At 70.2% G+C, this 54,295-nt stretch carries 55 protein-coding genes, 1 tRNA gene and 1 pseudogene (1 of these 57 cut by a window edge); 28 read left to right on the top strand and 29 right to left on the bottom strand.

All coding sequences use genetic code 11. The features are described 5' to 3' along the window. Positions 1 to 82: aggregation-promoting factor C-terminal-like domain-containing protein (locus ABT123_RS11385; protein ID WP_502970935.1), on the top strand; the 82-nt coding region annotated here is incomplete at its 5' end. Between the two features lie 189 nt (positions 83 to 271). Here ABT123_RS11385 and ABT123_RS11380 read toward each other — a convergent pair. Then, positions 272 to 1,441 (bottom strand): steroid 3-ketoacyl-CoA thiolase, encoded by a 1,170-nt coding sequence (locus tag ABT123_RS11380; protein ID WP_351312096.1) that lies wholly within the window; start codon positions 1,439 to 1,441, stop codon positions 272 to 274. A gap of 280 nt (positions 1,442 to 1,721) precedes the next feature. Here ABT123_RS11380 and ABT123_RS11375 point away from each other — a divergent pair, with 280 nt between their 5' ends. Further along, a complete protein-coding gene (locus ABT123_RS11375; protein ID WP_351312094.1) occupies positions 1,722 to 2,975 on the top strand; it encodes a cytochrome P450 in 1,254 nt (417 codons plus the stop codon). Between the two features lie 224 nt (positions 2,976 to 3,199). Here the strand turns inward: ABT123_RS11375 and ABT123_RS11370 are convergent, their stop codons facing one another. Continuing rightward, positions 3,200 to 5,209: a bifunctional glycosyltransferase 87/phosphatase PAP2 family protein gene (locus tag ABT123_RS11370; protein ID WP_502970931.1), complete on the bottom strand. Its 2,010-nt coding sequence runs from the start codon at positions 5,207 to 5,209 to the stop codon at positions 3,200 to 3,202. 137 nt (positions 5,210 to 5,346) lie between these two features. Between ABT123_RS11370 and ABT123_RS11365 the strand changes: the two genes are divergently transcribed. Then, entirely contained in the window at positions 5,347 to 5,679 is a 333-nt protein-coding gene (locus ABT123_RS11365; RefSeq protein ID WP_351312093.1) for an antibiotic biosynthesis monooxygenase family protein, read from the top strand. 58 nt (positions 5,680 to 5,737) lie between these two features. On the opposite strand, the gene ABT123_RS11360 is transcribed toward ABT123_RS11365, so the two are convergent. Further along, complete coding sequence (locus tag ABT123_RS11360; RefSeq protein ID WP_351312091.1) at positions 5,738 to 6,133, bottom strand: nuclear transport factor 2 family protein; 396 nt, start codon at positions 6,131 to 6,133, stop codon at positions 5,738 to 5,740. A gap of 106 nt (positions 6,134 to 6,239) precedes the next feature. Between ABT123_RS11360 and ABT123_RS11355 the strand changes: the two genes are divergently transcribed. After that, complete coding sequence (locus tag ABT123_RS11355; RefSeq protein ID WP_351312089.1) at positions 6,240 to 6,743, top strand: GNAT family N-acetyltransferase; 504 nt, start codon at positions 6,240 to 6,242, stop codon at positions 6,741 to 6,743. Positions 6,744 to 6,761: 18 nt separating this feature from the next. Here the strand turns inward: ABT123_RS11355 and ABT123_RS11350 are convergent, their stop codons facing one another. Next, on the bottom strand, positions 6,762 to 8,828 hold the full coding sequence (locus ABT123_RS11350) for a DHA2 family efflux MFS transporter permease subunit (RefSeq protein ID WP_351312087.1): 2,067 nt from the start codon (positions 8,826 to 8,828) through the stop codon (positions 6,762 to 6,764). A 183-nt stretch (positions 8,829 to 9,011) separates the two neighbouring features. Here ABT123_RS11350 and ABT123_RS11345 point away from each other — a divergent pair, with 183 nt between their 5' ends. Next, positions 9,012 to 9,698: an HAD-IA family hydrolase gene (locus tag ABT123_RS11345; RefSeq protein WP_351312085.1), complete on the top strand. Its 687-nt coding sequence runs from the start codon at positions 9,012 to 9,014 to the stop codon at positions 9,696 to 9,698. A gap of 80 nt (positions 9,699 to 9,778) precedes the next feature. On the opposite strand, the gene ABT123_RS11340 is transcribed toward ABT123_RS11345, so the two are convergent. Beyond that, complete coding sequence (locus tag ABT123_RS11340; RefSeq protein ID WP_351312083.1) at positions 9,779 to 10,360, bottom strand: TMEM165/GDT1 family protein; 582 nt, start codon at positions 10,358 to 10,360, stop codon at positions 9,779 to 9,781. A gap of 487 nt (positions 10,361 to 10,847) precedes the next feature. On the opposite strand from ABT123_RS11340, the gene ABT123_RS11335 reads away from it, so the two are divergent. From ABT123_RS11335 to ABT123_RS11320, 4 genes are all read left to right on the top strand, one after another. Further along, positions 10,848 to 11,489, top strand: a complete 642-nt coding sequence (locus ABT123_RS11335; protein ID WP_351312127.1) for an HNH endonuclease family protein — start codon at positions 10,848 to 10,850, stop codon at positions 11,487 to 11,489. Positions 11,490 to 11,601: 112 nt separating this feature from the next. After that, positions 11,602 to 13,260: an alkaline phosphatase D family protein gene (locus ABT123_RS11330; RefSeq protein ID WP_351312081.1), complete on the top strand. Its 1,659-nt coding sequence runs from the start codon at positions 11,602 to 11,604 to the stop codon at positions 13,258 to 13,260. 171 nt (positions 13,261 to 13,431) lie between these two features. After that, positions 13,432 to 14,061, top strand: a complete 630-nt coding sequence (locus tag ABT123_RS11325) for a DedA family protein (protein WP_351312080.1) — start codon at positions 13,432 to 13,434, stop codon at positions 14,059 to 14,061. 149 nt (positions 14,062 to 14,210) lie between these two features. Continuing rightward, on the top strand, positions 14,211 to 14,699 hold the full coding sequence (locus ABT123_RS11320; protein ID WP_351312078.1) for a hypothetical protein: 489 nt from the start codon (positions 14,211 to 14,213) through the stop codon (positions 14,697 to 14,699). On the opposite strand, the gene ABT123_RS11315 is transcribed toward ABT123_RS11320, so the two are convergent. The 4 genes from ABT123_RS11315 to ABT123_RS11300 all read right to left on the bottom strand — a co-directional run bounded on the left by ABT123_RS11315 (position 14,696) and on the right by ABT123_RS11300 (position 16,449). Continuing rightward, entirely contained in the window at positions 14,696 to 14,923 is a 228-nt protein-coding gene (locus tag ABT123_RS11315; RefSeq protein WP_351312076.1) for a DUF2277 domain-containing protein, read from the bottom strand. The genes ABT123_RS11320 and ABT123_RS11315 overlap by 4 nt on opposite strands. Positions 14,924 to 14,930: 7 nt before the next feature. Then, the gene (locus ABT123_RS11310) at positions 14,931 to 15,320 is read right to left on the bottom strand and encodes a TRADD-N-associated membrane domain-containing protein (protein WP_351312075.1); all 390 of its coding nucleotides are present in this window, start codon (positions 15,318 to 15,320) and stop codon (positions 14,931 to 14,933) included. A gap of 155 nt (positions 15,321 to 15,475) precedes the next feature. Continuing rightward, positions 15,476 to 15,979: a DUF4231 domain-containing protein gene (locus ABT123_RS11305; RefSeq protein ID WP_351312074.1), complete on the bottom strand. Its 504-nt coding sequence runs from the start codon at positions 15,977 to 15,979 to the stop codon at positions 15,476 to 15,478. Between the two features lie 179 nt (positions 15,980 to 16,158). Further along, positions 16,159 to 16,449 (bottom strand): Imm32 family immunity protein, encoded by a 291-nt coding sequence (locus ABT123_RS11300; RefSeq protein WP_351312072.1) that lies wholly within the window; start codon positions 16,447 to 16,449, stop codon positions 16,159 to 16,161. A 185-nt stretch (positions 16,450 to 16,634) separates the two neighbouring features. Between ABT123_RS11300 and ABT123_RS11295 the strand changes: the two genes are divergently transcribed. Then, positions 16,635 to 17,702: a beta family protein gene (locus ABT123_RS11295; protein WP_351312070.1), complete on the top strand. Its 1,068-nt coding sequence runs from the start codon at positions 16,635 to 16,637 to the stop codon at positions 17,700 to 17,702. A gap of 152 nt (positions 17,703 to 17,854) precedes the next feature. Here ABT123_RS11295 and ABT123_RS11290 read toward each other — a convergent pair whose 3' ends face one another. Continuing rightward, a complete protein-coding gene (locus tag ABT123_RS11290; protein WP_351312068.1) occupies positions 17,855 to 18,526 on the bottom strand; it encodes a DUF4352 domain-containing protein in 672 nt (223 codons plus the stop codon). A 781-nt stretch (positions 18,527 to 19,307) separates the two neighbouring features. On the opposite strand from ABT123_RS11290, the gene ABT123_RS11285 reads away from it, so the two are divergent. After that, a complete protein-coding gene (locus ABT123_RS11285) occupies positions 19,308 to 19,973 on the top strand; it encodes an HAD family hydrolase (protein ID WP_351312066.1) in 666 nt (221 codons plus the stop codon). On the opposite strand, the gene ABT123_RS11280 is transcribed toward ABT123_RS11285, so the two are convergent. Next, a complete protein-coding gene (locus ABT123_RS11280) occupies positions 19,954 to 21,183 on the bottom strand; it encodes an NsdA family TPR-like regulatory protein (protein ID WP_351312064.1) in 1,230 nt (409 codons plus the stop codon). The genes ABT123_RS11285 and ABT123_RS11280 overlap by 20 nt on opposite strands. A 693-nt stretch (positions 21,184 to 21,876) precedes the next feature. Between ABT123_RS11280 and ABT123_RS11275 the strand changes: the two genes are divergently transcribed. Next, positions 21,877 to 22,269, top strand: a complete 393-nt coding sequence (locus ABT123_RS11275) for a hypothetical protein (RefSeq protein WP_351312063.1) — start codon at positions 21,877 to 21,879, stop codon at positions 22,267 to 22,269. 139 nt (positions 22,270 to 22,408) lie between these two features. On the opposite strand, the gene ABT123_RS11270 is transcribed toward ABT123_RS11275, so the two are convergent. Further along, positions 22,409 to 22,633, bottom strand: coding sequence for a hypothetical protein (locus ABT123_RS11270; protein WP_351312061.1), 225 nt, complete (start codon positions 22,631 to 22,633; stop codon positions 22,409 to 22,411). Between the two features lie 591 nt (positions 22,634 to 23,224). Here ABT123_RS11270 and ABT123_RS11265 point away from each other — a divergent pair. Further along, positions 23,225 to 24,040 carry a hypothetical protein gene (locus ABT123_RS11265; RefSeq protein WP_351312059.1) on the top strand — a complete coding sequence of 272 codons (816 nt, stop codon included), beginning with the start codon at positions 23,225 to 23,227 and terminating at the stop codon, positions 24,038 to 24,040. A 681-nt stretch (positions 24,041 to 24,721) separates the two neighbouring features. On the opposite strand, the gene ABT123_RS11260 is transcribed toward ABT123_RS11265, so the two are convergent. The 3 genes and pseudogenes from ABT123_RS11260 to ABT123_RS11250 all read right to left on the bottom strand — a co-directional run bounded on the left by ABT123_RS11260 (position 24,722) and on the right by ABT123_RS11250 (position 25,437). Next, positions 24,722 to 24,928, bottom strand: coding sequence for a bacteriocin immunity protein (locus ABT123_RS11260; RefSeq protein ID WP_502970934.1), 207 nt, complete (start codon positions 24,926 to 24,928; stop codon positions 24,722 to 24,724). Positions 24,929 to 24,959: 31 nt separating this feature from the next. Beyond that, positions 24,960 to 25,220: pseudogene (locus tag ABT123_RS11255) on the bottom strand (NUDIX domain-containing protein); the annotation flags it as partial. 142 nt (positions 25,221 to 25,362) lie between these two features. After that, positions 25,363 to 25,437, bottom strand: a tRNA-Val gene (locus ABT123_RS11250). Between the two features lie 115 nt (positions 25,438 to 25,552). Here ABT123_RS11250 and ABT123_RS11245 point away from each other — a divergent pair. From ABT123_RS11245 to ABT123_RS11235, 3 genes are all read left to right on the top strand, one after another. Continuing rightward, complete coding sequence (locus ABT123_RS11245; RefSeq protein WP_351312055.1) at positions 25,553 to 26,797, top strand: hypothetical protein; 1,245 nt, start codon at positions 25,553 to 25,555, stop codon at positions 26,795 to 26,797. 99 nt (positions 26,798 to 26,896) lie between these two features. After that, positions 26,897 to 27,577, top strand: coding sequence for a DUF4383 domain-containing protein (locus tag ABT123_RS11240; RefSeq protein ID WP_351312053.1), 681 nt, complete (start codon positions 26,897 to 26,899; stop codon positions 27,575 to 27,577). A 35-nt stretch (positions 27,578 to 27,612) separates the two neighbouring features. Then, on the top strand, positions 27,613 to 27,828 hold the full coding sequence (locus ABT123_RS11235) for an FmdB family zinc ribbon protein (protein WP_351312051.1): 216 nt from the start codon (positions 27,613 to 27,615) through the stop codon (positions 27,826 to 27,828). On the opposite strand, the gene ABT123_RS11230 is transcribed toward ABT123_RS11235, so the two are convergent. From ABT123_RS11230 to ABT123_RS11215, 4 genes are read right to left on the bottom strand one after another with little or no spacing between them, the layout of a single operon-like run. Further along, positions 27,825 to 28,484: an O-methyltransferase gene (locus tag ABT123_RS11230; RefSeq protein ID WP_351312049.1), complete on the bottom strand. Its 660-nt coding sequence runs from the start codon at positions 28,482 to 28,484 to the stop codon at positions 27,825 to 27,827. The genes ABT123_RS11235 and ABT123_RS11230 overlap by 4 nt on opposite strands. Then, complete coding sequence (locus ABT123_RS11225) at positions 28,481 to 29,302, bottom strand: HAD family hydrolase (protein ID WP_351312047.1); 822 nt, start codon at positions 29,300 to 29,302, stop codon at positions 28,481 to 28,483. Before ABT123_RS11225 ends, ABT123_RS11230 begins: the two co-directional genes overlap by 4 nt. Next, positions 29,299 to 31,830, bottom strand: a complete 2,532-nt coding sequence (locus ABT123_RS11220) for a phosphoribosyltransferase (RefSeq protein ID WP_502970930.1) — start codon at positions 31,828 to 31,830, stop codon at positions 29,299 to 29,301. Before ABT123_RS11220 ends, ABT123_RS11225 begins: the two co-directional genes overlap by 4 nt. Before the next feature lie 20 nt (positions 31,831 to 31,850). Further along, positions 31,851 to 33,038, bottom strand: coding sequence for an HpcH/HpaI aldolase/citrate lyase family protein (locus ABT123_RS11215; RefSeq protein WP_351312043.1), 1,188 nt, complete (start codon positions 33,036 to 33,038; stop codon positions 31,851 to 31,853). Between the two features lie 225 nt (positions 33,039 to 33,263). Here ABT123_RS11215 and ABT123_RS11210 point away from each other — a divergent pair, with 225 nt between their 5' ends. Next, entirely contained in the window at positions 33,264 to 34,097 is an 834-nt protein-coding gene (locus ABT123_RS11210) for a TerD family protein (protein ID WP_351312041.1), read from the top strand. A gap of 34 nt (positions 34,098 to 34,131) precedes the next feature. On the opposite strand, the gene ABT123_RS11205 is transcribed toward ABT123_RS11210, so the two are convergent. The 6 genes from ABT123_RS11205 to ABT123_RS11180 all read right to left on the bottom strand — a co-directional run bounded on the left by ABT123_RS11205 (position 34,132) and on the right by ABT123_RS11180 (position 38,512). Further along, positions 34,132 to 34,875 (bottom strand): TerD family protein, encoded by a 744-nt coding sequence (locus tag ABT123_RS11205; protein ID WP_351312039.1) that lies wholly within the window; start codon positions 34,873 to 34,875, stop codon positions 34,132 to 34,134. A 79-nt stretch (positions 34,876 to 34,954) separates the two neighbouring features. After that, entirely contained in the window at positions 34,955 to 36,076 is a 1,122-nt protein-coding gene (locus ABT123_RS11200; protein WP_351312125.1) for a DUF475 domain-containing protein, read from the bottom strand. A gap of 25 nt (positions 36,077 to 36,101) precedes the next feature. Then, on the bottom strand, positions 36,102 to 36,677 hold the full coding sequence (locus ABT123_RS11195) for a TerD family protein (protein ID WP_351312037.1): 576 nt from the start codon (positions 36,675 to 36,677) through the stop codon (positions 36,102 to 36,104). Between the two features lie 97 nt (positions 36,678 to 36,774). Next, positions 36,775 to 37,350 (bottom strand): TerD family protein, encoded by a 576-nt coding sequence (locus ABT123_RS11190; RefSeq protein ID WP_150210018.1) that lies wholly within the window; start codon positions 37,348 to 37,350, stop codon positions 36,775 to 36,777. 132 nt (positions 37,351 to 37,482) lie between these two features. Next, positions 37,483 to 37,941 (bottom strand): peroxiredoxin, encoded by a 459-nt coding sequence (locus ABT123_RS11185; protein WP_351312035.1) that lies wholly within the window; start codon positions 37,939 to 37,941, stop codon positions 37,483 to 37,485. A 139-nt stretch (positions 37,942 to 38,080) separates the two neighbouring features. Then, positions 38,081 to 38,512 carry a DUF3052 domain-containing protein gene (locus ABT123_RS11180; protein WP_351312033.1) on the bottom strand — a complete coding sequence of 144 codons (432 nt, stop codon included), beginning with the start codon at positions 38,510 to 38,512 and terminating at the stop codon, positions 38,081 to 38,083. A 426-nt stretch (positions 38,513 to 38,938) separates the two neighbouring features. Between ABT123_RS11180 and aceE the strand changes: the two genes are divergently transcribed. Both aceE and ABT123_RS11170 read left to right on the top strand, forming a co-directional pair. Then, complete coding sequence (gene aceE, locus ABT123_RS11175; RefSeq protein WP_351312031.1) at positions 38,939 to 41,671, top strand: pyruvate dehydrogenase (acetyl-transferring), homodimeric type; 2,733 nt, start codon at positions 38,939 to 38,941, stop codon at positions 41,669 to 41,671. Between the two features lie 150 nt (positions 41,672 to 41,821). Then, positions 41,822 to 42,628 (top strand): potassium channel family protein, encoded by an 807-nt coding sequence (locus ABT123_RS11170; protein ID WP_351312029.1) that lies wholly within the window; start codon positions 41,822 to 41,824, stop codon positions 42,626 to 42,628. Here the strand turns inward: ABT123_RS11170 and ABT123_RS11165 are convergent. After that, positions 42,625 to 43,041 (bottom strand): peptidase inhibitor family I36 protein, encoded by a 417-nt coding sequence (locus ABT123_RS11165; protein WP_351312027.1) that lies wholly within the window; start codon positions 43,039 to 43,041, stop codon positions 42,625 to 42,627. The genes ABT123_RS11170 and ABT123_RS11165 overlap by 4 nt on opposite strands. A gap of 371 nt (positions 43,042 to 43,412) precedes the next feature. Here ABT123_RS11165 and ABT123_RS11160 point away from each other — a divergent pair, with 371 nt between their 5' ends. From ABT123_RS11160 to ABT123_RS11150, 3 genes are all read left to right on the top strand, one after another. Next, positions 43,413 to 44,081, top strand: coding sequence for a TetR family transcriptional regulator (locus ABT123_RS11160; protein WP_351312124.1), 669 nt, complete (start codon positions 43,413 to 43,415; stop codon positions 44,079 to 44,081). Between the two features lie 164 nt (positions 44,082 to 44,245). Continuing rightward, on the top strand, positions 44,246 to 45,385 hold the full coding sequence (locus tag ABT123_RS11155) for an alpha/beta hydrolase (RefSeq protein WP_351312122.1): 1,140 nt from the start codon (positions 44,246 to 44,248) through the stop codon (positions 45,383 to 45,385). 86 nt (positions 45,386 to 45,471) lie between these two features. After that, positions 45,472 to 46,320, top strand: a complete 849-nt coding sequence (locus tag ABT123_RS11150; RefSeq protein WP_351312025.1) for a DUF4429 domain-containing protein — start codon at positions 45,472 to 45,474, stop codon at positions 46,318 to 46,320. A gap of 514 nt (positions 46,321 to 46,834) precedes the next feature. On the opposite strand, the gene ABT123_RS11145 is transcribed toward ABT123_RS11150, so the two are convergent. Next, positions 46,835 to 47,860, bottom strand: a complete 1,026-nt coding sequence (locus ABT123_RS11145) for an aldo/keto reductase (protein WP_351312023.1) — start codon at positions 47,858 to 47,860, stop codon at positions 46,835 to 46,837. Continuing rightward, complete coding sequence (locus tag ABT123_RS11140; protein ID WP_351312021.1) at positions 47,850 to 48,233, bottom strand: MerR family transcriptional regulator; 384 nt, start codon at positions 48,231 to 48,233, stop codon at positions 47,850 to 47,852. Before ABT123_RS11140 ends, ABT123_RS11145 begins: the two co-directional genes overlap by 11 nt. Before the next feature lie 79 nt (positions 48,234 to 48,312). Between ABT123_RS11140 and ABT123_RS11135 the strand changes: the two genes are divergently transcribed. Then, entirely contained in the window at positions 48,313 to 49,134 is an 822-nt protein-coding gene (locus ABT123_RS11135) for a serine hydrolase domain-containing protein (RefSeq protein WP_351312120.1), read from the top strand. A gap of 67 nt (positions 49,135 to 49,201) precedes the next feature. On the opposite strand, the gene ABT123_RS11130 is transcribed toward ABT123_RS11135, so the two are convergent. Then, positions 49,202 to 49,876 carry a pirin family protein gene (locus ABT123_RS11130; RefSeq protein WP_351312019.1) on the bottom strand — a complete coding sequence of 225 codons (675 nt, stop codon included), beginning with the start codon at positions 49,874 to 49,876 and terminating at the stop codon, positions 49,202 to 49,204. A 62-nt stretch (positions 49,877 to 49,938) separates the two neighbouring features. Here ABT123_RS11130 and ABT123_RS11125 point away from each other — a divergent pair, with 62 nt between their 5' ends. The 5 genes from ABT123_RS11125 to fabF form a co-directional block, all read left to right on the top strand. Further along, complete coding sequence (locus tag ABT123_RS11125; RefSeq protein WP_502970929.1) at positions 49,939 to 51,162, top strand: PucR family transcriptional regulator; 1,224 nt, start codon at positions 49,939 to 49,941, stop codon at positions 51,160 to 51,162. 89 nt (positions 51,163 to 51,251) lie between these two features. Beyond that, on the top strand, positions 51,252 to 52,166 hold the full coding sequence (locus ABT123_RS11120) for an ACP S-malonyltransferase (protein ID WP_351312017.1): 915 nt from the start codon (positions 51,252 to 51,254) through the stop codon (positions 52,164 to 52,166). A 19-nt stretch (positions 52,167 to 52,185) separates the two neighbouring features. After that, on the top strand, positions 52,186 to 53,190 hold the full coding sequence (locus ABT123_RS11115) for a ketoacyl-ACP synthase III (RefSeq protein ID WP_351312015.1): 1,005 nt from the start codon (positions 52,186 to 52,188) through the stop codon (positions 53,188 to 53,190). 58 nt (positions 53,191 to 53,248) lie between these two features. Continuing rightward, positions 53,249 to 53,497, top strand: a complete 249-nt coding sequence (locus tag ABT123_RS11110) for an acyl carrier protein (protein ID WP_351312014.1) — start codon at positions 53,249 to 53,251, stop codon at positions 53,495 to 53,497. Between the two features lie 78 nt (positions 53,498 to 53,575). After that, on the top strand, positions 53,576 to 54,295 hold the 5' portion of the coding sequence (gene fabF, locus ABT123_RS11105) for a beta-ketoacyl-ACP synthase II (protein ID WP_351312012.1). Its footprint extends 546 nt past the window's final position; the window shows 720 of its 1,266 coding nt (coding positions 1-720); its start codon is at positions 53,576 to 53,578; the stop codon falls past the right edge of the window.

The raw sequence follows: 54,295 nt of genomic DNA, 5'->3' as shown, positions 1-54,295 counted from the left end.
GTGGGGCCTGAACTACATGAACGAGCGCTACGGCTCCCCCGTCGAGGCCTGGAACTTCTGGCAGGCCAACCACTGGTACTAAGCCACCAGCGGACAGCAGCACACCAGCAGCAGCAGCGCACCAGCCCCAAAAGGGCGGCGGCAACACTGCAGCCCCAAAAGGGCAGCAGCACAGCAACACAGCAGCAACACGAAGGCCCCGATGGCCGACCTCCCCAGGTCCGGCCACCGGGGCCTTCCGCATCCCATCCCACAGGGTCGATGGCGCCCGCTACAGGCGCTGGATGATCGTGCCGGTCGCGAGCGCGCCGCCGGCGCACATCGTGATCAGCGCGAATTCCTTGTCACGGCGTTCCAGCTCGTGCAGTGCAGTGGTGATCAGGCGGGCACCGGTGGCACCGACCGGGTGCCCCAGCGCGATCGCGCCGCCGTTGACGTTCACCTTCTCCAGGTCCTGGTCGAACACCTTCGCCCAGCTCAGCACCACCGACGCGAACGCCTCGTTGATCTCGACCAGGTCGATGTCCTTCAGGGACATGCCGGCCTTGCCGAGCACCGCCCGGGTCGCGTCGATCGGCCCGTCGAGGTGGTAGTGCGGGTCGGCGCCCACCAGGGTCTGGGCCACGATCCGGGCGCGCGGCTTCAGCTTGAGCGCGCGGGCCATCTTCCGTGAGGCCCACATCACGGCGGCGGCGCCGTCGGATATCTGGGAGGAGTTCCCGGCGGTGTGCACGGCCGTCGGCATGACCGGCTTGAGCCGGGCCAAGGCCTCCATGCTGGTGTCGCGCAGGCCTTCATCACGGTCGACCAGCCGCCACATGCCCTGACCGGCGGCCTGCTCCTCCTCGGTGGTGGGCACCTGCACGGCGAAGGTCTCCCGCTTGAACCGCTCCTCGGCCCAGGCGACGCCGGCCCGCTCCTGGGAGAGCACCCCGAGCCGGTCCACGTCCTCGCGGGTCAGTCCGCGGTTGCGGGCGATCCGCTCGGCGGCCTCGAACTGGTTGGGGAGGTCGACGTTCCACTCGTCCGGGAAGGGCTTGCCCGGGCCGTGCTTGGATCCGGAGCCCAGCGGCACCCGGCTCATGGCCTCGACCCCGCAGGCGATGCCGATGTCCATGACCCCGCCGGAGATCATGTTGGCGACCATGTGGTTGGCCTGCTGGCTGGACCCGCACTGGCAGTCCACGGTGGTGGCGGCGGTCTCGTACGGGAGGCCCATCGCGAGCCAGGCGTTGCGGGCCGGGTTCATGGACTGCTCGCCGGCGTGGGTGACCGTGCCGCCGACGATCTGCTCGACGCAGTCGGGCCGGATGCCCGTACGGGCGAGCAGCTCGCGGTAGGTCTCGCCCAGCAGGTAGGCGGGATGGAGGTTGGCGAGCGCGCCGCCGCGCTTGCCGATGGGGGTCCGTACGGCTTCGACGATGACGGGTTCCGCGGCCATGAGCTCGTCCTCTCCTGCACCTCTGTACAGCGCCACAGCGGGCGGGCCGTCCCGGCGCCCCGCCCTGAACCGAACTAGTACGCGTTCTAGTTCTCCCCGCAGTCTTAGTGGGCCGGAGGCCCCGCACGCAAGGGTCTTGCACGCGACTTGCACGGATTCCACACGCACCGTCGCACACACGTCGCCGTGCAACAGGTGGCGCAAAGACCCTTGTCAGTTCTAGAACTCGTTATTACCTTCAGGACAGTTTCTGATGGGCCGTCAGACTTGGAGTGACCCGATGACCTGCCCCGCGCTGCCCGACGGCTTCGATGGCTTCGACGCCACGGACCCCGATCTCCTCCAGGCCCGCGTCCCCTTCCCGGAATTCGCCCGGCTGCGGCAGACCGCCCCCGTCTGGTGGTGCCCCCAGCAGCGCGGCATCACCGGCTTCGACGACGAGGGGTACTGGGTCGTCACCCGGCACGCGGACGTCAAATACGTCTCCACGCACCCGGAGCTCTTCTCCTCCACCACCAACACCGCGATCATCCGCTTCAACGAGCACATCCAGCGCGAACAGATAGATGCCCAGCGCCTGATCATGCTGAACATGGATCCGCCGGAACACACCCGGGTCCGCCAGATCGTCCAGCGCGGTTTCACCCCGCGGGCCATCCGCGGACTGGAGGAAGCCCTGCGCAACCGGGCCCGGCAGATCGTCGACGAGGCGAAGGCGGCGGCCGGCGACGGCAGCTTCGACTTCGTCACCCAGATCGCCTGCGAGCTGCCCCTGCAGGCCATCGCAGAGCTGATCGGTGTACCGCAGAAGGACCGCGTGAAGATCTTCGACTGGTCGAACAAGATGATCGCGTACGACGACCCGGAGTACGCCATCACCGAGGAGGTCGGCGCCGAAGCGGCGATGGAGCTCATCGGCTACGCGATGAACATGTCGGCCGACCGCAAGGAGTGCCCGGCCAAGGACATCGTCTCCCAGCTGGTCGCCGCCGAGGGGCAGGGCAACCTGAGTTCGGACGAGTTCGGCTTCTTCGTGCTGCTGCTGGCGGTGGCCGGAAACGAGACCACCCGGAACGCGATCAGCCACGGCATGCACGCCTTCCTGACCCATCCCGACCAGTGGGAGCTCTACAAGGCGACCCGGCCGGCCACGGCCGCCGAGGAGATCGTGCGCTGGGCCACCCCCGTGGTCTCCTTCCAGCGGACCGCCACCCAGGACACCGAGCTGGGCGGCCAGAAGATCAAGGCGGGCGACCGGGTGGGGATGTTCTACTCCTCCGCCAACCACGACCCGGAGGTCTTCGCCGACCCCGAGGCCTTCGACATCACCCGCGACCCCAACCCCCACCTGGGCTTCGGCGGCGGCGGACCGCACTTCTGCCTCGGCAAGTCCCTGGCCATCCTGGAGATCGACCTGATCTTCAACGCGCTGGCGGACGCCCTGCCCGACCTGCGGCTGACCGGGGACGCACCGCGCCGGCTGCGGGCGGCCTGGCTGAACGGGATCAAGGAACTCCAGGTCACCCACGGCTGACCTGGCAGTCCGGGACGGCAGGGGTCCTTCCTCCCACGCCCACGCCCCTGCCGTCCATCGGGTGGGCCCGCGCGGCGCGGCGTAGCGGGGCGCAGCGAGGCGCTGCAAGGCCTTGGGCCGTTCGAGTGGCGCACTCACCACACCGGGCGGATCATGACAGGACGCGGCGATCCACCGAAGGGGTGCCGGGGCGGTCCATCCACCCCGGCACCCCTTCGGCATGACTAGGTCCGGGCGGGGGCCCTGACCTCCTGCGCGGCCGACCGCTGGGCCGGCATCCGCAGGTGCAGCCGGCGCGGCCCGGACAGCGCGTACACCAGGCCGAACCCGGCCCCGACCACCACCGCACCGCCCACCGCGTCGAGCACCCAGTGGTTGGCGGTGGCCACGATCGCGCACACCGTGATCAGCGGGTGCAGCACGCCGAGCAGCTTCTGCCAGGCCTTGGGCGCCAGTATCACGATCACGATCCCGCACCACAGCGACCAGCCGAAGTGCAGCGAGGGCATCGCCGCGTACTGGTTGGAGATCGCGGTCATCGGCCCGTACTGCGGATTGGCCAGATCCTGCGGTCCGTGCACGGTGTCGATGAAGCCCATCCCGGGCATGAGGCGCGGCGGCGCGAGCGGGAACAGCCAGAAACCGAACAGCGCGATCACCGTGGCCAGGCCCAGCGAGGCACGGGCCCAGCGGTAGTCGGCGGGCCGCCGCCAGTACAGGACCGCGAGGATGCTCAGCGGAACCACGAAGTGGAACGAGGTGTAGTAGAAGTTGAAGAACCCCTCCAGCCAGCCGGTCCGCGCCACGACCTGGTTCACGGCGTGCTCGATGTCGATGCCGATCGTTTGCTCGAGGGAGAGGATCGAGCTCGCGTTCCCCTCGGCGAGCGTCCGGCTGTTCGGCGCGGCGGCTCGGATGTGCGAGTAGAGGGAGTAGCCGACCCGGATCAGCAGCAGTTCCAGCAGCAGGTTGGGGCGGCTGAGCACCCGCCGCCAGAACGGCAGCAGCGGGATCCGCGCCCAACGGGCTGCGGCCGGCTGCCCGTACGAGGTGGGCACGGGCTCCCGCCAGTACGGCGAGCTGCGCGGCAGGAACGGCACGGCGCAGGCGGCCAGCAGGGCTGTCAGCAGCAGCACGTTGTCGCGTACGGGGTCCAGCGCGGCCAGGTTCGGCAGCAGCACCTGGCTGGGCAGGGTCATCACCAGCACCACCGCCACCGGCCACACCGGCCGGTCGGCGGCCCTGCGGCCGACCTTTCCGGCCACCGCGAGCAGCACCCACAGCAGCTGGTGCCGCCAGCCGGTGGGGGACACGGCCACGGCCAGACAGCCGGTGACGGCCACGGCGAGCAGCCACTGGCCGTCCCGGGCGTACCGGACGGCCCGGCGCAGGCCGACGTACGCGACGGCTCCGGCCAGGACCAGGTACCAGCCGATCTCGACCGGACCGGACAGCCCCAAGCGCAGCAGCGCCCCGTGCAGGGACTGGTTGGCGAGTCCTTCGGGGCTGCCGCCCAGGCCGGTGCCGGCCAGGTGGTGCACCCAGTACGTCCAGGAATCGCGGGGCAGCGCGGCGAAGGCGAGGAGGGTGGTGCCGGCGAAGGTCACGATCCCGGCCCGGGCGGTGGTGCGGCGGCCGGTCACCCACAGCAGCGGCGCGAACAGCAGCAGCGCGGGCTGAAGGGCAGCGGCGAGGCCGACCAGGAAGCCGGCGGGGCGTTCGCCCGGGACCCGGAAGACGGCGAGCAGCACCAGCAGTACGGGCAGCACGGCGGTCTGCCCGGGGAACGCAGCCTCCCGGACGGGCAGCGAGACCATCATCAGGGCAACCAGCCCGGGCGCGGCCAGCAGGGCGGTGCGGCGGGGCACGGGATCGGGCAGACCGCGCGCCGCCACCAGCCCCACGGCGGCGACCAACAGCAGGGTGGCGAGGGTCCAGGCCACCTCCAGGGACTGGTCGGCAAGCCCGGCCAGCGGCTTCAGCGCCATCCCGGCGAAGGGAGTTCCGGTGAACTGGCCGCTGTCGTAGAGCGATCCGAACGGGGTGGGCAGATAGATGCCGGAGAGCCACTCCCCCGGCGCCACCCGCAGCGCAGAAGCCGCCTGCCGCACGGCCAGCACGGCGGCGAGCCCCCACAGCAGTACCCGCGCGGCGCCCAGCCGTCCGCCCGCGCCACCAGGGCCTATGACCCCGGCATGACCGTTCGCACCAGTGTGTTCCGCCGCATTCGCCACGCCCCGCCGGCCTCCCGCCCTGTCGCCCGCAACCCCGACTTCGCCTGGCTGCCGCGTCCATGTACCCGGGACGACGATATCCCGGGCCGGTCCCCGGCCCGGCCTGTCCTGTGGATGGGCTTCCCTAGGATGGCCGCATGAGCATCGTGAAGATCAACGCACTGACGGTCCCTGCGGAGCAGCGGGAGGTCCTGGAACAGCGGTTCGCGGCGCGCGCGGGCGCGGTCGAGAACTCGGACGGGTTCGAGTGGTTCGAGCTGCTCAGGCCGTTGGAGGGAACGGACCAGTACCTGGTGTACACGCGGTGGCGGGACGAGGCCGCGTTCCAGGCGTGGATGGAGGGCCCGATGAAGGCCGCCCACCAGGGTGGTGGCGGTGCCGGTGGCGGCGAGCGGCCGGCGCCGGCGGCTTCGGGGTCCACGCTGTGGTCCTTCGAGGTCGTGCAGCAGGCGGCTCCGAAGCAGGGCTGATTCGACGGAGGGGCGCGGCTCCGCGCCCCTCCGTCCCCAGTCGGTCAGGGATCGGCGGTCAGCCCCAGAAGGCGTCGGCTTCCGCGATGTCCTCCACGCACTCGTCGATGTCGGTGATCTTGCCGCCGACGAGGGTGAAGAACAGCCCCTCGTGCATCTCGAGGCCCCGGTCTCCACGGTCCGCCCGGAACATGTGGAAGGACATGACGTGGCCGCGGCCGTCGGCGAGCAGTCGCTCCAGGTCGACGCGCATCGTGCCGCCGGTCTCCTCACCCAGGCGCCGGTAGAGCCCGAGGACGGCCTCCCGGCCCTTGTGGTGCCCGGACATCGGGTTGCTGCCGGGCACGTGGTGGATGACGTCAGCCGTCATCAGCGAGCCCAGGGTCTCCATGTCGCCCTTGCCGAAGGCCTCGTAGCCGCGGCGGATGACGGCACAGTCCGGATGCTCCGACATGACGGATCACACCCTCCGTGGAAGAGAATTGCCCTTTTTCCTATCATCGGCCCGGCGGTGTGGATATTCCACGCGGCGCCGAGGGCGGGCCCTCCAGAATGACGCCATGAACACGCATGACACACATGTGAGCACGTGGTCCGCGGCCCCGGAGGACTTCACCACCGCGGACGCCACCGCGCTGCGGCGCGCCTATTACGCGGAGGTGGCGGGCCGTTACTGGAAGCGTTCCGTCACCGAGGCCGAGATCGACCAGGGCATGCTGGACGACCCGGCCGACGACCTGGTCCCGCCGACCGGCCGGTTCGTCGTGGGGCGGCGCGGCGGCGAGCCCGCGGCCTGTGGCGGGATACGCCTGCTCGACCCGGCCACGGCGGAGCTCACCCGGGTGTACGTCACGCCGGCCGCCCGCGGCACCGGTGGCGGGGCGGCCGTGCTCGAAGCCCTGGAGGAGGCCGCCCGTGCGCTGGGCGCGGTGCGCGTCCGGCTGGACACCCGGTCCGACCTGGTGGAGGCCCGCGGCCTCTACGCGAAGCACGGGTACACGGAAATACCGGCGTACAACTCAGGCCCGTATGCGGAGCACTGGTTCGAGAAACAGCTCGGTTGAGACCGCCGGCGGCTCGGCTCAGGGCGCCTCGTGGTCGCGGCGGGGCGGCTTGTCGTAGGGCTCCTCCGCGTCCGAGCCGCACAGCTCCCTGTTGATCTCCTCGACCAGCTTGACCAGGTCGGTCGGGCGGTCCGGGCCCCACCAGTCGCCCAGCAGCTCCGCGAGGGACTCCTGGCGTGCCTGGGCCAGCCGTCCGGCCACCTCACGCCCCTGGTCGGTGAGGACCAGCGGCAGTCCGTCGCGGACGGCGAGGCGGCGTTCCTCGACCTGCCGGGCCGCATCGGTGATGGCCCGCAGCGGTACCGCGGTGCGTTCGGCGAGCAGCGCGGGTTCGGCCGAGCCGAACCTGGCGATCCGTAGCAGCAGCCAGCTGGACGCGGGCAGCAGGTCGTAGCCCGCCTTCGCGGTGATCTTCTCGTAGATGTGCTTCCGGCCCTGCAGGGTGCCGAGCACCGAGAGGGCGCGGGCGACCTCGTCCCGGGAGGTGCGTTCGACCGGGTTGGAGGCGAGGGTCTCGGTCACATCGGGTGCGGTCACCGAGGCGCGCAGCTTGTCCTCCTTGAGGAACCAGGCGACCACGAAGGCGATGAGCACGATCGGTACGGCGTAGAGGAAGACATCGGTGATGGAGGTGGCATAGGCGTCCAGGACGGTGGGGCGCAGCTGTGCGGGGAGTTCGGAGATGGCTCTGGGGTCGGCTTCGAGTTGGGCGACGCTTGCGCCGGCCGGCAGCGTGACACCGGCGAGGGAACTCGCGAGCCGGTCGTCGAGGAGGTTGGTGAAGACGGTGCCGAAGATGGCGACGCCGAAGGCGGCGCCGATCGAGCGGAAGAAGGTGGCGCCCGAGGTGGCGACGCCGAGGTCGGCGTAGCTGACGGCGTTCTGGACGACCAGCACCAGGACCTGCATGACCAGGCCGAGGCCGGTGCCGAAGACGAAGAAGTAGACGCTCATCTCCCAGGTGGAGCTGGTGCGGTGGAGCTGGTGCAGGAGGAGCAGGCCGAGGGCGGTGACGGCGGTGCCGAGGATGGGGAAGACCTTCCAGCGGCCGGTGCGGCTGACGATCTGCCCGGAAGCGGTGGAGGCGATCAGCATGCCGAGGACCATCGGCAGCATGTGGACGCCGGACATGGTCGGTGAGACGCCCTGGACGATCTGGAGGAAGGTCGGCAGGTAGACCATCGCGCCGAACATCGCGAAGCCGACGATAAAGCTGATCACGGAGCAGAGGGTGAAGGTCCGGATCCGGAACAGCTTGAGGGGCAGAACGGGTTCGGCGGCGCGCCGTTCCACCCGGACGAAGGCGAGGAGCAGCACGGCGGCGAGGACGGCGAGGCCGATGATCTGGGCGGAGCCCCAGCCCCAGGTGCCGCCGAGGGAGGCGGCGAGCACCAGGCAGGTGGCGACGGAGGCGATGAGGAAGGTGCCGAGGTAGTCGATGGTGTGCTTCTCGGAGCGCACCGGAATGTGGAGGGTCGCGGCGATGACGGCGAGGGCGACGATGCCGATGGGGATGTTGATGTAGAAGACCCAGCGCCAGGAGAGGTGGTCCACGAACAGTCCGCCGAGCAGTGGCCCCAGCACACTGGTCGCGCCGAACACGGCGCCGAACAGGCCCTGGTACTTGCCGCGTTCCCGGGGCGAGACGATGTCACCGACGATGGCCATCGACAGCACGATCAGTCCGCCGCCGCCCAGGCCTTGCAGGGCTCGGAAGCCGATGAGCTGGGGCATGTCCTGGGCGAGACCGCAGAGGGCGGATCCGATCAGGAAGATGACGATGGCCGACTGGAACAGCTTCTTGCGGCCGTACTGGTCGCCCAGCTTGCCCCAGAGCGGGGTGGCGGCGGTGGAGGCGAGCAGGTAGGCGGTGACCACCCAGGACAGGTGGTCCATGCCGCCGAGGTCGCTGACGATGGTGGGCAGGGCGGTGGAGACGATGGTCTGGTCCAGTGCTGCGATCAGCAGGCCGAGCAGCAGCGCGCCGATCGGGGCGAGGACCCCCCGCGAGACGTGGTCGGCACCGGAGCCGGACTGCGGGCCGGGGCCGGGGGCCACGGCCGGCGGGGTCGCTTCCTGAGCCATGGACATCCTCCTCAGGGGCCGTTCCACCCCTCCATCCTGAGCGGTATGTCCGGTTATGTCGCGGCGGTGGCGCACTCCGCCCTTTGTTTTGTATAGTGAAGAAACAAAGTGGTTCCGTCCGCACTCCCTGACCGGTGGACGGAACCACTTGTTCTCTTTTCCCGCCCGTCTGGAGTCCCGCCGATGCCGGCCAGTACCGCCTCCGCCCCCGTCGTCCTCACCGCCAAGGCACTGCTGCTGGACATGGACGGCACGATCGTCAATTCGGACGCGGTGGTGGAGCGCTGCTGGCGGGACTGGGCCGTCTCGCACGGACTCGACCCGGAGGAGGCCCTCAAGGTGGTCCACGGCCGCCAGGGGTACGCGACCATGGCGATCCTGCTGCCCGACCGGCCCATGGAGCTCAATCACGCCGACAACGCCGTGATGCTGGCGCGGGAGACCGCCGACACAGCCGGGGTGGTCCCGGTGGAGGGCGCGCCGGAGTTCATGGCGGCGCTCGGCGCACTGCCGCATGCACTGGTGACCTCGGCCGACGAAGCGCTGGCCACGGCCCGAATGACGGCTTCCGCACTGCCGATGCCGGAGGTGCGGGTGACGGCCGAGCGCGTCGCCGCGAGCAAGCCGCACCCGGAGGGATTCCTGCGGGGCGCGGCCGAGCTGGGCGTGGATCCGGCCGACTGCATCGTGTTCGAGGACTCGGGCGCGGGGATCGCGGCCGGGCACGCAGCGGGCATGCGGGTGGTCGGCGTGGGCCCGCGGGCGGGCGAGCACGGCCCGACGGTGCACGTGCCGGACCTGACGGCGGTCCGGGTGGAGCCGGCCGAGGACGGTTCGATCCGGCTGACACTGCACACGCCCGCCGCCTGACCCGCCACCCAACCCGCAACGTACGAAAGGGCCCGCCCGGCGCACGACCCGGGCGGGCCCTCTCGTATGCCTGCAACGCATCAGCCGGCGATGGCCTCGTACAGGGAGAAGGCGGCGAGAGCGGCCATCACAGCCGCGGCGATCTTGGTGATGAGGCTCAGCGGCACGTACTTCATGAGGGTGCGGCCCCCCAGGATGCCGATGCCGGCGACCGCCCAGAGCGCGAGGACCGCCCCGAGGCCGACCGAGACGGGGTTGTCGTAGCGGGCGGCGAGGTTGGCGGTCATGATCTGGGTCAGATCGCCGAACTCGGCGACCAGGATGAGCATGAAGCCCGCCCCGGACACCTTCCAGAAGGACTGGTCGGCAGGCGCCTTGATCTCCTCGCCCCCGTCGTCCTTCTTCATGAGCAGCATGACGGCGCCCGCAAGGAAGAGCAGGCCCACGACGGCCTGGACCAGGCGGTGCGGCAGCAGGGTGAGAACGCTTCCGGCGGCGATCGCGAGGGCGACGTGCACGGTGAAGGCGGCGGCGACTCCGGCGAACACGTAGGAGGCGCGGTAACGGGTGCCGAGCATCAGGCCGGCGAGGGCCGTCTTGTCGGGGAGCTCGGCGAGGAAGACGACGCCGAATGCGATCGCCAGGATGCTGAAGCTGATCACGGGCAGGAAACCTCAATCGGTCGGCAGGGCGCTGCCGCACCGAGGGACCTGAGCTGTTTCAGGGGTCGCTTCGGCCCGACAGCTCCCTGTGCGTACTGCAGTACTGCGCACTGCATACAAGGACACTGCGGCCGAAGGTCTCGCTGGCCTGCCGCTGACGCGGCCTGCCTCCGGGCGCCGGCTGGGGTGACCCAGCAGTATGTCGACGGTCCGGCGAAGAGCTACTCCCCTTCTGCTCCATAGAGGATACGCGAGAGCAGGCGTGCCCGGAATGGGCCCTTGGTCCCGACCTCGCCGCCCATCTGCACGGAATCTCAACTTCCGCTTGAGGAGAGGCCGTTACGTGACTTGATGTGACGTGCCCATGTCGTCACGCTGTCACCTGGCGCCCACCCCCGCGACACCTGGCGCCGCCACCATGGCCGGGCCCCGACGGGGTCACACGGCCGTCCAACCCCCCGCATCCAGGGAGTCCCCCATGTCTGCCATGCCCTCGTTCTACGCGCGTCGTATTGGCGTGCTCGCGTCAGTCGCTGCTCTCGCGGTCACCGCTCTGATCACCGCTCCGGCCGCCCAGGCCGCCCCGCCCACCCCGATCAGCGCCGCCGCGGCCCGCTCGTACCTGGCCACGGTCACCCCCAAGGCGGAAGGTTCCTCCAGCGGCTACAGCCGCGACCTGTTCCCGCACTGGAGCACCGTCTCCGGCAGCTGCAACACCCGCGAGACCGCCCTCAAGCGCGACGGCGTGAACGTGGTCCAGGACTCCTCCTGTGCCGCGGTCAGCGGCAGCTGGTACTCCGAGTACGACGGCGCCACCTGGTACGCCGCCTCCGACCTCGACATCGACCACGTGGTGGCCCTTTCCGAGGCCTGGCGGTCCGGCGCGAGCTCCTGGACCACCAGCAAGCGCCAGCAGTTCGCCAACGACCTCACCCGTCCCCAGCTCATAGCCGTCACCGACAACGTCAACCAGGCCAAGGGCGACCTCGACCCGGCCGAATGGCTGCCGTCCCGGACCGCCTACCGCTGCACGTACGCGCGCAGCTGGGTCCACGTGAAGCAGTACTGGGGCCTGAGCATGGACAGCGCCGAGAAGAGCGCCCTGCAGAGCGTCCTGAACGGCTGCTGAAAATCTCCCCCGCGCGGGGGAGGATCTCTCCCCTGCCCGGGGGAGCCACGCTCCCCCTCTGCCACGTACCGTGAATCATGGGTTCAAGGGGCGAGGGAAGAGGGGGAGTTGCATGGCCGGTTTGCGCTTGGGGCCGCTGCTGAGACACGTCGACTGGGACACCGGTGACGCGGCGACGGTGTGGGTCGAAACCGACCGCCCGTGCACGGCGCAGGTGCGCTGTGCGGACGGGGCGGGCGGGAGCGTGCGCACGTTCCAGATCGCCGGCCACCACTACGCCCTGGTCCCGGTGACCGGCCTCACCCCCGGCGGCACCACGGCGTACGAGGTGCTGCTCGACGGCGTCCGAGTGTGGCCGCTGCCCGACAGCCGGTTCCCGGCGAGCACCATCAGCACCCCGGCCGTGGCCGGACCGGGCCGCCCCGCCCCCGGGCTGCGCATCAGCTTCGGCTCCTGCCGGCAGGCCGCACCGCCGGCCGGCTCCCGCGGACCGCACGGACCGGATGCGCTGGACACCCTCGCGGCGCAGCTGGCCGCCGCCCCGCAGGCGGAGCGGCCCGACCTGCTGCTGCTCCTCGGTGACCAGGTGTATGCGGACCAGCTGTCGCGGGAGACCCGGCGGTGGCTGGCGGCCCGGCGGGACCTGCGGGAACCGCCCGGCGCCCAGGTCGCGGACTACGAGGAGTACACCCGGCTCTACTACGAGTCCTGGCTGGACCCGGAGATCCGGTGGCTGCTGTCCACGGTGCCCAGCCTGCAGATCTTCGACGACCACGACGTGGTGGACGACTGGAACACCAGCGCTTCCTGGCTGGCCGAGATGCGGGCCACCCCGTGGTGGCAGGAGCGGGTGGTCAGCGGGCTGATGTCGTACTGGGTGTACCAGCACCTGGGCAATCTCTCCCCGGCCGAACTGGCGGCGGACGCGCTGTACGGAGCGGTCCGGAAGACCCCTGACGGGACGGATGCGCTGCGGGCGTTCGCGGCGGAGGCGGATGCCGATCCGGCGTCGGTGCGGTGGAGCTACCGGCGGGACTTCGGGCGGGTCCGGCTGCTGATGGTGGACACCAGAGCGGCCCGGGTCCTGGCCGAGGACCGGCGGGCCATGCTCGATCCGGCGGAGCAGCAGTGGGTGCGGGACAACGCGCTCGCGGGGCACGGCGGTTACGACCACCTGCTGGTGGGGTCCTCGCTGCCCTGGCTGATGCCTCCGCTGATCCATGACGCCGAGGGCTGGAATGCGGCCCTGTGCCGCGGGGAGCGCGGGGAGCGCTGGGCGCGGATCGGGGAGAATCTGCGGCGGCGCAGCGATCTGGAGCACTGGGCAGCGTTCCCGGCCTCGTTCTCGGCGCTCAGCGATCTGGTCGAAGAGGTGGGGACGGGGCCGCGGGCACCGGCGACCGTATGTGTGCTGTCGGGTGATGTGCACCATGCGTATGTGGCGGAGCCGGTGATACCGAGCACCGCCCGGGTGTTCCAGTTGACATGTTCTCCGGTGCACAACTCGATTCACCTAGCGGTGAAACTGGGGTTCCGGCTGGGCTGGTCGCGGACCGGGCGGTGGCTGGGCCGGCTGCTGGCGAAGCACGGCCGTACCGGCCGGCCCCCGGTGGCGTGGCGGCGTACGGGCGGCCCGTGGTTCGGAAATCAGCTGATGACACTGGCTTTGTCCGGCCGGGCGGCCCGGCTCCGGCTGGATCAGGCACGGCGGTCGCGGAAGGGCGCGCGGTTGGTGCAGGTGCTCGACCGGGAGCTGACCGAGCACCCGTGAGCCGCCCTCGGCGGGGGCGGTCGTCCGATCCGTGGACACGCAGGCGGCCCCCGCCCGGATTCGCCGTGTCATCCCGGCGTACGCTGTATGGCTGTCAGCCGCCCCTGCCGCTCCCCGCGACGTCGCGGCCTTCACTGCCGAGGCACGCCAACCGGACTGGGGAGTCCCGTTTTGTTTGAGACTGTGGGGTCGTTGACCACGAGCCCGTGGATCTACGGCCTGGTGGCCCTGTCCGTGGTGCTTGATGTGTTCCTGCCGGTACTGCCGAGCGGGGTCCTGGTGATCGCGGCTGCTGCCGCAGCCGCCGCGGCCGGAGCCGCCGGTTCGACGGATCCGGTGCCGGAGCGCGTGCCCGACATCATGGCGCTGCTGGTCATCGCGACCACCGCCTCGGTCCTGGGCGACCTGGCGGCGTACCGGCTCGCCTGGCGGGGCGGCGACCGGCTGGACCGGGCCATCGCCCGCTCGCGCCGGCTGACCCGGGCACAGGAGCGGCTGGGCACCGCGCTGGCGCGGGGCGGCGGTGCGCTGGTGGTCATCGCCCGGTTCGCCCCGGCGGGACGTTCGGTGGTGTCCCTGGGCGCGGGCAAGATGCACCGCAAGGTGAAGGAGTTCCTGCCCTGGTCCGTCCTGGCGGGCATGGCCTGGGCGGGATACAGCGTGGCTCTGGGGTACTTCGGCACCCAGTGGCTGGGCGCGACCTGGCTCGGCACCGCGGTGTCCCTGGTCGCGCTGTTCGCGGCGGGCGCCCTGGCGGCCTACCTGGTACGCCGCCCCGTCCCGGCACCGGCCGCACCCTGAGAAACCCCGCGGCGGTCCGCTCCCCCGAGGGAACCAGCAACCTCACCCATTCACCCGGCCCCGATCGCCGCGCCGGGAATCGGCTCCTAGCGTCCTGAACACGGTGCGCATTCCGTGTCACTGCACTCAGGAGCCAGAGGAGTCCCGCCATGCCCTCCCCGCACCGCCGCCGCCATCTGGTGGCCCTCGCGGCCTCGACCCTGGTCGTCGTCGCAAGCCCGGTCACCGCGTACGCCATCCCGTCCGCCTCGCTGTCCCCGAACACGGTGGCCCCCGGCGGCCGGGTCGGCCTGAACCTCACGGGCTGCGGCACCAAGACCGGCCGGGCCTGGTCGACCGCCTTCCCCAACGTGTCGCTGACTCCGGGCAACCTGGAGGCCAATTACCTGTTCGGCACAGCCGCGGTCTACCGCGACGCGCGGGCCGGGGCGCATCAGGTCACCTTCGAGTGCGGCGGCACGGGCGGCCAGCGCGTCACCCTGTCACTGCAGGTCACGCCGGGTGCAGCCCGGGGCGGCACGGGCGGCAGCATCGGCCAAATGAGCCCCGGCCAGATCGCAATCGGCGGCTCCCTCGCCGCGGGCGCCCTGGGCGCAGGCGTCTGGGTGCTCCGCCGCCGCACGACCTCCGCCCACTAAGGACCAACAGCACCCCGCCCCCTGACCTGCAACCCATCCAACAGAACCGCGGTCGCATCGGCCACCGCGTCGACCGCGGCATCGAACACTTCCCGGTTGTGCGGCGCGGGGTGGTGGAACCCGGACACCTTCCGCACGTACTGCAGGGCGGCGGCCCGGATATCGTCCTCGGTGGCCTTCTCGGGGAGGGCGGGCGGGCGCAGGGTCTTGATGCTCCGGCACATACCCCCACTATGCCTCCGGCAGCGCCGCCCCGGACAGCTTCATGATCAGGCCGGCCTGGAGGCGGGCCTTCAGCACCGGATCGCCGACCTCGGCCAGCAGCTGCACGGCCTGCCAGGTGGTCTCGGCGGCCCGCCGGTCGTCCCGGAGCGAGGCGGCCTGCTCGGCCATGTGCCGAAGCGCAAGATCGGCCCGCCGATGAAACAGCTGCCCGATCAGCGCAACCACCACCCCCACGGAACTGATCACAATCCCCAAATAGAGATCCCCACCCCCCTCGGCCTTCCACACAGCCAGCGCCACCCCGACCAGCAAAATCCCGGCCCCAAACCCGGCAAACACCTGACTGACCAAAAAACTACTCCGGGCCTGCGTCAGCCCATACGCGTAGTACTCCACAAGCAACGGCGTGAACTCATCCCGCCCCCCACCCCTCCCGGAATCGACATACTTCCCCCCACCCCCACCCTCCACCTGCGCAAGCAACCGCTCCCGCTCCAACTCCCGCCGCCGCTCAAACCCCCGCCCTAACCACCCCATCCACCCCACCATCCCTACGGAAGCTCGCCCCTGGCACGCGGAACACCAAGATCGGCGCTCACCTGAGCCCCCAGGGTCATCACGTTCAGGGTCGCGGAGTTCTCGGTGGCAATGGCGTTCTCCACCCGACCGACCAGGGTGGCGAAGGCCTCGCTGCCGGAGAGGCCCTTGTAGGGCCCCACGCCGGCTTCGAAGTAGACCCGCTCGTGCCCGAGGAGCTGCTCGGTGGACCGGTAGTTCTTCCACTGCTCGCGGTAGCGGTAGACGCTCTCCAGGGAGACCGCTCCGACCACGGTCAGACTGACCACCGTCGCGGCGATCCTCGCGAACGAGAGATCGATATTGACCAACACCGGAACCAGCGCACCCCCGACGACGGCCACCGTCCGCATCCTCAGGTGCATGGCCTTGGCCTTGACGGCCTTGCGGTCGTACCACTCCTGGCACTGACTCAGCCTGCCGTCCACATACCCCCGCGCCGCAGCCCCACCTGACTGCCCTTCACCGGTCTGCCCCACACCCCGAGTACACCCCCACCCCCCACCCCCGTCAACCCGCCTGCCTGACGACGTACACACGCCGCCATCCCACCGCGCGACCGCCACGGCGAGAGCGAGCAGCACCTCCCCCGAACTCTGCCGATGAGCTGCTCGGCGCTGAGCCGCCCCTCCACCCACTCCTCGCCGGCGAAGACCCCTCACCCCTCGTCGCTGCGCTCCAACACCAAGCCGACAGACCCGTCTTCCAGTCCGTTGCTGTCTTCAAGGTGCAAGTGGGACCCATCGGGCACTCCATCGCCGGCCAACACAAGGAGATGCCCAGCAAGCGTCCTGAGGCCCGCAGCATTGGCCTCGATCACGACCTCTCCCCCGAGGTCCCGCACCTCGATCCGCGCGTCCGCGTCCCACGTGAAGACAAGTGCAGCCCCAGCAGACACGGCCGTGACGTGGGTGCTCTCAGTCGGGGCATATCTAGGTTCGGAAGTCATGGAGCCCATGATGCCGCTCACGGCACACGACTCCGGATGCCTCAGACCGTGGTAGCCGCGCTTACCCCGAGCCATCCCACTTGGGCGAGAATCGGCCTTGCGGCCGATTTGCACCTCTATCTGAGATGGCAGGTTCTCGCCACACTCTGGTTGGAGTGAGCGAAACCTCCATTGGCTGGTGCTGAGTGCGCTGGGGGAAGCCGTTGGCATACGTTCCGATACTCAAGGGCAAGGCGGGGGAGTTCTCGGCCCTTGAGCACGTCACGCCGGCGGTTCGCTCATGCATCCGCCCCGTCATGGAGCTGGTCCCTGACCCTGACGTGCGGGATGTGCTGGAGACCTTCTGCGACCGTGCGATGGACGCATTGCCGAAGGGCGCTGTCCTGACTGTGGACAGCGGTGCGCTGCCAACGGCTCGAGTCCTTGAGGGCGACGTTGGTGGTCCGATGGCCCGCCTCAGCGAGTCTCTCGGCCTCCGTGGCGTGGCGATGTGCCCGGTCGTCCGATACACGGATTCGCGAGACGTCCTGGCCGAGGCTTCACAGGCGATCGCTGTCCACCAAAGTGGCGTCTGCCTACGTGTGTCCGTTGCCGCGGACGTACCGGAATGCCTTCCTGATCACGGACAGATCCGGGGGCTGCTTCGGGTGCTACACCTGGATCCGGAAGAGGTCGACCTGCTCATTGATGCTGGGCCGGTAGATTCCAGCGCCGTAAGAGATCTATTGGCCGACCGCGCGTTGGCTGCGCTCAGGGCACTCTCTCCTTGGCGCTGGCGGCGTGAGTGTCTTGCTGCCGGGGCGTTCCCTGCCAACCTGACGGGGTTTCCGAGGGGTCGGGCGACGCCGGTAGCCAGGCGTGATGCACAGCTCTGGCAACGAGTCTTGAGCGGATGCCGCGGGAGGTCACCAGACTTCGGCGACTTCGGTGTGACGCATCCCCGGATGCCGACGAAGTCCCGCGGCACGCCGGATCCCAACATGCGCTACACGACCCCAGATGCCTGGCAGGTCTTCGTCTATCCGCGAGTCCGCTCCGGCAATGATGACTTCTTCACCCTGAGCGCCGACCTGGTCGCGTCTTCATACTGGCCTGCGGCAGGGGCGCGCACGTCATGGGGCGACGCACGTCTAAACGAGTGCGCCATGCGACAGAGGCCCAAAGCCGGCGGTGGCACGGAGTGGCGGGCATGGGCAACCTCGCATCACCTGGCAGTGGTTACGTCCAACCTCAACACGCTGGGGCGCCCATGAGGTCTCGGAAGGAAAGCGGTCCCTCTAGCGTGGGACCGCTTTGTCCGGAAGCAAACCAGGTCGACGGACGATCTGCCGATTCTCCCGCTCCGACCTGCGACGGAGGTTCGTGAGCGTCCAGACGCGGGAGGTAGGGCATCGGCCTGCGGTCGTTAGGACACGTCGGTGCGAACAGGCTTGCCGAGCATTCCGTCTCTGTACGTCACCGTCTTCGCAGTGAACGCACCCTTGCCGGTGATCGCACCGGTCACGTTCTCGCCCGGGGCCAGCTCCACCGTGTCGATCTGGTCTTCGTCGGCCCCGAGTTCAGCCGTGTGCTTGGTGCCGTTCGTGTCGGTGATCGCAAAGTAGAGCGGGTTCACGTTGATTGGCTTGCTGCTGTTGTTCGTGATCGTGACGGACACGCTCGTGTAGTCGTCGCCCGGCGCGATGATGCTCTTCTTGAACTCCGCCTTCTTCGCGACAACGTCGACTGCAGCCTTCTTCTCCGGCGCGGCAGCTGACGGCTTGGACTCGGGCGCCTTCGCCGGCGCGGACGTCGCAGCGGCCGACGGCACGGACTCCTTCGCCGTCTTGTCGCTGTTCTCACCGCCGAGGAGCGCCCCGATGATGCTGAGGAGCACGACGAACCCGACGACGCCCAGACACGAGAAGCCGACCACCTTCCCCGCGTTGGACTTCTTCGGCGGCTGGGGCAGGTAGCCGTACCCAGGCTGCGGCTGGCCGGGCGGCGGGAGCTGGTGAGACATGGGAACCCCCACAGTGACGGGTGCGAATCCGGTCACCGTATGGGGACGGGTGCGCTCGGGTGCGGCAATGTCCAAACCGTGACAATCGAACGTTCAATCATCAGTCGCCTGTCACGCTCCCTTACGATCCCGCCGCGGAGGAGATACCAACACGCACCGGCGCGCACCCCTCCCGTAGCCAGCGCGACCGCTGGCTACTCGGCAGCGTCGCCGAGGTACCGTCATTGCCGTGACCGCGTTCATGGCAGGTCGGGCCTCCGTCGGCCCACCACGCCCCGCCCGCCTCCGCCCCACCGGGCACGCGAAGGGCATGGGCGCTTTCCGCGGGTCGGCCCACCGTCAAGGTCGCCGGTAAACAGACGGGTCCGCCCCCGGCTCCGGTAGCCGACTGAGGGTGACGTACACGGGGGACTCTTCGGGACCTACCCGCAGGTTCAGCCACTGGTCGAGATCGTGGATGGCGTATCGGTGGAGGTACTGAATGAAGAGCTCTACCTCGTCCGCTGACAGCGGCTCGTCGTGCCTCTCGTTGCGCATGGCCAGCAGGGTAGGCGAACGGCAGAGTCTGGCTCCATGGAGGCCCATGCCGACGCCGTTTGCTCCGCATACACCAGACGCCCTCTTGCGTGATTCGCGCCCACGGCCGCACGGTTCCTCTTGATGCTGCTCGGCGCTTCGGTGCCATGAAGGGGGGCGGCGCCATGGAGTCAGCTACTGCATGGGCGCTTACCACCTTTGGGATCGTCGCCGCGATCCGGGAACTCATCCACCACTGACCCGACATCGCCCTCTCTCGGCCCTTCGGGGTCCAAGAGAGGGCGATGTCGTGCGTCCGGGGGCCCGTAGGCTGACCCGTATGACGATTCGCGCTGTGGTTTTCGACGTTGGCGAGTGCCTCGTGGACGAGACTCGCGAGTACGGCACGTGGGCAGACTGGCTCGGCGTCCCACGGCACACATTCGCGGCCGTGTTCGGAGCGGTCATTGCCCAGGGCCGTGACTATCGCGAGGTGTTCACCGCGTTCCAGCCCCAGTTCGACCTGACAGAGCAGCGGGAGGCGCGGGCGGCAGCCGGGCAGCCGGAGTGGTTCGGCGAGGACGACCTGTACGCGGACGTCCGGCCGGCACTCGCCAAGCTCCGCGCTGACGGGCTGTGGCTGGGCATCGCCGGAAACCAGACCGTCCGGGCGGGCGGTCTGCTCCGGGACTTGTTCACCGGGGACGTGGACCTGATCGGCACGTCCGACGACTGGGGCGCGTCGAAGCCGAGCATCGAGTTCTTCGAGCGCGTGGCCGACGTCACGCCGTTCGCGAACGACGAGATCCTCTACGTCGGCGACCGCGTCGACAACGATCTCCGCCCGGGCGCCGCCGCCGGCATGCACACCGCGCTGGTCCACCGGGGCCCCTGGGCCACAATCCAGTGGACCAGCGAGGAGGCACGGAACCTGCCGACGTTTCGGATCGACAGCCTCGCCGAGCTCCCGGGCCTGATCGCCGAGTTCAATTCGCGAGAGCGCTGACCACCGCACCCCACCCGTACAGCCGGTCGTCAAGGTCGCGGACGTACTGCTCGTGCTGCCACGGTACGAGTGCGCGCCGCACCTCCCGGATCCGCTCGAGCCCGGTGGCGTACCAGTGCGTTTCCAGCAGTTCCAGCGCTCGGACTGCGTACACCGCCGCGGTCGCCGGGCGCCCGTCGGCAGCCTCCACAGCGGCGAGGTCCCCAAGCACCACGGTGCGCTGCTTGTCGGCGTCCGCAGGCAGCTTGTCAAGGACGCCGAGGAGAGTTGCACGGGCCTGCGGCAAGTGCGCGGCACGCAGCTGGGTGTTGCCCTTGAACGCGGCGAGCCGAACCGGACTGAACCAGTCCATCCACTCCGGGTTGGGGTGCCCGTTGTCGGCGGCGAGAATGTCCTCTCCGTGACCGATCAGGTTCAGTGCGGTCCGCGTATCGCCGCACCTGGTCTCGCATTCGGCCTCGACCGCATCCAGCCACGCCAGGAACTCGGAGGAGGCCGGACTACGGCGGGCGTAGGTACGTGCCGCGATCATCCGCTCGCCGGCCGCGGTCCGGTCTCCGTCCCAGCCGGGGACGAACGCCATGTGAGCCAGGGTGGCCGCGCCGAGGAGCGCATCATCGGCCTCCCCAGCGGCCTGCAGCGCCCGCACCCAGGTGTCCTGCGCGCGGGCGGTCTCGCGGAGGTCGAAGAACTCGATGCGGCCGGCGAGTAGCCAGGACTCGGCGAGGGCGGCGGCCATGGCCTGCCGGGTGAGGCCCGCGGTGGAGGGCAGCAGCGCTTCGCCGAGCGCAGCGTGTGCGCTGACGGCAGGGTGAAGGGTGGCGGGGGCGACGGTCCAGTAGAGGCGGCGGTGGGCACGGGTGACGGACAGGTAGTCCGTTCCGGCCGTGGCTGGCTGGACGGCGTTCGGGGTCCGGACGGGGCCCCGGTTGAGGGGCGGCAGGGCGCTGGCGGCTGCAGGACGGTCCGGGCTGGCTCCGGCGGTCTGCGTGAATCCCAGCTGCTCGATGTCCTGGCCGAGGAGCTCGGTAAGGGCCTGGCGGACGTCGGGGTAGGGCAGGGGTGGATTGTCCGATTCCCAGCGACGGACCTGTCGGATGCCGACAGTCACGCCGCGCCTGCCGAGGGCGTCGACGAGGTCTTGTTGGGAGCGGTATCCGGCGGCCAAGCGGGCGGCCTTGAGTCGGGTGTTGCCGGTGGGGCGTGTCATGCCAACCTCCGCGCGTGGGTGGGTAGATGCCCACTGTCGCAGGAAGTCCGGCAGCAAGCCACGATTCACCATTTCGACTGCACAGAAGCCCCGTTCTTAGGCCTCAGAAGTCCAAGACAAGTCCTCGCAAAAGGACTTCACAGAGTCCACGCTGTCCCCACCACCCGCAGACGACGGCAGGGGAGCAGCGACGTGGACGACCCTGAGCACTGGTGCCACTGGCACGACGGCCCCTCTGAAGCCGCCTTGAAGACGGGGCAGGCTGTGGCCAGTTCCGGCCTCACCCTGGTAGGTGAGGATCAGTGACTGCGACCGCACTTCCGTGCGACCGAAAGCCGCTCCCTACGAGGGTTTCGCAGCTCACCTGGGACCAGGTCCAGGGCCGAGCCTGCGTCTCCTGCGGCACCCTGCTCACTACTGGCGCCGTGCACCGCGGCACCATCCCCGGCCGGACCGGTGTACACGTCCTGGACACCGAAGTTTGGTCCTGCCCTGCCCCGGAGGGCGAGCGATGATGGCCGGCGAGTTCTGCATCTACTGCGACAAGCCAGTGGCCTCGACGGCCGAGAACCGCATCGTGAGCAACTCCGCGTCAGGCGCCCGGCCGGATTTCTACGCACACCCCGACTGCACGCCCGCGGCACGTCCTCACACGGAACCGCGCCGCTGGCAGGAATCGAGGAGGCGGTTCCGGTGACCAAGGTGTGGGAGGCGGACCTCGTGGCGGCCGTCGACGCCGTACTCGCCACGGTGGAGGCCCCGACCGACGAGGAGGCCGACCAGCAGCTGAGCTATCTGGACTACACCGGCAGCCGGGTCTACTTCTACGTCGTAGGCTCGTTCGACGAGCGGGGACGCCGCACCGGAGCCGCCGAGGATGCCCTCGCGAACTGGGAGGCAGCCACCGCTCTGAACCCGGCTGACTCGGCCACCGGGGCTTGGGGGAAGGCAGTCTCGCTGGCACGCGTCATCCGTGACCTCCTGGCCGCGGCCGAGGTACACCAGGCCCGCCTGTGGGTCTGGGAGGAAGAGGAGCGGCAGGGACTGCGCGGACATCCATCCCCGCCGGGCGGCTGGGATTCATGATCTCGCAGGGCGTCCGTCACCGCGGCGACGCGACACGTACGTCACGGGATCCACCCCCTGACCAGCCCGTCTCCCGCTGGCCGGGGCTACTCCAGCACTGGGTCAGCGAGCGCCACGCCGATAGCGTCCGCGATGGGAATCAAGACTCCGGAAGGCTGTCGGCTTCCGAGCCGACCTGATCCGCCGCCACGGACCGGAACCAATGCAGCAGGCGCTCGACCTCAGCCTGGACGAGCTGGACGAAGAGCACATGCACCCGGACGTGGCCCTCCTGCCGCCGGACCTCCACCTGATCATCGTGGCGGTACGCCCGTTCGATGGAGCGTGGCGTCATGCGGATCGAGAGGGACTCGCTGAGCTTCACAGGGAGGACTGCTACCTCGCCTGGCACCACCACGAGCCTCTCCTCCCGCCGGACTCCCCCCGCCCTGCCTAGCCGTGGCGGTCCGGGAGGGCGCTCTCGTTGTCCCGCGTGTCCCGCTGAGGTCTTTCGGCGCACAGACTCCGAGAAATCGCAGAGAAGAACCCACTCGGCTCGCTACCATCCTTCAAAAGTATCTGAACTGGGATGGATTCGATGAGCGAAGAGACAACCGAGGACGGCTTGACAGCTGCCATCGAATCTGAACTCGAAGTGTGCAGACGACCACTCCGAGACTTCTCTGCGAATCATGTTGATGCGAACGGATTTGCGCGAGCCCCAGGCAGAGGAACTAGATACTCCGTGGATCATCACAAGATGCCAGTGCCTCCCGTAATCTCAATGGTACTAAGCCTGCCGATCGGATCTAGAGATCTCGGCCGAGCCGAGAAATTGGACTGGGAATACTCGTTCACATATAGAGGGGTCGAGTGCAGCATAGCCTCCGAAAAATTCGGAATTCGAATTTACGTCGACCGCCCGGGGTCCATTGACCCTAACGAAGTAGTGGCGAAACTATCTGCGGCGGCTCGCATGATGGAGAAGAACCTTCTGTCATTGATGGCTCGGCAATCCATGGCGACTGGAAATATCACGGTGCCGAACCTTTATTACAAGCTTCGGGGAATGCATGAGCACTTCCGGGCCATGGCGCATGACGCCTACTCGGGCAATTCAAAGCCGAAGCCTTTGGCAGACGAAGGCGACTTTGGCGCGGAGCTCACCAATCAGCTCAACGGATTCATGACGGCACGCCGGGAGGGCCTTTATGCAACCGTAGCCATGGTCAACAGCTACTTCAGCCTGTTGGAGCACATACTAGTCTTAACCTTGCCATCCGTTAATTTCGAGCCCCACCGGGAGTCAGTAGCCTCCTTCATCGGGTCGAAGCTGTTCGAAAAGTATGACAGGGTTTTTTCCGGGCATCACACTCAGGAAATCCAGAGGGTGCGCGGCAAGCTCAAGGATATCGCCGAGGTCTGGCGCAACCCCTACAGTCACGGCGGATTCGATAAGATGCATAAGGCCATTGGATTTCAAGTCGAAGGGCTGGGTGTTATTCCGATTGGCCTTTCGAGCATCAGCGACTCGCCCGAGTTTAGCCTTTTCCCTGATAGGGAGCAGGGCTTCGATGGACTTTGCGCAACCTTTGATGAGATCGACGACTTTTTGAGTGGCGGACCACTGTGGGCATCCCTTGAGTGGATCAAGGCCGGCCTTGACGTCCCGCTGGATCAGCGTTCTCTGCGTCAATTCAAAGAGGTCGTTGAGGCGGGTCAGGAGCAGGTTTCGAACCACATTTCTCGTACTGCCTACTTTGTAGAGCAGGGGTGGAACATGGATTGGTGATGGCGGACCTGCGAGGCTGCCTCCGCCGTGTGGTCTGGAGGCTGCTTTCTGCTGCGAATCTGGATGGTGCACGTGGTTTACCACAACCACCAGCTGCTCCAAGGACAGAGGCTGGCCCCAGCAGCCGCAACCCCGCTGTCATCCCGCCTGCAGTCGACCCACACGGAGTGATAGCGGGGCAGGCTTCTATGGCTTGCCTGGGTCGACGGCAAACGGGATGACAGCTCCCCGCCCCCACCACGAACCGACCGCCAGTTGCAGTACAGGCCCCGGTCATCCCGGAGTCGGAGCGCCCCCGCCGGAGGCATTAGGTCCGTGACGAGTGGCTGACGGATCAGGGTGCGTGTGCGCGGGTGGCTGCCTGGGTGCAGCGGTGCTGTTGCCGTTTGGTCTTCCTCCCCGGCCTGGTCTTTCGCCCCTCTGTGGGCGCGGGCGGGTGACGGACATGCGCTCCGGTGACGGAGGCAAGGAGGGGCAGCGCGGCCGGCGCCCGACCGGAGCCGCCACGCTGTGCGCGGCACCCCTGATCGCAGCATCAGACTGCCTTGCCGTTCAGGAGGCCGGGAACGATGACGACTTGGTCGTCTGAGCGTGTCCTGCTCTTCCGAGCTGGAGGGGCGGCCTACCCGCGCGCGAAGCGAGCCTTGACGGAGTAGGGAAGCTCTTACCGCGTCGACTGATTCAGAGCGCGAACGGCTTGTACGCCATGGCTCGGTCTACGACCTTCTCGGCGCTCGGTTCGGGGTCGGAGTCCCAGTAGATGTAGTCGCTGATGTGGGGACACCTCAGTCCCAGCCTCAGTGCGGCAACGGCCCTGTCGGCTTCGGCTTCATCGGTGATGCTGCCGTCCATGAGCTGTTGGACCAGCCGCACCGCTTCCTCGCGCATCACGCTGTGAGACCTCTTCCGGGGTGAGTCAGGCGATCACGGTCGATTCCTCCGAAATGCGTTCGGTGCCGCTGGAGGGCTTGCAGTGGAAGGCCAGGGTGATGATGCCACGGGCGTGTTCTTGTGGACGCCGGTGAGTTCGTCCGCCTCGACGTGGATGCCGGTTTCCTCCAGGACCTCGCGGTGGATGCCGGCTTCTGGGGGCTTGGTGGGTTCGAGGACTCCCGCCGGGCAGTTCCCAAGTTCCGTTGTCCGCGTGGCGGATCGCCCGGAGTCGGCCGTCCTCGGGCAGTACTGCCCCGGCTACGGACACGGACGCAGTGCAGCGGGAAGGGGCAGGGCTGTGCCTTGGTGCGGCGTAGCTGACTGTTTCCGGTGATGTCGCTTGTGGATGCAAGAGACCCCCCGCCGGGATCGGCGGGGGGTCTCTTTGTTGGTGGGCGCGGACGGTTTCGAACCGCCGACATCTGCTTTGTAAGAGCAGCGCTCTACCCCTGAGCTACGCACCCGTGGATGAGTGGACAGCCTACATGCAGGGCATGCCCCGGACGCAAACCACTGGGGGTGGGTGAGAATGGAGCGAGGCAGGGCGGGGCATGGCGGACGCGGTACGGGAGAGGGATTGTGACGACGGCATCCCGGCGGTGGTTCGGTGGGCGGGACGAGAGCCGGCGGGCGGATGCGCAGGCCGCGAAGGATGCTGCCGCCGCCGCTTTCTACGAGCTGGACACCGCGCAGCGGGATCTGCGGATCTCCGTGGAGACGATCGCCGCGGTGGACGGGAGTCCGGCGGGGCGGCAGGCCGTCGAGGGGTTCGGGGCGCTGGGGCGGCGGATCGACGAGGTCAGCCACGCGTATATCGAGGCCGTCGACGCGCACGATCTGGACCGGGTTGATCTGGATGCCGGGACCGCGGCGCGGGCCAAGCAGCAGCTGGTGCGGGCGCGGGAGGACCTGGTCCGGGTCAAGGGGGAGCTGGAGCGGTTCGCTCAGGGGTTGCAGCCGCTGCTGGACCGGGCGGAGAGCCAGCTGGCACAGGTGGCGCCGGCGCGGGAGCGGGCCAGGGCCGCGCTGTTGGCCGCCAGTAATGCGCTGGATGCGGTGCGGGCCGGCGGGATGCGGGCCGATGAGCTCGCGGTGCGGCTGGCGGCGCTCGGCCCGGAGCTGACCAAGCTGACCCAGGGGGCCGGGCAGCACGGCGTACCCGAGACCCTTCAGCGGGCCGACCGGATCCTGCGCGACGCGGAGGCCATACGGGCCGAGGCCGAGCGGCTGCCGGAGCGGGCCGCGGAGATGGACCGCCGGCTGGTGAGCCTGCGGACCCGGGCGCAGGCGCTGCGGAACCGAGCGGAGCGGGTGGATCCGGTGCTGAGCGAGTTGCGCCGCCGGTTCAGTGCGGCGTGCTGGCAGGACCTGCAGCCGGTGCCCGAGCAGGCGGCCCGGGACGTGGCGCATGCCGAGGAGCGGCTGCGGGAGGCGGGCAAGGCCCGGGAGGAGCAGCGGTGGGCGGATGCCACCGCGCTGTTCGGGACCGTGCGGGCGCTCCTCGATTCCGTGGACGAGGCTGTTTCGGCTGCTCAGGACCGGCTCGCGCGGTTGGAGGCGGTGGCCCGGGATCCGCAGGTGGAGGTGCAGCGGACACGGTTTGCCATCCGGGACGCGCAGCGGCTGGCGATGGAGGGCCGTACCGTGCCCGATCCTCTGCACGCGCGCCCGCTGGACGAGGCGGTGGCCCGGGTGGACCGGGCGGTGGCGGGTCTGGAGAGCCGGCACCCGGACTATTGGCACTTCCTCCAGGAGATGGAGGGCGTACGGGAGGCCGTGGGCCGGGTGGTCGGCGACATCAGGGCCGGGCGCAGCCCCCGCTGAGCCGCCGCACCCCGGACAGCCCAGCCCGGCCGGGTTGTCCGGGGGCGTGGTGCGGCGGATGCTGGGGGGTGCAGGGAACGGAGCAGAGGAGGGCTTGCTATGGCTGCCCACACTTTCCATAAGACTCCTGCGCCGCAGGAGTCTTATGCGCCTCATGCGCTCTACGGGTGCCACGAGCCCCATGAGAATTACGCGCCCTTCGTGGCCCACGAGCCGTACGAGTCCCACGAACCGGAACGCTCCCACCTGGTGCGGCGTCTTCTGCATCCGGTCAATGCCCAGCTCGACGACCATCTGCCCACCGATCACAAGCTCTCCAAGGTCTACCGGGTCGGCGCCGGTCTGACGGGCCTGCTGCTGATCGTCTTCGGGATCCTGGGGCTCATCGACCGCATCGGGTTCTTCGACACCGGCGGCGACACGGTGCTCGCCCTGAACACCAACGGCGCGCTGAGTGTCCTGTCGATCTGCATCGGGGCACTGCTCTTCACCGGGATGGTGATCGGCGGAACCTTCGCCTCCACCCTGAACATCGTGCTGGGGCTGGCCTTCATCGCGAGCGGGTTCGTGAACCTCGCGCTGCTGGACACGCAGCTGAACTTCCTGGCCTTCGAGATCCAGAACGTGCTGTTCAGCTTTGTCGTCGGCGTGATGCTGATGTGGTTCGGGATGTACGGGCGGGTGGGCAGCGCCTTGCCGCACGACAACCCGTACTGGCGGGCCCGGCACCCCGAGCAGGCGGCCCGGGAGCAACGGCGGGCGGGCATGCGGAACCACTGACACGCCGACCCCGGACGCGCGGCTACCATGCCCGCATGCCTCGCTACGAATACCGATGCCGGACCTGCGACGACACCTTTGAGGTCAGCCGGCCGATGGCCGAGTCCTCCGCGCCCGCCGACTGCCCCGCCGGGCACGCCGACACCGTCAAGCTGCTCTCCGCCGTCGCCGTCGGCGGGACCAGCAGCGCCCCCGCCCCTTCCGGAGGCGGAGGTGGCGGGGGCTGCTGCGGTGGCGGGGGCTGCTGCTAGACGCGGCGGGAGAGGGTCAGGCCGTCCGAGATGGCCAGGAGGACGCTGTCCATCCGCCGGTCCGCGCGCACGTGGTCGTTGAAGGCCCGGATGACCGCTCCCGCCCCCGTCTCGGACGCGTCCAGCACCGTGCCGTGGAACAGCGTGTTGTCGGTGACGATCAGGCCGCCCGGGCGGAGCCGCGGGACGATTTCCTCCCAGTAGGCGATCTGGCTCTGCTTGTCCGCGTCGATGTACGCCATGTCGATGTGCGGTTCCGCCGGCAGCGCCCGCAGCGTGTCCAGGGCCGGCGCGATCCGCAGGTCGATGCGGTCCGCGACGCCCGCCGCCTCCCAGGCCCGGCGGCCGTACTCCGTCCACTCCTCGGAGATGTCGCAGGCGATGATCCGGCCCTCCGGCGGCAGGGCCTGTGCCATGGACAGGGTGGAGAAGCCGGTGAAGGTGCCGACCTCCACGATGTGCCGGGCGCCGGTCAGCCGGACCAGGAAGGCCAGCAGTGGCCCCTGCTCCTCCGCCGACTGCATGCCGGCCGAGTCCGGGAACTTCTCCCAGGTGGTCGCGATCAGCCCGCGCTGCACCTCGTCCAGCGGCGGGTTCTGCGCCAGCATGTACGCGTACAACTCATCGGTGATTTTGGTGCTGTTGCCCTTGGTCATGGGGCCAGTGTGCCAACCGTCCGGCCGAATTCCCGGACGATTTCCTCGCCGGCCAGCACGCCCGCCTCGGCCAGCGCCCGCACACCCGGCGCCGTCCACTGCGCATCCGCCAGTTCGCCGTGGCCGGGCCGCCAGGCCCGGTCCGCGGCCAGCAGCAGGTCCGCGTCCAGCAGCGAGTCGCCGGCCGCCAGGGTGAGCTCCGCGTCCGTACGCCGGGCCACCTCCCGCATCGCCGCGCTCTTGGTCAGCGGGCGCGGCACGGCGTAGATCTTGCGGCCCTGGAGGGAAACCGTCCAGCCGCGGGCCTCGGACCACTCCGCCAGGGCCTTCAGCCACTCCTCCGGCACCAGCGCCCGCTCCACCACCAGGTAGACGAACAGCTCCTCGGCCACCCGCGCCTTGCGCAGCCACGCCGGGTCTGCGACGGCCAGCAGGTGCGCGTGCACTTCCTCCAGCGGGGCGCACTCCTCCGCGAGCCGGGCCGCGACCGTGCGCCGCCAGTCCCGGTCCGGGACCCCGTCCACCAGCAGCTGGCCACCGTTGGCGCAGATGGCGTACCGCGCCGGGCGGCCGGGGAGGTTGATCCGCTGGTACTGCTTGCGGGTGCGGGTGGTGGTCGGGACGAAGACCACCGCAGGGTTCTCGGTCAGTTCCGCCAGCAGCCCGGCCGCCGTCTCCGTCATGAAGGAGAGCGGCCGGCCCTCGTGGATCTCCACGCACAGCAGCCGCGGGGCCTCCGGGTCCGGCACGGTCAGCCCGAGGGCCGCCGCCGAGTAGATGAGCGTACGGTCCAGATCGCTTGCTACCAGGACAGTCACGAGGTGGCCACAGCCTTTCCGTCGGCGCCGGTCGCGCCGCGTGTGAAGCGGGGGTGGATGAGTCCTACGCAGGTGTACGGCAGTCCGTCGACCTCCTCGACCGGCACCCCGCGCTGCTCGGCGAGCAGCCGTACGTGGTCCAGGTCGGGCCCGGCACCGCGCTGGGCCAGGATCTTCCACGGCACCCGGCGCAGCAGCACCCGGGTGGTCTCGCCGACGCCCGGCTTGACCAGGTTCACGTCGTGGATGCCGTACTCCTCGCTGATGCGTTCCACCGCCGCCCAGCCCTCCCAGGTGGGGCTGCGGTCGGCGGCCAGGAGGTCCTTGACCTCGGCGTCCACCGTGTCCGCGACCTCGCCGAAGCGGGCGGCGACGGTGTCGACGAACTCGACGGAGACATCGGCACCGGCCAGCTCCCGGTAGAACTTGGCGCCGTGGAAGTCGGTGGGGCCGACCAGGTCGGAGCGGAGCACCGTACGGGATATCAGCCCGGAGACGGTGGAGTTGAGGCAGGCGGAGGGGATGAGGAAGTCCTCGCGGGTGCCGTAGGTGGCAACGCAGCCGCCCGGGTCGGCGAGGACCACGATCTCCGGGTCGAAGCCGGGGAACTCCCTCAGCGCCTCCCGCAGTTCGCGGGTGATGGCGCCCTTGCCGGTCCAGCCGTCGACGAAGACCACGTCGCTCGGGTCGTGGTGGGCGGCCAGCCAGCGCAGGGCATTGGCGTCGATGCCGCGGCCCCGCACGATGGAGACGGCGTAGTGCGGGAGGTCCAGGCCGTGCCGGTGGGCGGCCCAGCGGCGCATCAGCACGCCGACGGGGGTGCCGGCGCGGGCCAGCGAGACCAGGACGGGACGCGGGGACCGTTCGGCGAGGACGGTCTCGGTGACCGTGCCGACGGCGCGGGCGATCCGGTCGGCGGAGGCGGCCAGGGCGGCCCGGAAGAGCTGCTGGTACTGGGCGCTGGGCTGGTACTCGACGGGCAGGGATTCGGCGTAGTGCGCGCCGCCCGACTGGACGGCCTCCTCGCGCTCCTCGGTGGGGGCCTCCAGCTGCACCGCCGAGAGGTCCTGGAGGAGCCAGCCGACGTCGTCCGGGGCGTAGGAGGAGAAGGCGGGGCCGCGCAACGGCTCGGGCAGCATGATCGGCTCCTGCCGGTCGGTGGCGTACGAGGGAGCGCACGGGGGTACGTACGAGGGGACGACCGCGAGCAGGATCCGGCCGGTGTGCGGGCGCAGCTCGGCCAGCAGGCCGGCGTGGAGTTCGGGGGTGTCCCCGGCGGAGTCGACCACGACGACGACGGTGTCGAAGCCGGCTCCGGCGACGTTGTACGCGAAACGGGCGCCGGGGCCGTCGGCCGGAGCGTCGTGGGCGGGGAACTCGAGCCGGGTGCGGATGGCATAACCGGGGTCGTCCACGGCGAGCACGGGCGAGCGGGTGGTGGTGGAGAACCGGACCTCGGCGGCGGCCCCGCTCTCCTCCAGGGCGGTGGCGAGCCGCAACGGGGCGTACATCAGCTCTTCGTTGCCGAGTACGAGGACCCGGCCGGGCCGCGCTCCGAGTGCCTCGGCCAGCTGTTCGCCGAGGCGGGGCAACGCCTCGTCCAGCCGGATCCGGTGCGCGGGCGTGAAGCCGTGCCGGCCGCCGTCCGGGACACCGGCGGGCCAGTCGAGCACGACCCGCTCGGCTCCGGCCGGGCCATGAGCCGCCGGGCCGGGCGCCGCCAAGCCGGACAGCGCGGCCGACGCCTCCTGCTGAGCCGGGTCCTGAGCCGCGTCCTGGGCCTCGTACTCCGCGACCAGGGCCCGGCCGCGCTCCAGCACGCCCTCCGGCAGGTGCACCGTGCCGCTCGCCAGGGCGATCAGGTCGACCCGGGCGCCGAGCTCGGCGGCGAAGGCGGTGAGCCGGTCCCGGTCGGCCGGGCAGCGCATGTCGACCAGGGCCACCACCACGTAGTGCTCGCGCGGGTGCCGTGCGTGCAGGTCGCGGATGGTGTTGAGGACCGTGTTCCCGGTGGAGAACTCGTCGTCCACCAGCACCAGCGGCCCCGCCCCGGCCAACAGCTTCGGGTCCTCGGGCAGCAGCAGGTGGGAGGTGGCGTGCGAGTGGGACTCCTCGAAGCCGCCGGCCGGGGTCAGGCCCGGAACCGGGCGGCGGGTGGAGTGCAGGTAGGAGGCCACGCCCAGGCCGTCGGCCACGCAGTGGCCCAGCCCGGTCGCGGTCTCCGCGTAGCCGAGGACCACCGCCGACCCGGCGGCCTCGCCGAGCAGCTCCCGCACCCGCTCGCCGAGCCCGTACCCGGCGGCGCGGACCACGGACGGGGACTGCGGGACGTGCTTGCCGAGCACCTGTGAGACCAGCAGGTGAGCCCGCTTGGGGTTGCGCCGCAGCGCCAGCCCGAGCAGCGCGGGCAGCCCGGGCAGCCCAGCCGCCGTGCCCGCCTCCGCGTCCTCCAGCCGTATGCCCAGTCGTTCCGCGACCCACGTACCCGACCACACCGTGTCGATCTTCTTGCCTTCCGTCGACGTCATCGTCATCGCTCGCCCGGACATCACACCTGGAGTCCGGCCGTGAGGAGATCGACGAAGCCGATCTCCTCCTTCGCCACCCCGAAGACCTCGGCGCGCAGCATGGTGCGCTCGGCCCAGGCCCGGTGGGGCTTCACCTCGTTCATTTTGTTCGTATAAGCCGATCGCAGCACCCCGCCACCGCCCTGTTCCGGCCGCAGAATGTCCTGGGCGTCGCTGAATTCCTCGTGCGAGACCACCGACAGGGCGTGCACCGGGGTGGTGTGCGCGGGGTGGATACAGGTCTTGCCGAGCAGGCCGTTCGCCCGGTCGAGTTCGATCTCGCGCAGCAGCCCGTCCAGGTCGTGCTCGATGAGCGCGGTGCGCAGTTCCTCGGCCTGGCCCTCCAGGAAGGGGCTGCGGCGCAGCTGGGGCTTGAACATGCGCTGCTGGTGGCGGAAGTACTCCCAGACCGGGCCGGTGACGGTGAAGCCGGTGCCGTCGGCCCGGCTGAGCACGTTGACCACGTCGGCGATCACGCCGGCGACGATCTGGACGTCGTACGCGGTCATGTCGGGGGTGCGGCGCAGGCCGTAGGCGGAGCAGAAGTCGGTGACGCCGAGGCGGAGGGCGAGGACCCGGTCACGGTGCCGGTTCACCGTGCGCGAAATGCCGGCGAGGGCTTCGACGCGGGTTTCGAGGTGCAGCAGCTCGGGGGATTCGAGGACCGGCATGGCATACAGACGCTGTCCGACCCGGGCTTCGGCGGCCTCAACGGCGTCCAGGAAGGCGATGCCCCGGTCCTCGGTGAACTTGGGAAGCACGAATCCGGCCAATCGGCGGACACTGCCGCCGAGCCGGGCCGCCAGGTCCGGGATCTGCTCCGGGGTGCGGACCCGGATGAAAAGCAGGGGGAGCTCGGCGGCCCCGGCCTCCCCGGCCTCCCCGGTCTGCGCGTCGAGCTCGGCGAACTGCCGGATCAGATTGTCCTCGCCGCCCTCGACCTCGGCGTCACCGATGGAATCCTCCAGGCAGAGCACCATGGACACGACTCCACGGGCAGCCTGCTTGCGGATGTCGGCGGCCAGTCGGGGGCGGGTCGCGGGGCTGTAGAGGGTGGCGCCGAGGGCGGCTGCGAGGGTGCGCACCGGCGAGTCGGCGGTGAATTCGCTCGGCTCCCGGTGGAAGAGGTCCTTGCGGACCGCGGGCGCGATGTGCCCGAAATGACGCATGTGCTTCCCCCGTACTGCCTCGGCGGCCCATCTGCCGTGGCCGGTAATAGTACGTACGAATGAGATTCAAGAGTTCCCCAAGTACATGAAATCCAGGTAACCCCTATGCACCATGCACGGGGCCCGGACAGCCGACAAGGGCCGTGCACGCCGCTCGCAACACCCCGGCCCCGCTACGGGGGGCCGCATTGTCCCGCTCCGCCCCGGGAGGGCAGGATGACGGGCATGACGCACGCGATGCAGAAGGGCTCCAACATCCCGGTGACCGCCGCCGCGGTCCGGGCGGTGTTGCGCTGGACCAACGGCCCCGAGGTGCCGGACGTGGACGCCTCGGCGCTGCTGGTGGGCCCGGACGGACGGGTGCGCTCGGACGAGGACTTCGTCTTCTACAACCAGCCGCGGCACCCCTCCGGGGCGGTCTGGCGGCTGGGCAAGAAGCAGATCGGCGAGGCGGTCACCGACGCCGTGCAGGCCGACCTGGGCGCGGTCACCGCGCAGGTGGACCGGATCCTGGTGGTGGCCTCGGCCGAGGACATGCCCTTCGAGCTGGTCCAGGACCTGCGGATCCTGCTGTACGACGCCACCGGCGCGGGCGGCGCCGAGCCCCTCGCCTACTTCGACGTACGGCCCGAGACGGGCGCCGAGACGGCGCTGATCTGCGGGGAGCTGTACCGGCGGGGCGAGGGCTGGAAGTTCCGGGCGCTCGGCGAGGGCTACTCCAACGGGCTGGTGGGGCTCGCCACCGACCACGGGATCTCGGTGGACGAAACCGCCGCCGAGGAGGCCTCCGCGGCTTCGTCGGCCTCGTCGGCTTCGTCAGCCGGGTCGGCCGGGTCGGCGGAGAGCGCACAGCCGGAGCCCGCCGAGGCCACCAGGGCGATGCGGCCTCCGGTCCCCGCCGTGCCGCCGGTTCCGGCGGCGCCGCCGACCCAGGCCCCGCCGGCCGCGCAGCCCGCCTACGGGTACCCGCAGCCGGTGTCCCCGGCCCCGGTGCCGGCGCCGGGCGGCGACTCCACCTTCCGGCTGCCGCTCCAAGGCCCGCAGTTCATCCGGCGGTAGCCGGGCCCGCCCCGGCCGCGCCCCGGCCGGGGCGTCAGCTCTTGGTGGTTTTGTAGCCCAGGCCCCACTGGAGCCCCCAGCCGTACAGCCGGTCCAGCTCGGCCTGGAACCCGTACACGAACCTCACCTCGCGGCGGACGATCAGTTCGCCCTTGACGGTCTCCAGGGAGACCACCGCGCAGGAGCGGGCCTCCGGGGCCCGCTCGTCCAGCGGGACCTCGATCCGCGGTCCGGTGCTCGGGTACAGGGTCACCATGGCGTGTGTCCGGTCGAAGGCCGGGGTCTGGTCGTAGATGTAGACGAAGACCAGCAGCCGCTTGATCTCCTCGGCGTGGTCGAGGTTGATGTAGAGGGTCTCCCCGGACGCCGATCCGAACCGGTCGTCCCCGCTGAGCTTGATGTACGGCGGGTCGTTGAGGTCGCCGAGCAGGGTGCCCAGCGGCTGGACCACGCCCCGGGTGCCGTCCGTCAGCTCGTACAGGCAGCCCATGTCCAGGTCGACGTTGACCATGCCCTGGGTGTGCGCCTGAACCATGTCGGGTTTGAAGAGTTTGAAAGGATGGCGGAAAAGCTGTCCGCTCTGCCCCGACCGGCCGCCGTCGAAGTCGGAGCTCCGCATCCGCCAGGACAGGTTGACCCGCAGGTTTCCGGTGACGGCCCCCTGTTTGGTCAGGGAGACCGTGGGATGCCGCCGGGTCAGCTCGATCGCGCTCGATCCGGCGCTGCCCGACTGGAACTGTGCTGCCCGGCTCCCCCTGAGCCCGTCGAAGAACCCCATGTCTTCCCCCCACTTCGAAAACGCCGACAGGGGCGGCCGGAAGGCCGCCCCTGTCAATGGTTCCGCATGTGCGCGGGGGTCATGCCTTGGCGGCCGGCCCCTTGGCTGCTTCCAGCTCCAGCCGCTTGTTGCGGCGGACCGAGGACCAGAAGGAGCCGGCGATCAGCAGCACACCGATGGTGCCGGTGATGAGCTCGGTGATCTCGTGCTCGATGGTGATGAGCAGGATGACGGCGAGCGCGCCGATGGCGTAGTGCGCGCCGTGCTCCAGGTAGACGTAGTCGTCCAGGGTGCCCTGGCGGACCAGGTAGACCGTGAGCGACCGGACGTACATGGCGCCGATGCCGAGGCCAAGCGCCATCCAGAAGATGTGGTTGGTGATCGCGAACGCGCCGATGACCCCGTCGAAGGAGAAGGACGCGTCGAGGACCTCGAGGTAGAGGAAGAGGAAGAACGCCGCCTTGCCGGCCAGGCCGACCGCGGAGACCGGCTTGCCCGCCGCCTTGGCCTTCTCCTCCTCCTCGTGCTCGTGCTCCTCTTCCTCTTCGAGCTTGTTCTCGAAGTAGGAGGAGAGACCGCCGACGATGAGGTAGGTGATCAGACCGGCGACGCCGGCGAGCAGCACGGTGGAGGTCTTGTCCGCGTGGCCGGTGCTGGTGTGGGCGTTGGTCGCAAAGGTCATCGCGGAGAACAGCAGCGCGATCAGGGCGATGCAGACCGACAGCATGTCGACCTTGCCGAGCTTGGCCAGGGGCCGCTCGAGCCAGGCCAGCCACTTGTGGTCACGGTCTTCGAAGATGAAGTCAAGGAAGATCATCAGCAGGAACATGCCACCGAAGGCGGCGATCGCCGGGTGGGCGTCGGTGACCAGCGCCTCGTACCGCTCGGGCTCGTCCAGCGCGAGCTGGATGGCCTCGATGGGCCCGACCTGGGCGCTGATCGCAACGATGGCGACAGGGAAGACCAGTCGCATACCGAACACGGCGATGAGAATGCCGATGGTGAGGAAGATCTTCTGCCAGAAGGCATTCATCTTCTTCAGGATTCCGGCATTGACGACCGCATTGTCGAAGGACAGCGAGATCTCGAGGATCGACAGGATCAGTACGACCCCGAACGCCTCCCACCCCCACTGCCATGCGGCGAAGGCAAGGCCGAGCGCCGTGATGGCGAACGACCAGCCGAAGGTTTTCAGGACCACTGGCACCCCATGATCTTGTACGGCTTTACGAAACGTTGACCCCGAAGTCTAGAGCGATGCCCCTCAGGCCCGACGCGTACCCCTGCCCCACCGCACGGAACTTCCATTCACCCCCGTACCGGTAGACCTCGCCGAAGATCATTGCGGTCTCGCTGGAGGCGTCCTCGGAGAGGTCGTAGCGGGCCAGTTCCTGGCCGTCCGCCTCGTTCACCACGCGGATGAACGCATTGGTGACCTGGCCGAAAGTCTGCCGGCGGGCGTCCGCATCGTGGATCGAGACCGGAAAGACGATCTTGTCCACCTCGGCCGGCACCATGGTCAGGTCGATGATGATCGACTCGTCGTCCCCGTCGCCCTCACCTGTCAGGTTGTCACCGGTGTGCTCGACGGAGCCCTCGGGGCTCTTGAGGTTGTTGTAGAAGACGAAGTACTGGTCTCCGAGCACCCGGCCGCCGTTGCACAGCAGTGCACTGGCGTCGAGGTCGAAGTCCGCCCCCGTGGTGGAGCGCGCGTCCCAGCCGAGGCCGACCAGAATCCGGGTCAGGTTCGGTGCGGCCTTGGAGAGGGAGACATTGCCCCCCTTGGCGAGTGTGACGCCCATGTTGTGGTCCTCCCCGGACGACGTGGTGATGGCAAAGCCGTCCGGCGCCGCACACGGTCAGTGCGCGGCGCCGGACGAGGTGATCTGCTCCGCAGGCTCAGACGTTGACGCCGAAGTCCTGCGCGATGCCGCGCAGGCCCGAGGCGTAGCCCTGCCCGATGGCGCGGAACTTCCACTCCGCGCCGTTGCGGTACAGCTCGCCGAAGACCATGGCGGTCTCGGTCGAGGCGTCCTCGCTCAGGTCGTAGCGGGCGAGCTCGGTGTTGTCGGCCTGGTTCACCACGCGGATGAAGGCGTTGCGGACCTGGCCGAAGCTCTGCTGGCGGGTCTCGGCGTCGTAGATCGACACCGGGAAGACGATGCGGTGCACGTCGGCCGGGACACCGGCCAGGTTCACCTTGATCTGCTCGTCGTCGCCCTCGCCCTCACCGGTGAGGTTGTCACCGGTGTGCTCCACCGAGCCGTCGGGGCTCTTGAGGTTGTTGAAGAAGACGAAGTTGCCGTCGCCGGCGACCTTGCCCTGGTCGTTGGTGAGCAGCGCGCTGGCGTCGAGGTCGAACTCGGTGCCGGTGGTGGTGCGAGCGTCCCAGCCCAGACCGACGATGACCGCCGTCAGGTTGGGGGCGGCCTTGGTCAGCGAGACGTTGCCGCCCTTGCTGAGGCTGACTCCCACGGGTCCTCCATTGGGTTCTTGTGTGGGGCGGGGCCCCGTTGTGCGGTTGCTACCGGATCAACGGTTGGATCCTAGTGACGGGTTCCCGCCGTGGGCACCCTTTGTGCCGGATCGCGCCACGGCGGGACCGCCTCAGAGGCTGTCGATGGCCGCGATGTACTCGTTCAGGTCCCGGGCGTCGGGCAGGCCGTTGACGACGGTCCAGCGCACGATGCCCTCCTTGTCGATGACGAAGGTGCCGCGCACCGCGCAGCCCTTGTCCTCGTCGAAGACGCCGTAGGCGCGGGAGGTCTCGCCGTGCGGCCAGAAGTCCGAAAGCAGCGGGTACTCCAGACCCTCCTGCTCGGCGAAGACGCGCAGGGTGGGCACGGAGTCGTTGGAGACGGCGAGCAGCTGGACCTCGTCGTTCTGGAAGCGCGGCAGCTGGTCGCGCAGCTCGCAGAGCTCGCCGGTGCAGACGCCGGTGAAGGCGAACGGGTAGAAGAGCAGAACCACGTTCTTCTCGCCGCGGAAGTCCGAGAGCCGGACCGTGGCGCCGTGGTTGTCCTTGAGCTCGAAGTCCGGGGCCTTGTTTCCGACCTCGATCGCCATCTCTCGCGTCCCTTCATTGGGTCATTGGGCTGTTCGGGTGGGGCCAGCTTAGACACCCCGGCCGCGCCGGGGGAAAAGCCGCGGGCCCCCGCCGACCGGGGTCGGCGGGGGCCCGTCCGCTGGGTTGCGGGCGCTCGGATCAGCGCTTGGACTTTGCGGCCTTGGGGGTCATCAGGCGGCTGGCGACCCACTCCTTGCCGACGCTGACGCTCTTGGTCTGCGAGAGGCCCGCAGTCGAGGCGGCCTCGCTGATGTCACTGGCTTCCACGTAACCGGGCCGGCCGGTCTTCGGGGTCAGCAGGAGGATCAGGGCATTGTCCTCGACCAGCTCGGTGGCATCGACCAGGGCGTCCGTCAGATCGCCGTCGTCCTCACGGAACCACAGCACCACGGCGTCGGCCACGTCGTCGTAGTCCTCGTCGACGAGGTCGTTGCCGATGTGGTCCTCAATGACCTCGCGGAAATCCTGATCGGCGTCCTCGTCGTAGCCGATCTCCTGGACCACCTGGTCGGACTGGAAACCCAGCCGGGCGGCCAGACTGGTCTCCGCGTGGTCCGCGGTCGCGCTCACGGGGTGCCTCCTGCTCATGTTCGGTGAATGTCTTCTGGGCCGCGCGCGTACGCGCAGCATTGGGCGTAGTCCACACGGGCTCGGCGGATCGCGCAAGTACCCGGCCGTCGAGACCGTCGAAACGGTGACGATTACGGCCGTCTCGACGCACTCCGGTGACTCATCCCACACCATTGCAGCCTATTCGGCCTCGATGAGGACTTTCGTACCCCTATGAGGGACGAACGGCCCTGGGGACCTGCCGAATGGCGTGGGCGTAAGGTTGCAATTTGGCCGGACCCGTCCCGCAGCCGCCCCCAACACCAGACGCAGTCGCCGGAAGTTCCAGGGGTTACCTAGCGGTACAGGTGACGATGATGGCCTGGCGGTACACGATGGGAGGCGGTGTGACTCAGGGCACGACTCCCCCGACAGCGAAGGAACAGCGTGGCTTCCGCATCCGATCGCAACCCGATCATCATTGGCGGCCTGCCGAGCCAGGTCCCGGACTTCGATCCGGAGGAGACCCGGGAGTGGCTCGACTCCCTGGACGCCGCGGTCGACGAGCGGGGCCGTGAGCGGGCCCGGTACCTGATGCTGCGGCTGATCGAGCGGGCCCGCGAGAAGCGCGTGGCCGTGCCGGAGATGCGCAGCACGGACTACGTCAACACCATCGCCACCAAGGACGAGCCGTTCTTCCCGGGCAACGAGGAGATCGAGCGCAAGGTCCTGAACGCCACTCGCTGGAACGCGGCCGTGATGGTCTCGCGCGCCCAGCGCCCGGGCATCGGGGTGGGCGGCCACATCGCCACCTTCGCCTCCTCCGCCTCCCTCTACGACGTGGGTTTCAACCACTTCTTCCGGGGCAAGGACGAGGGGGACGGCGGCGACCAGATCTTCTTCCAGGGCCACGCCTCCCCCGGTGTGTACGCCCGCGCCTACCTGCTGGACCGGCTCTCCGAGCAGCAGCTCGACGCCTTCCGCCAGGAGAAGTCGAAGGCCCCATACGGCCTCTCCAGCTACCCGCACCCGCGGCTGATGCCCGACTTCTGGGAGTTCCCGACCGTCTCGATGGGCCTGGGCCCGATCGGCGCGATCTACCAGGCCCGGATGAACCGGTACATGGAGGCGCGCGGGATCGCGGACACCTCCAAGTCACACGTTTGGGCGTACCTCGGCGACGGCGAGATGGACGAGCCGGAGTCGCTCGGCCAGCTGACCCTCGCCGCCCGCGAGGGCCTGGACAACCTGACCTTCGTGGTCAACTGCAACCTGCAGCGGCTCGACGGCCCGGTCCGCGGCAACGGCAAGGTCATCCAGGAGCTGGAGTCGGTCTTCCGCGGTGCCGGCTGGAATGTCATCAAGCTGATCTGGGACCGCTCCTGGGACCCGCTGCTGGCCCAGGACCGCGACGGCATCCTGGTCAACAAGATGAACACCACGCCGGACGGGCAGTTCCAGACGTACGCGACCGAGACCGGCGGCTATATCCGCGACCACTTCTTCGGCGACGACCACCGGCTGCGCGCCATGGTCGAGAACATGACCGACGCCCAGATCCTGCACCTGGGGCGCGGCGGCCACGACCACAAGAAGATCTACGCGGCGTATGCGGCGGCCAAGGCCCACAAGGGCCAGCCGACGGTGATCCTGGCGAAGACCGTCAAGGGCTGGACGCTGGGCCCGAACTTCGAGGGCCGCAACGCGACCCACCAGATGAAGAAGCTGACGGTCGACGACCTCAAGGGCTTCCGGGACCGGCTGCACCTCCCGATCACGGACGCGCAGCTGGAGGGCGGCCTGCCGCCGTACTACCACCCGGGCCCGAAGTCCGAGGAGATCCAGTACATGCACGACCGGCGCAGCGCGCTGGGCGGCTATGTACCGACCCGGGTGGTGCGCGCCAAGCCGCTGCCGCTGCCGGACGACACGACCTACGCAGCCGCAAAGAAGGGCTCCGGCCAGCAGTCGATCGCGACGACGATGGCCTTCGTCCGCATCCTGAAGGACCTGATGCGGGACAAGGAGATCGGCAAGCGGTTCGTGCTGATCGCCCCGGACGAGTACCGCACCTTCGGCATGGACGCCTTCTTCCCGAGCGCCAAGATCTACAACCCGCTGGGCCAGCAGTACGAGGCGGTCGACCGCGACCTGCTGCTCGCGTACAAGGAGTCGCCGACCGGCCAGATGCTGCACGACGGCATCTCGGAGGCGGGCTGCACGGCCTCGCTGATCGCCGCGGGCTCGGCCTACGCCACCCACGGCGAGCCGCTGATCCCGGTCTACGTCTTCTACTCGATGTTCGGTTTCCAGCGCACCGGCGACCAGTTCTGGCAGATGGCCGACCAGCTGGCGCGCGGCTTCGTGCTGGGCGCCACGGCCGGCCGGACCACCCTGACGGGTGAAGGCCTCCAGCACGCCGACGGCCACTCGCAGCTGCTGGCGTCGACCAACCCGGGCTGTGTGGCGTACGACCCGGCCTACGGCTACGAGATCGCGCACATCGTCAAGGACGGTCTGCGGCGGATGTACGGGCCCGAGGCGGAGGACGTCTTCTACTACCTGACCGTCTACAACGAGCCGATCCAGCACCCGGCCGAGCCGGCCGACGTGGACGTGGACGGCATCCTCAAGGGCATCCACCGGATCTCGGCGGGCCAGGCGGGTGCCATCCCGGCGCAGATCATGGCCTCGGGCGTGGGCGTGCCGTGGGCGCTGGAGGCGCAGCGGATCCTGGCCGCGGAGTGGAACGTCCGGGCGGACGTCTGGTCGGCGACCTCCTGGAACGAGCTGCGCCGTGACGCCGTCGAGGTGGAGCAGCACAACATGCTCCACCCGGAGGAGGAGCAGCGGGTTCCGTATGTGACCCGGAAGCTGTCCGGGGCCCAGGGCCCGTTCGTGGCGGTCTCCGACTGGATGCGTGCGGTGCCGGACCAGATCTCCCGGTGGGTGCCGGGGGCGTACACCTCGCTGGGCGCGGACGGCTTCGGCTTCGCCGACACCCGGGGTGCGGCCCGCCGGTTCTTCCACATCGACGCGCAGTCGGTGGTGCTGGCGGTGCTGACCGAGCTCGCCAAGGAGGGCCGGATCGACCGCTCGGTGCTGAAGCAGGCGATCGACCGGTACCAGCTGCTGGACGTGGCGGCGGCCGACCCGGGCGCGGCGGGCGGCGACGCCTGACCGCCGCGGGGCGGCGGGGGTGACCGGGGCGCGGGGCGTTGCCCTGCCCCCCTGATCCCGCTCCTCGCGGTGAGTTCTTTGCCGACGCAGCTCCGGTCCGGCCGGGGCTGCGTCGGTGTCTGCGTTTACGGGTTCTTTACGATGCCCTGCATGAAGGATGAGTCCCGCCAGGTGCGCTGGGAGCGGCGCACCCAGGTTCCGCTGCTGCTGCTCGCCGTGACCTTCGCGGTCGCCTACGCCGTGCCGATCGTGGCGCCGGACGCGAGCCCCGCGGTACAGCGGGCCTGCCTGCACGCCGAATGGGTGGTGTGGGGCGCCTTCGCGCTGGACTACTGCGTGCGGCTGCGCCTGGCGGAGCACCGGTGGCTGTTCGTCCGTACGCACTGGCTGGACCTGGCCGCGGTCCTGCTGCCGCTGATCCAGCCGCTGCGGCTGCTGCGGCTGGTGTCGACCCTGCTGCTGGTGGGCCGGCGGGCCCGGATGGCTCCGCAGGTGCATCTGACCACCTATGTGGCGGGCTCGGTGGTGGGGCTGATGATGTTCGGCTCGCTGGCCGTGCTGAGCGTGGAGCGGGACGCGCCGGGCGGCAACATCAAGAACCTCGGCGATGCGGTGTGGTGGTCGTTCACGACCATGACCACGGTCGGCTACGGGGACCACTCCCCCACCACCGGCCTCGGCCGGGTGCTGGCGGTCGGTCTGATGCTGTCCGGGATCGCCCTGCTCGGTGTGGTCACCGCCAACATCGCCGCCTGGTTCATCTCCCGCTTCGAGCGGGACGACCAGGTGGAGCGGGCGCAGCTGGCGGCGATCCGGGAGCTCCAGGGGGAGGTGCGCGCGCTGCGCGCCGAGCTCGGCGCGCTGTCCGCGGCGGGCCCGGCCGCCCCGCCCGGGCCCGGCGGCGTACCCGCACAGGCTGCGGACGGGACGGCCCCCGAACCGGCGGGCGCCGCCTAGTTCTCCCAGACCTTGAACGCGCGCACCTGGTAGGGCGATTGCGGCAGCCAGACCCCGTCACCTGGATAGGTCTGGAACTCCCCGGTCTCGGCGCACACCTCCGACTGGTACGTGGTCACCGGCCGGCCCGTCCGGTTGGCCAGGGACTGCACGGTCTTCCCGGCGGGCAGCGGGGTGCAGCCGTCCACGTCGACCCCGCTCAGTTCGTGGACCTGCCGGGACCCCTGGAAGGCGGGTTTGGCCCACAGGCAGAGCTGGCCCGTGGCGCAGGGCCCGAGCGTCGGCGGGGCGCCCGCCCGGGCACCGGGCGTGTCCCGGCCCGCCGGGACAGCCTGCGCGGCGGTGGCTCCGGCGGCCAGGACGCCCGCGGCGAGAGCGAGGGCCAGGGAACGGGTACGTGAACGGGTACGCATCACGGTCAACTCCTTGCACGGCGAATGGCCCGTATGGGTGGCCAGGGCGGCCGGGGGCCCGTACGGATCGCTGTGACACCACGCTGACCTGCGATGACGCCGGGGCGGAAGACCGCCGGGAGCAGATCATCCGAATAGGGGATTGCTCTGCCGGGCCGCCCCGCTGGGCGTCGCGCACGCGCGGAATTGACCCTTCCGCGCCGGGACGCAGGGGTCGGGCCCGCCTCCCGGATGCCCCGAACGTGTCCGGCGCGACTGCGTTCCCGAACGGCTCAACGGACCCCCGCCGCCGGCTCGGGCACCGGTAGCCTGACCGCTCACTCGGAGTCGGAGAGGGACGGCGGAGAGGCAACGGAGAGGACCATGCGGTGATCACCCACCAGCGGCCCGCCACGGCGACGGCGACGACGGCCGGACTGCGCGAACGCAAGAAGCAGCGCACCCGGGACGCCCTGCTCCGCTCCGCCCTCCTGCTCTTCACCTCCCAGGGCTACGACCAGACGACCGTCGACGAGATCACCGAGGCCGTCGCGGTCTCCCAGCGCACCTTCTTCCGGTACTTCGCCAACAAGGAGGAGGCCGCCTTCGCGGTCCAGGACCTGGTCGAGGCGCACTTCGTGGCCGCGCTGGCGGCCCGGCCCGCCGCCGAGGGCCCCATGGAGGCCCTCCGGAACGCCGTGCTCACCGCCTGGGACACCCTCGAGGAGGCGATCTCCGATGTGGTCCCGGTCGAGCTGCACATGCGCGCCTACCGGCTGATCGAGTCCACTCCCGCACTGCTCGCCGTCCACCTGCGCCGGTCCACCGAGCTGGAGGAGCGGACCGCCCTGCTGATCGCCCGCCGGGAGGGCCTGGACGTGGACACCGACCCGCGCCCCCGGGTGGCGGTGGCCGCCTTCTCCGGGGTGATCCGGATGACCGGACGGCTGTGGGGGCGGGGCGAGGACACCAGCGTGGCGGCGATCCGGCGGATGACGGAGGAGTGCCTGGACCAGATCGGTCCGGCCCTCGCGGCCGGCTGGCACGGCACGTCGGCCTGACGAACGACACACCCCCCGGGGACGTGAGTCCCGCCACCCTGTGCACCATGTCCGGTAAACGTCTCCTAGGGTATTTCCCAGTGAACGTGTCCGGCCCCGCCCATCATCTCCCTGCCTCCCCCACCACCCTGCGCGCCCTGCTGGCGCTCGCGGTGGTGTTCGTCATGCTGGCGATCACCGGGTGGACCAGCGTGTACCGGCCCGAGGCGGGGGTCTCCCCGCGGGCAGCCGCCCTCGCCGACTGGGCCGGGGCCCGGGCCGGCGGCCGGCCGGTGCCGCCCGCCGATGCCCCGGTGCGGACGGTCGCGCGGTTCTTCGCGAGCCTCGACGAGACGCAGCGGGCCCGGCTCGCCGACTCGTACCCGCTGGTGGTCGGCAACCTGGGCGGGGTGCCCGCGCCGGTGCGCTACCGGGCCAACCGGGTCGCCCTCGACACCGCGCGCGCGGTGGAACGGACCCGGGCGCAGGACGTCCGGCTCTCGCCGGCCGCCCGTACCGAGGCGGGCCGGCGGGTGCACCGCTTCGGATCGATGTTGACGGCCGGGCGGCAGATCCTCGCCTTCGACCCGACCGGTGGCGGACGGGCCGCCGAGGTGTTCGGCGATCTCGACCGGGCTCGCCGGGTCTCCGTGGTGGTCCCCGGCGTCGACACCAACCTGCTGACGTTCGAGCGGACGGCACGCCGCTGGTCCGCCCCGGTGGGAATGGCCGAATCGCTGTACGCCGCCCAGCGCGCGGCGGCTCCGGGCCTGCCGACCGCGGTGATCGCCTGGGCCGACTACACCGCGCCGGACGGCCTCGGGGTGGACTCGGCCACCGGCCGGATGGCCGTGGACGGCGGGGTGCGGCTGGACGCCCTCACCGCTGCGCTGCCCTCGGGGGCCACCACGGCCCTGTTCTGCCACAGCTACGGCTCCGTGGTCTGCGGGGTGGCCGCGGCCAGGCTGCCGCGCCGGGTGACCGACATCGTGGTGGCGGGCAGCCCGGGCATGCGGGCCGAGAACGTGGACGAGCTGGGCAGCACGGCCAGGGTCTGGGCGACCCGGGCAGCGGGCGACTGGATCGCGGACGTGCCGCACCTGGAGGTCGGCGGCGTGGGCCACGGCGCGGACCCGATGTCCGGGGACTTCGGGGCGAGGCTGCTGTCCTCGGCCGGAGCGAAGAACCACACCGGCTATTTCGCGCCAGGCAGTGTCTCGGTGGACAACTTCGCCAAAATCGGAACCGGCTCATTCGGTTCCGTGGAGTGCGCACCGGAGGATGAGGCGTGCCTCCGGGGTATTTCCGGGACAGAAGCGGACTGACGCGGGTAGAGGCCGGGGAATCGTCAGGAAACCGGTCTTGGCAGCGAGGCTCCCGGTCGGGGCCGCCGCCCTTTAACATGGCCCGCATGGGTGACGTACTGGCCGGAAATCATGCCGTCTGGGAGTTCGACTCGGACTCGGTGCTCATCCGCTTCGCACGGGGGATCAGGACACGGCGACTGTGGAACGCGCTCGGGGAGCGGCGTATCCCGTACGAGGCGCTGTCCGGGCTGAGCCTGACTCCGGGCAAGCGGGACACCAGCGTGCTGCGAGCCGCGCCGAGACCGGGCGCGGACCCGTTGATGGAGCTCGCCGACGGGCAGCTCAAGGAGGTCTGCGACCCGTACCGGCTGGTGCTGCCGGGCGACCGGGCTCCGCTGGCCGCTTCCCTGATCGAAGCGGTGCGCCCGGAGCTGGGGCCTGCCGAGGAGGCGCCGTCCTTCCTGGTGGAGGTGCCGGAGCCGCCGCTGGTGCTCAAGGCGTACGACGCGCGGGCCGTTTTCGACGGCTCCAGCGTTGCGTTCCGCTGGTCCCGTACGGGCGCCAGCAGCACCAAGTGGAAGGCCGGGGACCGGGAGTACCCGCTGACCGCGCTGAGCGGGGTGGAGTGGCACTCCCCGGAGCGGCCGGGCGGCCATCTGCGGCTGCGGCTGCGGGATGGCGACGGCGGCGGCCCGGGGGTCGCGCCGGACCAGGATCCGGCCGCGGTGGTCTTCGCGGTGGGCTACGGGGCGGTGCACGAGTCGTTGCCGTTCGCGGCGGCGGTGCTGGCTGCGGTGCGGGCGCGGACGCCGGTGGCTTCGGTGCCGGCGGCGCGGGTGTCGCCGGAAGCTTCGGACCGGATGCGGCACTTGAGTGAGCTGCATGGGGCGGGGCTGCTGACGGACGCGGAGTACGCGGCCCTGAGGGATCGTTTCTCCACCGAACCCGACTGACCCCGGGGGCCGGGGCGGGCCGCTGCGCGGGGGCGGGCTGAGCGGGGCCGGCCCGGGCCGGGGCCGAGCCCGGCTGCCCCTGGGGCCGGGGCCGGGCCCCGTGCGCGGAGCCGGGCCGGGCCGGGCCGGGGGGCCGGGCTGCGCGGGGGCGAGGCCGCTGCGCGGAGCCTTCCCCCACCCCGCCCCTTCCCGAAACCGGGGCTCCGCCCCGGACCCCTGCGGTGCCCGGGCTTCGCCCGGCACCTTCTGGGGCTCCGCCCCCGACCCCGTTGGGGCTGCGCCCCGCACCCCTCGGGGCACCGCCCCGGACCCGTTGCGCTGCCCGGGCTTCACCCGGCGCCCCTTCCGGGGCTGCGCCCCCACCCCGTTGGGGCTGCGCCCCGGGACCCTTCCCGGGCTCCGCCCCGCACCCCTCGGGGCGCGCCCCAGCGCCCTGCGGTGCCCGGGCTTCGCCCGGCACCCTTCCGGGGCTCCGCCCCAGACCCCGTTGGGGCTCCGCCCGGGCCCCGGGGGCCTACTCTCGGGCCGCCGAGGTGGAGCTCATGTCCGGGTAGCGGTCGCCCGAGACCTTGGTGGCCAGGGGTTCCAGGGACGTCAGGTCCGACGGGGTCAGGGTGATGCGGGTGGCTGCGACGTTCTCCGCCAGGCGGGTGCGGTGGCGGGTGCCCGGGATCGGGATCACGGTCAGGCCGTGGACCGCGGCCTGCTGGTGCACCCAGGCCAGCGCGATCTGCGCCGGGGTGGCCCCGTGGGCCGTCGCGATCTCCCGGACCGGGGCCAGCAGGGCCGCATTGGACCGGGCGTTGTCGCCGGTGAACCGGGGCTGGAAGCGCCGGAAGTCGCCGGCCTCCAGGTCGGCCCCTGCATCCGCGAACGCCCCGGTCAAAAAGCCCCGCCCGAGCGGCGAGTACGGCACGAAGGCCACCCCCAGCTCCGCCGCCGCGGCCACCGCGCTGCGCTCCACGTCCCGGCTGAACAGCGACCACTCCGACTGCAGCGCCGCGATCGGGTGCACCGCGTGCGCCTCGCGCAGCTCCGCGCCCGTGACCTCGCTCAGGCCCAGGTGCCGCACCTTGCCCTCGGCCACCAGCTCGGCCATCGCCCCCACCGACTCGGCCAGCGGCACCGCCGGGTCCCGCCGGTGCATGTAGTACAGGTCGATGGTCTCGATGCCCAGCCGCTTCAGGCTGGCCTCCACCGCCTGCCGCACGTACCGCCGGTCGTTGCGGATGCCCCGGTGGTGCGGGTCGTCGGTGCGCTCGATGGCGAACTTCGTCGCCAGCACCACCTCGTCCCGGTGCGCGGCCAGGAACGGCGCCAGGAACTCCTCGTTCCGTCCGCGGCCGTAGATGTCCGCCGTGTCCAGCAGGGTGACCCCGGCCTCCAGGGCCGCGTCCAGGGTGTCCCGGGCCGCCGCCTCGTCCGTGTCGCCGTAGAACTCGCTCATGCCCATGCAGCCGAGGCCCTGGACGCCGACCGTCGGGCCGTCCGTCCCCAGTTGCGCCCGCCCGATCTCGGTCCCTATTCCGTTACTGCCCATTACAGGTCCTCCCCGCGTACGTTCCGATCTTGAGGTCCAGTACGGCGAGCGCGTCCGACAGTTCCGCGATCCGCGCCCGTACGTCGTCCCTGGTCCGTTCCAGCAGCTCCCGCCGTGCCTCGGAGGTGTGCTCGCCGGCCCGGACGAGTTCCGCGTACCGGACCATGTCCGCCACCGACATCCCGGTGGCCCGCAGCTTGCCCACGAAGGCAAGCCAGCCCAGGTCCCCGTCGGTGAACCGGCGCTGCCCGGAGTGCGACCGGTCCACCTGCGGCATCAGGCCGATCCGCTCGTACCAGCGCAAGGTGTGCTGGCTCAGACCGGTCCGGGCCTCGACCTCGCTGATGGTGTACCGCGTCTCCGTCAGGCTCATGGCGACCACGCTAAATCCTTGGAGTGCACTCCAAGCAAGTAGGCTCGGCGGCATGGAGAGCCTGGAGGGCCTGGAGAGCATGGAAAGTCTGCGCGTCATCGAGAACTGGCCGGTGCCGACCGCCGCCGCGGCCGTCGTCCGGGCGGACGGCAGCATCGCCGGTGCGCACGGACCGGTGGACCACCGCTTCCCGCTGGCCTCCGTCACCAAGCCGCTGACCGCGTACGCCGCCCTCGTCGCCCACGAAGAGGGCGCAGTCGAGCTTGACGAGCCGGCCGGCCCGGAGGGTTCGACGGTCCGTCACCTGCTGGCCCACACCAGCGGTCTGGCCTTCGACGAGCACCGCGCCATGGCCCCGGCCGGGCAGCGCAGGCTCTACTCCAACGCCGGCTTCGAGGTCCTCGGCGACCACATCGCCAAGGCCACCGGCATCCCGTTCCCCGAGTACCTCCAGCAGGCGGTGTTCGAGCCGCTGGGTATGACCTCGACCGCGCTGGAGGGTTCGCCGGCGAAGGACGGCGTGTCCACCGTCGCCGACCTGGTGCGGTTCGCCGCCGAGCTCCAGGCACCCCGGCTGCTCGACCCGTCGACGGTGGCCGAGGCCACCTCGGTGGTCCACCCGGGCCTCAAGGGAGTGCTGCCCGGCTACGGGATCCAGTCCCCCAACGACTGGGGCCTCGGCATGGAGATCCGCGACGGCAAGTCCCCGCACTGGACCGGATCCGGCTCTTCGCCGCGCACCTTCGGGCACTTCGGCCAGTCCGGCACCTTCCTGTGGGTGGACCCGCAGGCCGGCGCCGCCTGCGTGGCGCTGACCGACCGCGCGTTCGGCCCGTGGGCGGTCGAGGCCTGGCCGCCGTTCACCGACGGAGTGCTGGCGGAGCTCACGCGTTCCGCCTGACGGCCGGCCATCACCACCGACGGCATCGTCTACCTGAAGGACTGAACGGCTGAACGGAGCCGTCGGTTCAGGGCAGTTCCCAGATCAGCAGTTCGCCCGGGGACCCGGCCAGGATCTCCAGCTCCGCCGTCCCGGTGATCCGCACCGAGTCCCCGGGCCCCAGCTCCGTCCCGTCCAGCCGCAGGTCCCCGCGCACCACGTGCACGTACACCCGGGGAGCGGCCGGTACGGCGATCCGCTCGCCCGCGCCCGGCCGCCGTACGTGCAGCACCGCCGAGGCGGCCGGCAGCGCGTACGGCGTGTCGTCCGCGATCCCGCGGACGATCCCGTACGAGGGCTCCGCGCCGGCCGGCGCCGCAGCCGCGGCCTCGGCGTTCGGCGCCAGCCACATCTGGACGAACCGCAGCGGCTCCGTGCCCTCGTTGCGCTCGATGTGCCGCACCCCGCCGGCCGCGCTCAGGTGCTGGAGGTCGCCGGGCCGGACGGTGCCGGTGTGACCGGCCGTGTCCTTGTGCGTCAGCTCGCCCTCGACCACCCAGGTGATGATCTCCGTGTGGCTGTGCGGGTGCTCGTCGAAGCCCGCGCCCGGGGCCAGTCTCTCCTCGTTGACCGCGAGGACCGGACCGAACCGCAGATTGTCCGGGTCGTAGAAACTCCCGAAGGAGAACGCGTGCCGGGTGTCGATCCCGGCCGTCTCGTCCCCGCCCCGGTATCGGTCCGCGCCACGGCGTACTTCCATCATGACCGCCACGGTAGCGGGCCCCGGGCCTCCGCCCGGCCGCCCGGATAAGGCAGTCTTGTCCCGTGCCCCAACCCGAACGTGAGCATTCCCCCGAGCACGCGCCCGCGCACCTGCCCGCGCAGCCCGCCCATCCGCACACCGCGACGCTGCGCCGGCTGGAGAAGTCCTCCGGGCGGCTGGCCGCGAACGCGATCGCCCGTATGGACGAGACGCTGCCGTGGTACCGGGCGATGCCCCCGGAGAACCGGTCCTGGATCGGCCTGGTCGCCCAGGCCGGCATCGCCGCGTTCACCGAGTGGTTCCGGCACCCCGAGACCCCGCAGGCGATCTCGACCGATGTCTTCGGCACGGCTCCGCGCGAGCTGACCCGGGCGATCACCCTGCGCCAGACCGTGGAGATGGTCCGGACGACCATCGAGGTCATGGAAACGGCCATCGAGGAGGTCGCGGCGCCGGGCGACGAGTCGATCCTGCGCGAGGCCCTCCTGGTGTACGCCCGGGAGATCGCCTTCGCCACCGCCCAGGTGTACGCGCAGGCCGCCGAGGCGCGCGGCGCCTGGGACGCCCGGCTGGAGTCGCTGGTGGTCAACGCGGTGCTGTCCGGGGAGGCCGACGAGGGCGCCCTGTCCCGGGCCGCGGCGCTGGGCTGGAACTCGCCCGAGCATGTGTGCGTGGTGCTGGGCACGGCGCCGGACGGGGACAGCGAACTGACCGTCGAGGCGATCCGGCGGGCCTCCCGACACGCCAAACTCCAGGTGCTCACCGGGGTGCTCGGCGACCGGCTCGTGGTCATCGCCGGTGGCAGCGACAACCCGCTCCAGGTCGCGAAATCGCTGATCGGGCCGTTCGCGGCCGGACCGGTGGTGGCCGGACCGGTGGTGCCGGACCTGATGGCAGCGACCCGGTCCGCGCAGGCGGCGGCGGCCGGTCTGAAGGCCTGCTCGGCCTGGCAGGACGCGCCCCGGCCGGTCCTTGCGGACGATCTTCTGCCGGAGCGCGCCATCGCCTCCGACCCTTCGGCGCGCGAGCAGTTGGTGGAGGAGATCTACAGACCGCTTGAAGAAGCGGGCTCAGCTTTGCTTGAGACGCTCAGCGTCTATCTGGAGCAGGCGAGCAGCCTCGAAGGTGCAGCTCGGATGCTGTTTGTGCACCCCAACACCGTGCGCTACCGGCTCCGACGTGTGACCGACGTCACCGGCTGGTCACCCTCCGATGTCCGCTCAGCGTTCACTCTGCGGATCGCGCTGATTCTCGGGCGTCTGGCCGACGGAGATCAGCAGTCCTAGACTTTTGTCGGACATCAACAATTCCCCCGACCGTTCTTCGTCCCTGTCCCCACGGGCGGGGCGGACCGAACACAAGAGAGAGTGTGAGGGTGCTCGTACTCGTCGCTCCCGGCCAAGGCGCTCAGACGCCCGGCTTCCTGACCCCCTGGCTCGAACTGCCCGGCGCCGCCGAACGTGTCGCCGCCTGGTCCGAGGCCATTGAGCTCGACCTTGCCCACTTCGGTACGAAGGCGGACGCGGACGAGATCCGCGACACCGCGGTGGCGCAGCCGCTGTTGGTGGCCGCCGGACTGCTGGCCGCCGCCCAGCTCGACGGCATCACGCCCGGCGCCGTCGCCGGTCACAGCGTCGGCGAGATCACGGCCGCCGCGTACGCCGGTGTGCTGAGCGAGGCCGACGCGCTGTCCTTCGTCCGCACCCGCGGGCTGGGCATGGCGGAGGCCGCCAAGATCACGCCGACCGGTATGTCCGCGGTGCTCGGCGGCGACCAGGACGTGGTCGTCGCGCACCTGGAGAAGCTGGGGCTGACCCCGGCCAACATCAACGGCGCCGGACAGATCGTGGCCGCCGGTACCGAGGAGCAGTTGGCCGCCCTGGCGGCCGACAAGCCCGAGGGCAGCATGAAGGTCGTCGCCCTCAAGGTCGCGGGCGCCTTCCACACGCACCACATGGCGCCCGCGGTGGCCCGGCTGGAGGAGGCCGCGCAGGCCCTCACCACCGCCGACCCGGCTGTCGCGTACATCTCCAACAAGGACGGTCAGGCCGTCGCCACGGGCGCCGAGGTCGTCGCCCGCCTGGTCGGCCAGGTCGCCAACCCGGTCCGCTGGGACCTGTGCATGGAGACCTTCGCCGGACTCGGCGTCACCGGGATCATCGAGCTGTGCCCCGGTGGCACCCTGACGGGGCTGGCCAAGCGCGCCCTCAAGGGCGTCCCCTCCGTGGCCCTCAAGACCCCGGACGACCTCGAGCAGGCCAAGGCGCTCGTCGCCTCGCTCACGGTCTGACAGAAGGAGCCCACACAGCATGTCGAAGATCAAGCCTGCCAAGGGCTCCCCCTACGCGCGCATCCTCGGGGTCGGCGGTTACCGACCGACCCGGGTGGTGCCCAACGAGGTGATCCTGGAGACGATCGACTCGTCCGACGAGTGGATCCGCTCCCGTTCCGGTATCGCCACCCGCCACTGGGCCTCCCCGCAGGAGACCGTGGCGGCGATGTCGGTGGAGGCGTCGGGCAAGGCTCTGGCCGACGCCGGGATCTCCCCGGAGCAGATCGGTGCCGTGATCGTCTCGACGGTCTCGCACTTCAAGCAGACCCCGGCGGTGGCGACCGAGATCGCCGACCGGATCGGCGCGGGCAAGCCCGCCGCGTTCGACATCTCGGCGGGCTGTGCGGGCTTCGGCTACGGCCTCACCCTGGCCAAGGGCCTGGTCGTAGAGGGATCCGCCGAGTACGTGCTGGTCATCGGCGTGGAGCGGCTCTCGGACCTGACCGACCTGGAGGACCGCGCGACGGCCTTCCTGTTCGGTGACGGCGCCGGTGCCGTGGTCGTCGGCCCCTCGGCGGAGCCGGCCATCGGCCCCACGGTGTGGGGTTCGGAGGGCGACAAGTCCGAGACCATCAAGCAGACCGTGCCCTGGGACCAGTACCGCGGCGCCGACGGCGGCGAGAAGTTCCCGGCCATCACCCAGGAGGGCCAGGCGGTGTTCCGCTGGGCCGTCTTCGAGATGGCCAAGGTGGCCCAGCAGGCGCTCGACGCGGCCGGGATCACCGCAGACGACCTGGACGTCTTCATTCCGCACCAGGCAAACATGCGGATCATCGACTCGATGGTGAAGACTCTGAAGCTGCCGGAGCACGTCACGGTCGCCCGCGACGTGGAAACCACCGGCAACACCTCGGCCGCCTCGATCCCGCTCGCGATGGAGCGGCTCCTGGCGACCGGAGCGGCGAAGAGCGGCGACACCGCACTCGTCATCGGCTTCGGGGCGGGACTCGTCTACGCCGCGACGGTCGTTACCCTCCCCTAGGGCCGGGGGATCGTTCCCCGCCCGAGATCTACCCAGACAGCTAGAGAAGGAGCGCCACATGGCCGCCACGCAGGAAGAGATCGTCAAGGGCCTCGCCGAGATCGTGAACGAGATCGCCGGTATCCCGGTCGAGGACGTTCAGCTCGAGAAGTCCTTCACCGACGACCTGGACGTCGACTCGCTGTCCATGGTCGAGGTCGTCGTCGCCGCCGAAGAGCGCTTCGACGTGAAGATCCCCGACGAGGACGTCAAGAACCTGAAGACCGTCGGCGACGCCGCGGAGTACATCCTCAAGCACCAGGGCTAAGCCCGACGAGCGTTTGTCGCCACCTGGCGGTGGCGCCGTGACAATTCAGCACCCTCTACACGTGGAGAAAGAATTCCTGTGAGCCCGACCAATCGCACCGTGGTCGTCACCGGTATCGGCGCAACCACTCCGCTGGGTGGCGACAGCGCATCGACCTGGGAAGGTCTGCTCGCCGGCCGTTCCGGAGTGAAGCCCCTGGAGGGCGAGCGCTTCGCCGAACTGCCGGTCCGCATCGCTGCGCCGGCCGCCGTCGACCCGAGTGAGGTCCTGCCCCGGCCGCTGGCCCGCAAGCTGGACCGCTCGGCGCAGTTCGCGCTGATCGCCGCCAAGGAGGCGTGGGCCGACGCCGGCTACACCGCTCCGGCGGGCGAGGACGCCTCGATCGCCCCCGAGCGCCTGGGCACCGTGATCGCCTCCGGCATCGGCGGCGTCACCACCCTGCTCGACCAGTACGACGTACTGAAGGAAAAGGGTGTGCGCCGGGTTTCCCCGCACACCGTCCCCATGCTCATGCCGAACGGCCCCTCCGCCAACGTCGGCCTGGAGGTGAACGCCCAGGCGGGCGTGCACACCCCGGTCTCCGCGTGTGCCTCGGGTGCCGAAGCCATCGGTTACGCCGTCGAGATGATCCGTACCGGCCGGGCCGACGTGGTCGTCGCGGGCGGCACCGAGGCGGCGATCCACCCGCTGCCGATCGCCGCGTTCGCCAACATGATGGCGATGTCCAAGAACAACGAGGAGCCCACCAAGGCCTCCCGCCCGTACGACAAGGGCCGTGACGGCTTCGTCCTCGGCGAG

Origin of the sequence: Streptomyces sp. NPDC002054, from assembly GCF_040296685.1 — a bacterium.
In the GTDB taxonomy this organism is placed as follows: Bacteria; Actinomycetota; Actinomycetes; order Streptomycetales; family Streptomycetaceae; genus Streptomyces.
The sequence above is the reverse complement of the archived record's forward strand: the minus strand, read 5'-3'. Positions and strand labels throughout refer to the sequence as shown.

Bases quoted from the DNA above. Each gene is read 5' to 3' on its own strand.
- ABT123_RS11260 (WP_502970934.1), bottom strand. From the start codon at position 24,928: ATGCGCGAGGAAGCGGTGCGGCTGGTCCAACAGCTCATGGACGGCAGC.
- ABT123_RS11360 (WP_351312091.1), bottom strand. From the start codon at position 6,133: ATGTCGGAGCATCCGGACTGTGCCGTCATCCGCCGCGGCTACGAGGCC.
- ABT123_RS11280 (WP_351312064.1), bottom strand. From the start codon at position 21,183: ATGACACGCCCCACCGGCAACACCCGACTCAAGGCCGCCCGCTTGGCC.
- ABT123_RS11235 (WP_351312051.1), top strand. From the start codon at position 27,613: ATGCCTCGCTACGAATACCGATGCCGGACCTGCGACGACACCTTTGAG.
- ABT123_RS11150 (WP_351312025.1), top strand. From the start codon at position 45,472: ATGGGTGACGTACTGGCCGGAAATCATGCCGTCTGGGAGTTCGACTCG.
- ABT123_RS11140 (WP_351312021.1), bottom strand. From the start codon at position 48,233: ATGAGCCTGACGGAGACGCGGTACACCATCAGCGAGGTCGAGGCCCGG.
- ABT123_RS11355 (WP_351312089.1), top strand. From the start codon at position 6,240: ATGAACACGCATGACACACATGTGAGCACGTGGTCCGCGGCCCCGGAG.
- ABT123_RS11240 (WP_351312053.1), top strand. From the start codon at position 26,897: ATGGCTGCCCACACTTTCCATAAGACTCCTGCGCCGCAGGAGTCTTAT.
- ABT123_RS11285 (WP_351312066.1), top strand. From the start codon at position 19,308: ATGACGATTCGCGCTGTGGTTTTCGACGTTGGCGAGTGCCTCGTGGAC.
- ABT123_RS11165 (WP_351312027.1), bottom strand. From the start codon at position 43,041: ATGCGTACCCGTTCACGTACCCGTTCCCTGGCCCTCGCTCTCGCCGCG.
- ABT123_RS11380 (WP_351312096.1), bottom strand. From the start codon at position 1,441: ATGGCCGCGGAACCCGTCATCGTCGAAGCCGTACGGACCCCCATCGGC.
- ABT123_RS11375 (WP_351312094.1), top strand. From the start codon at position 1,722: ATGACCTGCCCCGCGCTGCCCGACGGCTTCGATGGCTTCGACGCCACG.
- ABT123_RS11365 (WP_351312093.1), top strand. From the start codon at position 5,347: ATGAGCATCGTGAAGATCAACGCACTGACGGTCCCTGCGGAGCAGCGG.
- ABT123_RS11155 (WP_351312122.1), top strand. From the start codon at position 44,246: ATGCTGGCGATCACCGGGTGGACCAGCGTGTACCGGCCCGAGGCGGGG.
- ABT123_RS11135 (WP_351312120.1), top strand. From the start codon at position 48,313: ATGGAAAGTCTGCGCGTCATCGAGAACTGGCCGGTGCCGACCGCCGCC.
- ABT123_RS11195 (WP_351312037.1), bottom strand. From the start codon at position 36,677: ATGGGCGTCACACTCGCCAAGGGGGGCAATGTCTCCCTCTCCAAGGCC.
- ABT123_RS11315 (WP_351312076.1), bottom strand. From the start codon at position 14,923: ATGTGCCGGAGCATCAAGACCCTGCGCCCGCCCGCCCTCCCCGAGAAG.
- ABT123_RS11220 (WP_502970930.1), bottom strand. From the start codon at position 31,830: ATGACGTCGACGGAAGGCAAGAAGATCGACACGGTGTGGTCGGGTACG.
- ABT123_RS11215 (WP_351312043.1), bottom strand. From the start codon at position 33,038: ATGCGTCATTTCGGGCACATCGCGCCCGCGGTCCGCAAGGACCTCTTC.
- ABT123_RS11265 (WP_351312059.1), top strand. From the start codon at position 23,225: ATGATGGAGAAGAACCTTCTGTCATTGATGGCTCGGCAATCCATGGCG.
- ABT123_RS11210 (WP_351312041.1), top strand. From the start codon at position 33,264: ATGACGCACGCGATGCAGAAGGGCTCCAACATCCCGGTGACCGCCGCC.
- ABT123_RS11330 (WP_351312081.1), top strand. From the start codon at position 11,602: ATGGCCGGTTTGCGCTTGGGGCCGCTGCTGAGACACGTCGACTGGGAC.
- ABT123_RS11300 (WP_351312072.1), bottom strand. From the start codon at position 16,449: ATGACTTCCGAACCTAGATATGCCCCGACTGAGAGCACCCACGTCACG.
- ABT123_RS11115 (WP_351312015.1), top strand. From the start codon at position 52,186: ATGTCGAAGATCAAGCCTGCCAAGGGCTCCCCCTACGCGCGCATCCTC.
- ABT123_RS11110 (WP_351312014.1), top strand. From the start codon at position 53,249: ATGGCCGCCACGCAGGAAGAGATCGTCAAGGGCCTCGCCGAGATCGTG.
- ABT123_RS11170 (WP_351312029.1), top strand. From the start codon at position 41,822: ATGAAGGATGAGTCCCGCCAGGTGCGCTGGGAGCGGCGCACCCAGGTT.
- ABT123_RS11145 (WP_351312023.1), bottom strand. From the start codon at position 47,860: ATGGGCAGTAACGGAATAGGGACCGAGATCGGGCGGGCGCAACTGGGG.
- ABT123_RS11230 (WP_351312049.1), bottom strand. From the start codon at position 28,484: ATGACCAAGGGCAACAGCACCAAAATCACCGATGAGTTGTACGCGTAC.
- ABT123_RS11335 (WP_351312127.1), top strand. From the start codon at position 10,848: ATGCCCTCGTTCTACGCGCGTCGTATTGGCGTGCTCGCGTCAGTCGCT.
- ABT123_RS11205 (WP_351312039.1), bottom strand. From the start codon at position 34,875: ATGGGGTTCTTCGACGGGCTCAGGGGGAGCCGGGCAGCACAGTTCCAG.
- ABT123_RS11130 (WP_351312019.1), bottom strand. From the start codon at position 49,876: ATGATGGAAGTACGCCGTGGCGCGGACCGATACCGGGGCGGGGACGAG.
- ABT123_RS11185 (WP_351312035.1), bottom strand. From the start codon at position 37,941: ATGGCGATCGAGGTCGGAAACAAGGCCCCGGACTTCGAGCTCAAGGAC.
- ABT123_RS11345 (WP_351312085.1), top strand. From the start codon at position 9,012: ATGCCGGCCAGTACCGCCTCCGCCCCCGTCGTCCTCACCGCCAAGGCA.
- ABT123_RS11350 (WP_351312087.1), bottom strand. From the start codon at position 8,828: ATGGCTCAGGAAGCGACCCCGCCGGCCGTGGCCCCCGGCCCCGGCCCG.
- ABT123_RS11320 (WP_351312078.1), top strand. From the start codon at position 14,211: ATGCCCTCCCCGCACCGCCGCCGCCATCTGGTGGCCCTCGCGGCCTCG.